Source organism: Tautonia sociabilis, assembly GCF_003977685.1.
In the GTDB taxonomy this organism is placed as follows: domain Bacteria; phylum Planctomycetota; class Planctomycetia; order Isosphaerales; family Isosphaeraceae; genus Tautonia; species Tautonia sociabilis.
Map to the genome: position 1 here is coordinate 1 of NZ_RYZH01000052.1, position 45,587 is coordinate 45,587.

Sequence of the window (45,587 nt, forward strand, 5' to 3'; positions counted from 1 at the left end):
AGAGCGTTGACGTACACGACGGGTCGCTGGGAGCAGTTCTGGGGCAGGCTCAGCCGGGAGGGATACCCGGTGGCGGCGTAAGCGAGTCCGGAGGGGCCGCGAACCACATCATTCGTCGGTCACACCCCCACCGCTCAGTCATAAGCACCCTTATCGGACCCTGTCGGGATCCGGGATCGGTTTCCGACACGATGGCATGAGTTGCAGAAGCGTGCTCCATCACGTCGGAAGGAATCCGGGGAGGCCCAAGATCGATGTCGATCGCGCCGAGTCCCGGTTCGGATCGGAATTGTTGTCCCAGCGACGGCAGTTCCCCGACGAGCTCCGCCTTGGATACGAAGCGAACGGCGCCGGCCGCTCCGGCGGCGGCCAGATATCGCGGCGGGTCGTGGATGGACATGATCGCCACGAGCCGAGGGCGATGCCTCGCAGACCAGGTCCCCGACTCGAGCCGAAATTGAAACTCGCTCAGATTCAAGAGCAGGGAGCAGCGGCGGTTCGAGACGCGGCGTCCTTGGGAAACACGGCGGCCGGAGGAGCAGAGGGCAGCCATCAACCGCTCTCCTTGGTAAGCTCGGCCTCCAACCGCGGCATCATCGATTGGCAAGCTCCTTCGGTCGGCGAGGCGGGCCAGAACGGATCAACCGGGAGGGACGGGGGCTCGCACCCGGGACCGGGAGATGGAGGAGGCCACCGCTTTTCTCTCCAGGCCCGTCGCCATCGTTCGCCCGGCCAGACGATCGCACAAGGCGTGACGACGGAGATCGCAACGGTGATCGGGATCGACCTCGGCGGCAAGGTGGCCCTCGTGGCCGGCGCCGGCCGAGGCCTCGGCCGGGCCACCGCAACGGCCCTTCACGCCGCCGGCGCGGCCGTCGTCATCAACGACATGCCGGACGAGGAGGGGAGAGCGTAAGAGATCGGACGATCAGCAGGAAGGTTCCGGCCCCCCGATCACCGTGCCCGGGAAGATCGGATCACCCCAGGCATCGGGCGACGAGCCGGCGGGCGAGCAGGGGGAGCGACAGGGGGGCGCGCTGACGGTCGACGCCGATCGAGTAGATCCACTGCAAGAGCCCGTCGCGCTCCCGGGGGTCGGCCAGAGTGAACCGGAGGCCCAGGAGGTCGCCGTGACGGCGGACGACCTCTCCTCGGATCGATCGGCCGCCGGGGAGATGAAGCCGCATGGCCGAGGGAGCGTCTCGGTCGGCGGGCCATGCGATCCCGGCTCCGCTCGCCGACACGTCGAGCAGCGGTGCCAGCCGCCAGGTGCCGTCGTCCCCCTCACACATCACGGGGGTGGCGGTCCGGTACCGCTCGGCCTCCCGACGGCGGCCCCGGTCCCTCCCCGCCAGGATGGCCAGCACCAGCGCCCCGGCGTTGGCCGCCGCGAAGAACGAGGCCGCCGCCCGGTGCTCGGGAGCGGCGATGATCTGCGTCTCGGGCCAGGCGTTGACCAGCAGGCCGAGCATCGTCAGCAGCAGCAAGCCCAGGGCGCAGCCCCGGGCGAAGGTGTCGACCCCCTGCCCCGCCCCGCTCCCCTTGGGAGTGACCCGGAAGGGCTCGCCGAAGGGCTTGATCAGCGTCGAGAGGATCGTCGGCACCAGCCGGAAGCTCAGCAGCAGCGAGAACCCAGTCGACAGCAGCGGCAGGTAGCGCCCTCCCGAGAGCCAGATCATCGGCGCCGTCAGGGCCACCAGCACCGGCAATTGGTAGCGGATCAGGTCCGGCAGCGTTGCCCCCACCAGCGGGGCCATCCCGGTCCACAGGAAGACGATCGGCACCAGGACGGCGAACAGCCGGACCGGCGTCTGCACCATCCAGTCGATCGGGAAGAAGAACAGCCGCTGGATCGGCGACAGGCCCGAGCCGAGGGGGCCGTCCTTCAGGAACATCAGCTGCAAGCCTCCCCGGCACCAGCGCTGGCGCTGCACGAACATGCCGGCCACGCTTTCCGGCGAGAGGCCGAAGGCCAGCGGCTCGTTAAGATACCGGGTGACGTAGCCCCGCCGCAGCAGGGCGAGCGACGAGAGGATGTCCTCCGTCACCGAGTCGGTCGGGATTCCGCCGACTTCCATCAGGGCGCTGCGTCGCTGGACGCTCGCCGATCCGCAGCAGAAGGCGCAGTCCCAGGCGTCCCGGCTCGGCTGGACGACGTCGAAGAACAGCCGCTGCTCGTTGGGGGACTGGTCCCCCAGGCCGAGGTTCATCTCGAAGATGTCGGCGTTGAGGAAGTGATGCGGCGTCTGGACGATGGCGACCCTCGGGTCGTCGAAGAAGCCGACGGTGCGCATCAGGAAGTCTCGCCTCGGGGCGAAGTCGGCGTCGAGCACGACGAACAGCTCGGCGTCGGTCTGCGACAGGGCGTGGTTGATGTTGCCGGCCTTGGCGTGCCGGTTGTCGGGGCGGGTGATGTAGCCGACCCCCCGCTCCTCGCAGAACGCTCGAAGCCAGGGCCTGCGGCCGTCGTCGAGCACCCAGAGGGTGAAGTTCGGGTAGTCCATCCCCATCGCGGCGAGGATCGGCCCCTCCAGCACCTCGATCCCCTCGTTATAAGTGCAGAGGAACACGTCCACGCGAGGCAGCTCGTGCGGGGGGAGCCGCCGGAGCTTCCGCTCGTGCCGGTCGGCCTCGGCGGAATGGTCGCTGGTGCGCGTCAGCATCAGGTAGGTGACGCCGCAGTTGGCGATGGCGGCCAGCTCGAAGAGGAAGACCGTCCAGACCCAGATCCCGGCCCAGGTCGTCGGGTCGACCGGCAGCACCGTGATCGAGGCTCGCAAGATCAGGTACCGGACGGCCACGGCCAGGGCGAAGGCCACGGCCAGCGATCGCGCCCAAGACCGCTGCCTCGGCAGGCCGGGGAGGACGGCCACGGCAAGGCCGGCCACGATCAGGACGGGAGCCCACTCAGCCCCCGGATCGGGTGTCATCGCGACGGTCCCCCTCGGGGCGATGGGCTCAGCGTTTGGTCCAGACGATCGCCGGGCCGCCAATGTGGTGCCGGTTGGCCGGGTCGCCGCCGTCGGGCTGGACCTCCAGCTCGATGATCGCCCGGAAGGTTCCCGGGGGAACCGAGTCCCGGGGGATCTGCCCCATCGTCCTCGGATCGACCGCCCCGGGGTCGGTCACTCGGACGACCCGTCCCGGCAGGATCAGAGAGGAGCCGAGCAGCCGGGCCTCCACTGGCGTCCCCGGCCGGACCCGGGCGGCGTCGGCCTCCTTGAACAGCGCCTCGATCCCCAGCCGATCCGGGTCGACGATCTCCAGGGCCGTCGCGCCGGGAGTGACCTCGACGTCGGGGGACAGTGAGGACGACCAAACGATCCCCCCCATCGGCGAGACGACCCGGAGCCGGCCCTCCTCCAGATGCCGGCGCTCTCCCTCGAGCCGAGCCTCCAGCTCGGCGAGCTTCCCACCCAACTCCCCCAGCCGGGCCCGCAGCCCCATCTGCTGCATCTCGATCTCGTCGCAACGCTGCAGCGAGGCGACCCGGTCCTGCCCGCCGTCGGCTTCCCCCACGAATACCCCGCTCCGGGCGGAGTCGAGCTGCAATCGGTGGCGTTCCTCGGCCATTCGGGCCTCCTCCAACTCGTCCCGGGCGACCTCCAGCGCGGCCTCGGCCCTCGACCGCTCGAACTCGGACGACGCCCCCCGGCTCGACAGCCTCCCCTGCAGGCGAAGCTCAAGCTCCGCCTCCCGGAGCCGGGACTCAGCCGCCTCCACCCGGGCCCGCTGCTCGGCCAGCTGCGCCTCCGCCCGGGCGACCCGGGCCTTCCGGTACTCGTCGAAGTGGGCCTTCAGAGTCTCCTTCAGCTCGTCCAGCTCGGCGAGCTGCCCCCGGATCGCGTCGGCCGCCCGACGGACGGACTCGGCCTCCGCCCGGAACTGCTCCGAAGGGCGCCGGTCGGGGGAGGCCTCTCGCACCTCGAAGAGCACCTGACCGGCGGAGACCCTCGCTCCCACCTCGGGAGGCGTCCCGACAATCACTCCCGGCTGATGCACCCGGACCACCGCCGAGGGCGCCGTGACCGACGCCCGGACGCTGGTCCGATACAGGACCGAAGGCATGATCAGCCACGCCGCCTCGGCCAGCATCGCCCCGCCGATCAGCCACCGGATCAGGCGTCGCCACCCGTTTCTCGGTGGGCGTTTCGTCGGTGTTGGGGCCGGGGCATCGGCTTCCTCGGTCGGCGTCGGTTGGTTCGAAGGGATCGCTTCGAGTCGGATTCGTGTCGCTTCCATCGCGGGCGATCGGCCGCGAGGCCGCCCTTCAAGGCATCGATCAGTGCGGGGCCTCGCGACCCCGACGACCGACGTCGCCCCCCCGTTCCAAGGACTCCCGATTCCCGATCACCCACAATCACCGAGACGACCGTCGATCCTTCCCGGACGGGGCGCCGTCTTGATCAAGCCTAGGTCACATCCCGGACCGATCCCCAGAAAACGCCGGACGGCGACCTGACCGGAACCCCAACGAGAAGGCGGATGGCACCCCTGAACCCGGCATCCTCCGGAACGATCTCCAGGGAATCGCGCGAGAGGCGAGCAGGCCGGTCGTCGGGATGGTCGTCGGCTCCCTTCCCGGAAACAACACGATCAGAGACTCCTCGAGGAGGGACCAGTCCTGGAGTTTTCCGGGAGGCCTGAGCGTGGGGGGAACCGGGGCAGTCCCGCTGAACTCCCGGAGCCGCCCGCCCCGCCCATCGATGCCAGGATCCACCGGTCGGCCAGTGGGCCGTCAGCGTCACCGAACCGGGAGAGAGGGCCCCCCATGCGGTTCCTCAGGGAGACATCGAGGCGGCAGGCACGCCGGGAGTCGTCGCCTCGGTCGGGGTCGTCCAGCACCCGGCCAGTCGCCAGACCGCCCCCGCCCCTCCCGGCGAGCAGGATGGGCATCTCGTCGCCCTGGCGGCGGTCGCCGTCGAAGAGGTTCGAGCAGCACCTCAGCAGAGAGTGATCCCGCATCGAGCCGTTCGTCGACCGGACGGTCCTCCCGGTCGATGCGCTCGAAGAACGCCTCAGCCTCGCCGAGCATCGCGGCCCGAAGCCCTGCGGTGAACTCAGGGAATCGGCCCGAATCGATTCCCTGGTTCCGGTCGAAGCGGTCGAACCCCAGCCACTGGACAAAAACCCCAGGCTCACAATGTTTATAAAATATAAGATATCATCATAAATCTGAAGTTCAGCATTCCGGGCGCCGCCGGCCCGAGGGCGTTTGACGGCGAGCGATTCGGGATCTACGAATCCCGCAGCGGCACCGTGCCGACAGCGGTGGGGGCGCGATGCCTCGGAGGCCGACCCCGGGAGCGATCCCGAGTCGGACGCGAGCCGGCGACTCCGGGGGCACGCCCCCGAGGTCCGGCAGTCGGCTGCCCGGGAGTGCCGAGGGTTCCAAACCAGACGAAGGGAAAGGGGCAACCATGCTCAGGAAACAGATCGTTGCGAGGCCCCGCTCGGGCTTCACCCTGGTGGAGCTGGCGGTGGTCGTCGTGATCATCGGCGTGCTGGCCGCCTTCGGCGTCCCGCGCTTCCTCCAGTCCGTCGAGCGGTCGAAGGCGTCCGAGGCCTTCAGCTACCTCAGCGCCGTCCGCACCGCCCAGGAGCGGTATCACGCCCGAGAGGGCACCTACGCCAGCGACCTAGGCGACCTCGACATCCAATCGCCGACGCCGAAGTACTTCACCGTCGGCGCCGTCGCCGCCGGCTCCTCAGGCTCGATCCAGGACTCCTGGACCCTGACCCTGACCCGATCCGGCTCCTCGGCCGGCTACGGCGCCTACACGGTGGTCTTCACCGACCAGGGCTACGACGCGACCAACAGTACCATCGATCCCGAGATCAACCCGATCGGCGGCTCAAGCAGCAGCACCTGAGGCTCGCTCGCCTGATCTCCGGGCCGCCCGGCCGCCCCGCCGGTGGGCGGCCCGGCGGTGGGGAGGCCCTCGCCGCGGTCAGGCTCGCGACCGCCCGGCCCGACCCCGTGGGCCAGGCGGCCGCAAGCCCGGGCAGCCCCAGGGATCCGAGGGTGGGACCCATCCGGCTTCCGCGGGCCGGGGTGTCCGGCTGAAGGCCTCGCCGAGGGATGCCCGAGGCGGGGCACCCCGGCCGTCCCTGGAGAGCGCGATCGTCCGATGGGGCGGCGACGCGGCATGCCGGACCTTTCCTACCAACGAATAAGGGGTGAGTTCGATGCAGATCAAGCCAAACGCCTCGAGGCCCCGCTCGGGCTTCACACTGGTGGAGCTGGCGGTGGTCGTCGTGATCATCGGCGTGCTGGCCGCCTTCGGCGTCCCGCGCTTCCTCCAGTCCGTCGAGCGGTCGAAGGCGTCCGAGGCCTTCAGCTACCTCAGCGCCGTCCGCACCGCCCAGGAGCGGTATCACGCCCGAGAGGGCACCTACGCCAGCGACCTGGGCGACCTCGACATCCAATCGCCGACGCCGAAGTACTTCACCGTCGGCACGATCGGGCCCGGAAGCACCACCGACCTGGAGGACTCCTGGACCCTGACCCTGACCCGATCCGGCTCCTCGGCCGGCTATGGGGCCTACACCGTCACCTTCACCGACCAGGGCTACGACGCGACCAACAGCACCATCGTCTCCGAGATCAACCCGATCGGCAGTACGGGCGGCAGCACCTGATGAATCGTCCCTCGCCGGCATGACCGGGCCGGTGACGAGATGACCCGGGCCTCGGTCGCTCACAGGGCCCCGCGCGAGCCACCGAATCCCCCAGGGCGGATCCCACCGATGAAGGCGCTGCTCGCGAGAATCCCCAGAAGGCGGGCCATCGGCCTGCACGTCGGCGACCGAGAGGTCGCGGTCAGCCGCATGGCCTTCACGCTGCTCGGCCCGGTCGAGCTGGAACGCCGCGTCGAGCCCCGTCCCCCCGGCCCCCCCACCGAGACGATCCGATCCCTGCTGGAGCCGATCCGGGCTCGGGGGGACTGGCATCGAGCCCCCATCGCCGTCGGCATGCCGGGGATGGGGGTCTTCTTCTCCACCCGGCCGGTCCACCTCCAGCGCTCCTCCGAGGACCAGTCCCCTCAGGTCCTGCTCCATGAGATCCTCCAGTCGGCCAACCTGAACATCGACCACATGGACGTTGACGCCATCCGATGGCAGCCCGGCCGGCTCCCCCTGGCCAGCGTCGCCGCCTGCCGCAAGAAGGCCCTGGCGCCGATCCTCGAGGCGCTGGAGGACTGCGGCGTCCGCCCCTACCAGGTCGAACCCGCCCCCTGCGGCCTGCTCCGCGCCGCCGTCGAGCGGCATCGCACCCCGAGGCGCTGCCCGTCCGCCCTCCGCGTCTTCCTCGGCAAGGAGCACGCCCTGGCCGTCCTCACCGCCGCCGACACCCCGCTGATGTGGCGGTACTTCCCCCTGCAGTCCGGCACCGAGGGGACGGCGATCCTCTCCACCTTCCGCTTCATCAGCAACAGCTTCCGCGTCTACGGCGGCGAGGCTCCCCCCGCCGCGGTGATCATCCACGGCCGCCCCGACCTGACCGGCCTCGGCGAGGGGGAAGGCTGGGCCGGCGTCTCGGCCCGCGTCCTCCGGTATGCCGGCCCAGCCTACGACGCTGGCGAGATCGCCTCGGGCCTCGCCCTGGGCTGCCACCCCCAGGCCAACGCCTTCAACCTCGCCCGCCACCTCCGGCCCCCCGAGCCGATCCTCAGCCAGCTCCCCTGGGGACAACTCGCCGTCCAGAGCACCGCCCTGGCCGTCGCCACCCTGCTGATGATCGAGCACCGCCGCGATGTCGAGCGCCAGGCCATCGCCCTCCACGCCGAGCAGGCCCAGTTCCCCTGGCTCCGCGCCACCGACGCCGCCTCCCTCCGCCGCGAACGCGACGACCTGCGCCGGCGCGCCGAGGCGGTCGAGCATTACCTCTCCAGCCGCATCGTCTGGACCGACTGCATCCGGGAGGTCGCCGACCTGCTTCCCGACAGCATGACGCTGACCGCCCTCGAGGGCTTCGCCGAATACTCCAAACCCCACAGCAACAAGGGCAATCCCAAGCGTTCCCTGGCCCTCTCGGTCGACGCCCCCATCCCCGCCGGCGGCGCCATCTCCCCCGAGGTCGAGGGCCTCATCGGCGCGCTCCGGGACAGCCCCGTCCTCGAACAAGCCCTGCCCGAGATCGGCATGGCCGGCCTCCGATGGGGCGCCTCCGGGCCCTCTCGGACGCCGGCCGCCTCGTTCACCGTCCTCTGTCTGCCCAAGGGCAAGGGCTCCAAGAAACGTTCCTAGCCGAGACCCCCATGATCGACACCGAAGGCCTCCGGCCGATGGAGGCGCTCCACAACCTGCTCCGCCGGCCGACCCAGCTGGGCCTGGTCCTCAACGCCTCCCTGCTGGCCGCCTGGTACGGCGCCACCTACATGCCGTTCCAGCGGGCCATCGCCGAGGACGAGGCCCGCCTGGCCACCAACCGGGAGCGCCTCGAACTGGCCCGAGAGGTCGAGCACCTCCGCCGCCAGGCCGACCGGTTCCAGGACTACCTCCCCGAAACCGAGGAGGGGGACCCGTGGATCCCCTTCCTCATGGCCGGCGCCCGGGAGTTCCCGATCAAGCTCGTCGCCCTGGACCCTCGCCCCCCCGCCGACATCGGGCCGTACAAGGCCCCGGTCTACCGGGTCGTCGTCGAGGGGCCCTTCCCCGAGCTGGAGCGCTTCCTCCGCTGGCTGGAGGGCTCCCCCCGCCTGATCCGGGTCGACTCGATCCGGGTCATCACCAAGGCGGCCATCGGCGTTCAGGGTGCGACCACCAACGAGATGCAATTGACGGTGATGGGCCTGGAGGGATGACATGCCCAACGATCTGTCCGACTCCCTGGTCAAGCTCGGGCCGCTCGGCGGCTTCCTCGTGGCCGTCGGCTACTGCGCCTGGCCCTACGTCTCTCCTCCCCGGCCGCCGGCCCCCCCACCGGCCCGGATGCCGAAGATCGAGGCCAGTTGGCTCGACCCCGACCTCAAGCCGGCCTCCGACCGCGACCCGTTCCGAGGCACGGGCTCCCCGCCGCCTCCCCCGGCGCTCGCCGCCTCCCCCGGGCCGGCGGGGCCAGCCGGACCGGCCCCCCGGGCCTCCGAGCCCGAGAGGCCGATCCGCGTCGCTTCCCGACGGGTCGAGCCGAGCCCCGAATTCCGGCTGGGCGCCACCCTGGTCTCCGGTCCCCGCCGCGCCGCCATCATCGACGGCAAGGTTTACCGCCAGGGAGACCGGTTCGAGTCGGCCGCCGGGCCCTGGACGGTGCAGTGGGTCGAGCCGGGCCGAGTCCTGCTCGGCCGGCCCCGCGGCCGGGATCCCCTGATCCTGGAGCTGCCCGACCCGCTCTCGGCGTTGACCAACTCCGGATCCGGCCCGAAGCCGGCCGACACGTCCCGTCCCGGCGGCGAGGGCCCGTTCGCGGGCCTGGGGAACGGCCTCGACCTGGGCTCCGCCCGCGCCGCCCTGGCCGCCGTGGGCGTTTCGCTGCCGGCGCCCGACCTGCTGGAGCAACTCGCCAGCCGCTCGGGGGGCAGCGTGGCCGGAGCCTACCGCGCCCTGCTTGGCCTGCTGATCTCTCCGCCCCGGGCCGCCTCCCAGCCGAATCCGGCCGGGAGCCCGGGAGCGGGCACCTCGGGGGAGGCCAACCGATGAGCGCCGCTTCCGTCGCCGACGAACGCGCCCTGCTGATCGAGCTGCTCATCCAGCGCGGCGTCCTCACCCCCGACCGCCTCCGGGAGATCCGGTCCCGAGGCCAGGAGGTCACCGAGCGCTCCCTGGTCGCCGCCGGCCTGGTCGCCGACCTGGACATCGCCCGGGCCTACGCCGACTACCTCGCCGTGCCGCTCTTCGACCCCGGCCCCGACGCCCCGGCCCCCGACCCCGAACTCGCCCGACTGCTCACCGAGAAGCTCTGCCGGGACCAGACCATCGCCCCGATCGCCGCCCGAGAGGACGAACTGGACCTCGCCTTCGTCAGCCCTCGGGAGATGCTGATCATCGACGAGGTCCAACTGCTCACCGGCCTCCGCGTCCGCCCGATGATGGCGCCGCTGTCGATCGTCGAGCAGATGATCGAAGACCTCTATCGCTCGAGCCGATCCCCCGCCGCCTTCACCCCCGACGCCGAAAGCTTCGAGCCGACCGACCTCGACGAGGGGCTGACCGAGGAGGAGGACCGGGCCGGCACCCTCGTCCTCGACGAAGCTCCGCCTCCCGGCCGAGACGGCCGCATCATCCGCATGGTCAACCAGATCCTGGAGCACTCCATCCGGGCTGGCGCCAGCGACATCCACTTCGAGCCCTTCGAGGACGCCTGCAAGATCCGCATGCGCATCGACGGCCGCCTGCAGGAGTACCAGGTCCTGCCCCGGCACGTCTTCATCAGCATCGTCTCCCGCCTGAAGATCCTCGGCCGCATGGACATCGCCGAGAAGCGCATCCCCCAGGACGGCGCGATCGCCCTGAAAAGCGGCGACCGCCGGCTGGACCTCCGCGTCAGCACCATGCCCACGGTCTACGGCGAGAAGATGGTCATCCGGCTGCTGGACAAGGCCTCCATCCCGCTGGACCTCCGCGGCCTGGGCCTCTCCCCCCGCCAGGTGGCCGACATCACCGAGGCGATCCGTTGCCCCCACGGCCTGATCCTCGTCACCGGGCCGACCGGCTCGGGCAAGTCCACCACCCTCTACACCTGCCTGAACCTGCTCAACGAGCCGACCACCAACATCTGCACCGCCGAGGACCCGGTCGAGTACAAGTTCAAGGGCCTCAACCAGGTGCAGATGAAGCCGCTGATCAACCTGACCTTCGCCACCGCCCTGCGCGCCTTCCTGCGACAGGACCCCGACATCATCATGGTGGGCGAGGTCCGCGACCCGGAGACGGCCCAGATCTGCATGCGGGCCGCCCTCACCGGCCACCTGGTCCTCTCCACCCTGCACACCAACGACGCCCTGTCCTCCATCAGCCGCCTGCAGGACATGGAGCTGGAGCCGTTCATGCTCGCCTCGACGCTCCGGCTGCTCCAGGCCCAGCGTCTGGTGCGCACGCTCTGCGCCTCGTGCAAGGCCCCTTACGAGTGCGACCCCGAGACCGCCCGCCGCTACGGCCTGGAGCCGGGCCAGACCCTCTACCGCCCCGTCGGCTGCGACCAGTGCCGAGGCACCGGCTACTTCGGCCGGATCGGCGTCTTCGAGGTCATCCGCATCACCGGCGCCCTGGCCGACCTGATTCAGGCGCGCACTCCCCTGTCCGAACTCCGCGCCGCCGTCCGAGCCCAGGGGGTCGACCTGCTGATCCACGACGCCATCGACAAGGCCCGGCGCGGCCTGACCAGCCTCGAGGCCGCCCTCAGCGTGGCGATGGCCGGCGACGAGTGAACCGACCGAGGGGATACCTCCCATGGCGTTCGACGAGTGGGTGATGGCCAACGCCCGGGTCGCCACCCGGCCAAGGAAACGGCTCGGCATCGACGATGTCCTCGCCTTCTTCCAGCAGCTGGCGACGCTCGTCGCCGCCGGCACCCCGTTGCTCCAGGCCATCCAGACCGGCGCCGAGCAGACCGAGAGCCTCCGGCTCCGCCAGATCCTCCACGAAATCGCCGGCCGCCTCTCGGCCGGCAGCTCCCTCCACACCGCCGCGGCCAACTATCCCGAAGCCTTCGAGTACTCCTGGATCGAGATGATCCGCACCGGAGAGATCACCGGGAGGATGTCCGAGGTGCTCCGCGAGCTCTCCGCCCAGGTCCAGGAGGCCCGAGAGGCCCGCCGCCGGGTCCGGGCGGCGATGTTCTACCCCGCCGTGCTGCTCTGCGTGGCCACCCTGGCCATCGCCGCCATGCTCCGCTTCGTGGTCCCCACCTTCGACCGCATGTTCAAGGAGATGGGCGCCCCCCTGCCGGAGATCACCCAGTTCGTCGTCAACGCCTCGCGTTTCGTCGTCTCCTACGGGCTGTACATCGCCGTGGGCCTCGGCCTGCTCGGCTTCGCCTTCCAGCGCTACTTCGCCACCGAGGACGGCCGCCGCCGCGTTCTGGGGATCGTCATGGTCCTGCCCACCGCCGGCGACCTGCTCGTGCAGTCGACCATGTACCGCTTCGCCTCGAACATCGCCCTGCTGCTCAAAAGCGGCGTGCCGATGCTCGAGACGCTGGACACCCTCAAGGGGGTCCTCGGCTTCAACCCCATTTACCGGGACGCCATCGAGCAGGCCCGCCGCCGCGTGGCCGCCGGCCAGTCCCTGGCCTCCGCCCTCGAGGAGAGCGGTCTGTTCACCGCGATGATCATCAACATGGTCCGCACCGGCGAGGAATCAGGACAGCTCGCCGCGGTCATGGAGCGGGTGGCGCCCTACTATCGAGAGAAGGTCGAGTCGCTCATCGCCAAGGTCTCCAAGTCGCTCGAGCCGCTCATCGTGGTCGGCATGGGCGCCATGATCGCGGTGATGATGCTCTCGATCTATCTCCCCATGTTTAACATGTCCGGCAACATCCGATGACACCGCTTCCCAGCCGACGCGCCGAGGCGGGGTCAACCCGGCCCGGATTGACGCTCGTCGAGGTGATGATCGTGGCGCTGCTGATCGGCCTCTTCGCCGCCATGGCCATCCCCTCCTACTGGGGGTCCATGGAGCAGGCCCGCGCCGACCTGGCCGCCGCCAACCTCCGGACCCTCTGGTCCGCCGAGCGCCTCCACTTCCTGGAGTACCGGACGATCACCTCCGACCCCAACGACCTGGTCGCGCTGGGGGTCCTCCAGTCGGGAGAGGTCCAGGTCCTCGGCCCGACGCTGACCTTCACCATGTACGACGACCCCTCCTATGTCTACCAGATCGACGTCGACAGCAACGGGGTCTTCGACGCCGTCGCCGTCCGCTCCGCCGGCGCCTCCTTCAGCGGCACGCTGTCGATCGACGAGGCCGGGGTCATCTCCGGCTTCCTCGTCGACGCCCAGGGGCGGGTCGTCCGCCCCGGATTCCGATGACCGGCCCTTCGGCTCCCGCCGGCGCCCCGGCTCGACCTACCTGGAGGTCCAGGTGGCCTTCGCCGTGCTCGGCGTCGCGCTGTCCGGCCTGGCCCCGGTCGTCGTCGCGCAGCTCCGCATGACCGCCGAGGTCGAGAACCTGCTGCCGGCCGGCTCGACCCACTACCTCGTGCCCGTCTCGGGAGCCTGGCACCGCAAGCTCGGCGTCGACGCCGGGCGCTACGACACCGACATCCCCTTCGGCGGCGACCCCGCCGCCGGCACGGCCAACATCGTCACCATCGAGGCCGTCGTCGACCTCACCGGCCCGGACGACTCCGCCTCCGTCGAGGTCCTCGTCGAGGAGATTCCGCCTCCCTGATCGGCTCCCCAGACCCGGACCGGAGATCCCGAACGCCCTTCAGACCGGAGCCCCGATCATGCCCCCCCGCCCGAGGCGACGGACCGGCTTCACCCTGGTGGAGATGGCCTGCGCCGTCGTGCTCACCGGCCTGCTCGGTGTGCTGCTCGTCTCGGCCTGGGGCGCCTTCGGCGTGCCGGCCGTCGAGTCCTACCGCCGCGGCCGACTCGCCCGAGAGGCGATGATGGCCGCCGCCTCCCTGGCCGCCGACCTCGGCGGCTCCCTCCCCTCCCCCGTCGGCCGCTACGGCGGCCGCGACGAGTACGCGCTGGTCTCCTGGCGCACCACCGGCGGCGACGACCTGGAGCTCTGGTTCGACGGCCCTCCGGCCGACGGCACCACCTCCCACTCCCTCCCCGACCTGGCCGTCATCTACTGGGTCGACCCCGTCTCCTCGACCCTCCGACGCTGGGACCAGGCCACCGGCACCACCACCGTCGTCTCCAGCGACACCGTCGCCATGGCCGTCGAGACCGACTACCCCGGCGGCGGCGGCGACCAGCTGGCCATCGTGCTCACCTTCCAGTACCGCGACATCATTCGCCAGCACACCTTCATCGCGAGCAAGCCGTGAGACGAGCCTCCTCCCGCCCCCCGCGGCCCGGCCGGCCGGGACTGGCTCTCGTCGCCGTCCTGGCCCACTTGACCCTCATCTTCATGGCCTGGAGCCTGGCCAACCGCCAGTGCGCCTCCACCATCGGCCTGGAGGAGGCCATCGAACGCCGCCAGTCCCGACAGGCGGGGAGCCTCTCCGCCCTGGCCTTGGGCGTCGCTCTGCTGGAAACCGGCACCCCCGACCCCGCCAAGCTCTCCGGCTCCCCGCCGACCTACAAATGCTTCGTCGAGGTCATCGTTGATGGCGCCGTCACCCCCTACACGCTGACGTTCGTCGAGCTCGACCCCTCCGTCTCGAGCAGCCCCCCCACCAGCCGGTGGTCGGTCTCGGCCGCGCCCTACGATGCCGAGGAAGACATCGGCATCGAGGGCCCGATTACCTCCTTCTGAGTCCCGAGATGGCGGAACGGATCATGGACAGCCTTCCCGGCGACGAGGAATCGCGCCCCCTTGCCCGCTCCCCCCGGGGCCCCGATCGCCGGCGACGGCGGACCCTCCCCTGGGACGCCCTCTTCACCCCGGCCCGCCGCCGCCGACACCGCCGGCTCTCCGACCAGGGGCCGTATGCCTTCGTCGACCGCTACGACCCCGTGCTCGGCGTCCTCATCCTGCTGCTGCTGGCCCTGACGCTCACCGACGGCGTCCTGACGATGATCCTCATCGACCTGTTCTGCGAGGAGGCCAACCCCGTCATGGCCGTCCTCATCGAGCATGGGCCGATGGCCTTCGTCCTGGGCAAGTACCTGATGACGGCCGTCGGCCTCCCCGTGCTGCTGGTCTTCCAGCACCACCGAATGTTCGGCACCCGCTTCCGGGTCCGCCACCTCTTCCCCGCCTTCGTCGCGCTGTACCTCCTCCTGATCGTCTACCAGATCCACCTGCTCCGGCTCACCTCCCAGCTCCTCCACGCCCAGTCGGCCGCCGACCTCGCCGCCGCCGAGGTGATGACCGCCGCCGAGGCCATGGCCGAGGCGGCCGCGACCGCCATGGCTCAGGACGGCCGCCCATGACCCCGATCCACCACATCGTCGCCGCCGCTTCCCTGTTCCTCCTCGGCGCCTCCTTCGGCAGCTTCCTGAACGTCTGCATCTACCGCATCCCCCTGGGCCTGAGCCTGTTCCGGCCCCCGTCGAGTTGCCCGGGGTGCGGCTCCCGGATCGCCGCCAGGGACAATCTTCCCGTCCTCGGCTGGCTCCTGCTCCGAGGCCGATGCCGATGCTGCCGATCGCCGATCTCCCCCCGATACCCGATCGTCGAGGCCGCCGTCGGCCTGTTGCTGGTTTGCTCCTGCTTCGCCCTCGGCGCCGGCGACCCGATCGAGCTCGGCGCGGCGGCCGCCTGCTGGACCCTGGCCGACGGCCTGGCCTGGTCGGCCTTCCTCGTCACCGGAGCGATGATCGCCTGGGACCGGGGGGCTGTCCCCCGCTCGGTCGCCTCCTCCGGCCTGCTCGCTGCCCTCGTGCTCGCCGCCTCCCGGCCGGCCGGCCCCGGCGGGGGGCTGGCCCCTGGCCTGCTCGACGCCCTGCTCGGCGCCCTGGCCGCCGCCGGGGCGGCCTGGGCTTCCCCTCAGCTCTCCCTCCGGCCAGCCCCCTCCCGACGATCCCCGGCCGCTCCGGGAGACGTCGCCTTCTCGGCGACCGTCGGCGCCTTCGTCGGCCTCCGAGCGATCGGGCCGGTGCTCGCCACCGCCTCCGTCCTGCCGCTGATCGTCCTCGCCGCCGACGCCCTCCGCCGCCCTCGCCTCTCCAACGCGACCGATCCCGGCGGCGCCCCCCTGCCCTTCTCGACGGCCCTCGGCCTGGCCGGCCTCGCCCCGATCCTGGCTGGCCCCTGGCTCCTCTGCCAATGATCCCAACCGAAAGCGGCCGGCCCGACGCTCGACGGCCTCGAACCCAGGCTCGAAACGGCGAGCAAGGCCCGGGGCCGCCCCCCCCTCGTCGGGATCCCTCGACGATGCCGCCCGATCCGGTCATGCCGGGAGGTCGGGCTCCCGGATCGATCGGCCCCTTCCTCCGATGGCGAGGAAGCCGGACGATCGCCGATAGCTCCTGACATCCGCCCTCAACCACCCGGGCGGCCCGTCGGCGCGCGCCGTCGCCGACGGCCGGAGGCCGGGAGGGGAAAGCGTCGAACCCGGAGGCCGATCGCCGATGAGCACGCCGCGCCGATTCCGTCCCGGTACCTGGGACCCCCTGGAGGAGCGGGTCGTCCTATCGACCGGCCTGAGGGTGCCCCTGGACCGGGCCGCCCTGATCGACCGCTACCGGGAGCTCGCCGCCCAGCGGGCCGCCGCCCGACAGCTCCCCTCCCTGCCGGCCAGCGTCTCCCGGCCGGCCCTCGTCGCTCGACCGGCCCCCCGGGGGCTGAACACCCCCGAGGCCGTCATCAACCAGCAGTACGCCTCCTACGCCGCCGATGTCTCCCACGCGGTGGACCTCTACTTCGGCAGCCTCTCCGAGAACCCCTCCAACACCGCCGTCCTCGACGACGTGGGCCGTCAGTATCTCTCCTACATCTCCCAGCGCACGCTCTCGCTCTCCCGGGACCTAGTGTCCTACTTCAACCGACTGCCGATCCGACTCCCCCGGGTCCCCGGCAACTACTACACCGAGCGTCCCGAGACCGCCATCCAGCTCTACATCGCCAACCAGATCGCCGGTCAGGGCCCGCAGCTGCTGCTGGCGCAACTGCTCGCCCTGCCGCTGCCCTCCAGCACCGGCAACGCCGTCGACCTTTACCAGGACACCGTCTCCTCGATCATCGAGAGCTCCCGACAGCAGATCCGGGAGGGGGTCCGGCTCCTCTTCGCCGGTCGCAGCGTCGTCGGCGTCGGACTCCTCACCCCGGCGATCCCCGCCCAGCCCTGATCCGATCCCCCCTCCCCAAGCGCAACCGGCCGCCGGAGCGCCCCATTCGGGCACTCCGGCGGCCGGTTCGATCGGTCTCGGCCGATCTCACCCGATCGGCCCCGGGATCACCGCTCGAAGAAGCCAAATCGGCTCTTCCTCGTCAAGGTCGGCGGCGGCGAGACCGGCCTCGACGGCTCGGGGCTCTGCGCCCGGACGGTCTGCTGCACCGCGTCCATCGTCACCCGCTCCAGCACCTCGGCCGGCGGCAGCAGCAGCGTCGTCCCCGCCGACAGCGTCTCCGGAGACGGCGACACGTGCCGGTTCACCGCCCAGAGGGCCGCGTGCAGGCTCGGGCTGCCGTAGTAGCGGTCGGCGATCGACCGGAAGTCCTCCCCTGGAGCCACCACGTGCTGCGCCATCCCCACCCGGGCCGCCGCCGGGTCCCTCCTCGGGGCTGAGGCCGCCAGCGACGGAGACAGCGACGGCTGGACGGCGCCCCGCATCGATCCGAGCGGTGCCCCTCCGGCCGTCTCCTGGTCCTGGCTCCCCTTGTGGAATCTCCGGGAGAGCCGGGAGACGACCGCCCGGGTCAGGTCCCCCGGCCGGTAGCCGCGCTCGTCCCCCTCCGACGGGCTCTGCGGCTCCTGCCAGAAGGCCGGACGGGGCTCGTCGAGCGAGGTCGTCCGCACCCCAGGGTCCGCCGACGGCGCCGGGGCCCGCGCTGGGATGAATCCCGGAGCAGACGCCCCAGGGGCGATCGGAGCCCCCTGCCCTCCCGACGGGACCGAGGCCGAGAACTCGGCCTGCGGCGAGGAGGGCGAGTCCAGGGGCCCCGGCATCCTGGAGGCGTTGAGCATCTCGGTCGCCGACGAGGCCCCCGTCGCGGCGAAGTCCGTGAACAGCAGGTCCTTCAGGCCCGATCCCGAGGCGAGCGACTCCCGGGGCGTCCGCTTCATGATCGACGCCGGGTCGAAGACCGGCGGCGCCATCATCGGCAGCTCGCTCACCGTCTCGGCCATCAGTGATGGGCCGGGCATCGGGCCCGAGTTCGGCACGCCCGACGGCCCCTGCGGCGCCACCCCCGGCCTCGGCGCCGGCAGGCCCGACCGATTGATGATCCGGGGCGTCAGCAGCACGATCAGCTCCTGCTTGCTCGCCGCCATCGTCCGGGTCCGGAACAGCGGCCCCACCAACGGCAGGCGGCTGAGCCCGAGCACCCCGTCCTCCTGGATCGACTCGGTGCTGTCGATCAGCCCGCCGATGACGATCGTCGCCCCGTCGGGCACCATGATGTTCGTCGTCAGCTCCGAGGTCGACAGCTGCGGGATCCCCGCCGAGTCGATCGTCCCGGAACTCCGCTCCGGGTGGACCTCCAGCCGGATCATCCCGTCCTGCGAGACGAACGGCCGCAGCGCCAGCAGCGTCCCCACCGGGATGAACTGCACCTGCTGCGAGGCCGTCGTCAGGTTCGTGAACGTGGTCGAGTACCCCAGCCGCTGGCCGAGCTGGATCTCCGCCAACTGCTTGTTCAGCACCAGGATGCGCGGGCTGGCCAGGATGTTGATCTTGTTGAGCGTCTCCAGCGCCCGGATGAACCCGGCCACGCTGTTGCTCACGAAGCCGTACTTCAACCCCTGGTCCTGCAGGTAGCCGGCCATCAACTGGCTCGGCCGGTCGCCGATGTAAGGCCCCAGGGGACCGGGCACCGTGGGAGGGCCGGCGGCCGAGAGCACCCGGGCCGGGCTGAAGCCGCCGGCCAGGTTGATCGCCGCCCCGCTCCCCGAGACGATCGCCTCGGTCGCCAGCTTGTCCACCAGGGCGAAGTTCACCCCCAGCTCCTGGCCGTCGCGCAATTGCACGCTGATGATGACCGCCTCGATCAGCACCTGCATCGGCTGCACGTCCAGCCGAGAGACAATCTCATCAATGACCTGCACGTTCTCCGGGTAGTCGCGCACCACCACCATGTCGTGCACCGCGTACGAGTCGCCGCCGGTCCTCGTCCCGCCGCCGGCTCCTCCCGTCGCTCCTCCTCCAAAGCCTCCCCCGAAGCCTCCCCCGCCACCGGCCAGCCCCGCCGCTCCCCCCGCCCCCGTCCCGGCCAGGCCGCCGCCGCCGGCGGCCCCTACCAGACCGCCGGTCTGCCCCGCGCCGCCGAAGTTCCCCGCCGCACCCGCCCCGGTGATCCCCTGCTGGCTCGGCGGCGTCAGCGAGATCGTCCCCTCCTCGCTCAGGAACGGCCCGACGATCGCGAACAGGTCGATCGCCCTCACATAGTTCAGGTGGTAGACGCGGACAATCGGGGTCCGCTCCCGACGCTGGATCTCCTCCGCCTCTTCCGCCGTGTAGACGAAGATCAGGTCATCCTCCTGGCGGGCGACCAGCCCCCCCAGCCGCAGCACGATGTCCAGGGCCCGGTCGAACGTCACGTTCTCCAGCGTCACGTCAATCGTGCCGGAGACGGCTGGCGAGATGATGATATTCACTCCCGCCTGCGCCCCGATCAGCTCCAGCGCCCGGCGGATGTCCTGCTCCTCGATCCGGAGCGAGAGCGTCGGGGCCTCCTCTTCCGAAACCAGCGGCTGGGGCAGCCCCGTCCCCGGGGCCGGTTCCCCGGTCGAGGACGGCGGGGCCTCCGGCAGGGCCTGCACCGGGTCGACCTGCACCGCCAGCTCCGCCGAGACGGCCACGGCGCCGGGCTCGCTCCCCGGCTCCGGCAGCGCCCAGGACGACTCCCCAGCTCCGACCCCGGCCCCCGTCGGGGGAGCGGCCGCCGGATCCGCCGCGACGGCCGGTCCCGACTCCCTCGGGCCGGAAGCCATCTCCCCGGCGTTCCCCGGGGTCTCCGGCAAGGCCGGCAGGGCGTCCCCCTGCCCTCCGATCATTGGGGGCAGCTCCACCGGGATCGCCGACGCCGTCGGCTCGGCCTCCGCCGGCACCAGGTCCGGCGAACTCCCCCCGTCCGGCGTCTCCCGGGCCTGGGACGGGCCCTGCCCGCCCAACCAGTACATCACCATCACGGCAAGGCCGAGGCCCGCCCGTTCGATCCGGCGACGTCGACTCCTGGGTCGATTGGGCTCTTGCATTCGACACCATCCCCGGGGCAGCGAGAACCGGACCGGACCGCGCGCCGACCGCAATCGTTGCGATCGGCACCAGCCGGATCACCCCAAGGATCGGAACGAGTTTTAGCCGACCTTGAGCGAGATCGAACCGAGACGAGTTCCCCGCATCTTCGCGACGCCGACCGGGCTCTCAAAGCCCTCCCAGCCGTCAAACCCAGCCGGGCCGGGCCCTGCAGGGACGCCGATCACCACCCGGAGCCATGCCCTCCCCTGGCCTTCAGCCGATGGAACAGCCCGGGACGCTGGTCGGTCCAGGTGCTCGGATACATCCCCACCCCGTACCCAACCGGACCGAACACGCCGTAGCCCCGGAACCCCGGCTGCAGCGAGGCGCCCCCCAGGTTGATGAGCGGGCCCCTCCCGTACGCGAAGTCCGGATAGCCGTACAACTGGCTCTTGGTGTGGTAGGTCAGGGCGTACCGAGGGCCGTGGCCGTACCCCAGGCCCGCCACCACCTCCGGCCCGTAGCCAACCGCCGCGGCCCCCCTCGGCGGGTCGTAGTCGGCCGAGGCCTCCTCCACCCCCAGCCCGCCGGCCATCCCCGACGCCGCCAGCGCCAGCACCCCCGCCCGAACCATCCCGAATCTTGAGGACATGGCTCCCTCCCCGATCGGCCTGGCCTCCCTCGCCGGCCCGACGCCCCTCAGGGCAATCGCTCGCACCGTCCGACGTGGCGAGGTCCGATCATCCCGTGATCTCGGCCGGGAGTCCCGGCCCCGCCGGGAGACTCCCCGGCGCCCCTCGGGCGCAGTCTATCACGCGGATCGCCCTCGACCCGAAATTCCAGGCCCCTGTCCCACCTCCCCGGCCCCCCGGCCCTTCCCGCCCCCCGAGGGGATCCGACTCACCGCGGCATGGTCCGTCCCTCCTCCGTTCCATCCCTCCTGTTCCGACCCGACCGCTCCCATCCCCTCGCCATCGCCCGACGACCTCGACTGACCGCCCCTTCTCCGCCAACCGATACTCTCGTCGGGCCCCTCCCTCCCGGACCTCTCCCCTCGCTCCTTGGCAATCCATCCCCCCGCTCCGAGCGATCACCGGGTGATCGCTCCCCCCTTGCACCCGAACGGAGCGGCAAGGGCGCGACGATTCGGCCGGCGGAACGAACCCATTCCCTTCCGCATTCCTTTTCCTTTAAACGACTTGCGACCGATCACATCAGCGCGCCGCCTGCGATCGCGGAGCTTCGCGCCTTCCGCCCATTCCGGGACGAGGGGTGTCCTTCCGATCGAGCGCACCAGGACGCGCACCGCGACGGAGCGAACCCATTAAGATTTCGCAAGTTTTCCTCGCAAAATCGGTTACGGAAAACGTCTCAAGCGCACCATCCGGCGCACGGCCGCCTCCCTGGCGCGCCGGCGGGGCCGAAATCGGCCCGGCTGCCCAGGTCGGGACGCCCGACGACGGACCTCGGCAGGGAGGACCGACCGTCCCCGGGGCATCCGGTCGCAACCGGCCCCGGGGCGCCGAGACGGAGCGAACCCAAGCGGTTCCCGACACGTCCTGTCAGGGCAATGCGTTTCGATCACCGGCCGGGAGCGTTCCGGAGCGCACCGGCCGGCGTCGGAGCGATGGTCCCGCGTCAGCCCGACACCGAGCTCGAGGAGGCGACCTCCGGGGGAGGTGTCGGCGCCCCGGCCAGGGCCGGATTGGGCACCTCTCGGACCTGGAACCCGGTGCAGAAGACGCTGTGCCGGATCGAGTCGGCCAGCATGTGCCTCGGGTCGGTGTCCGGCTTGCGCTGGATCCAGCGCCGGAGCCGCCAGAGGGCGAAGCCCGAGATGAAGGCGGCGTCGGCCAGGGCGGTGTACACCGGCCCGTAGCTCTTGAGGAAGAACCGTCGGCGGGCCTGATACCAGTAGGCCGGTCGGCGACGGGGGGGCCCTCCCGTGGCCACCCCGGTCGAGGACCCTTCGAGGTGGACGACCTTGCTCCCGGGGACAAACCAGCACTCCCATCCGGCCCGCTTCGCCCTCAGGCAGATGTCGATGTCGTCGAAGTAGGTGAACAGCCCCTCGTCGAGCAGGCCGATCTCCTCGAGCATCGACGTCCGGAACAGGGCGCTGGCCGGGCAGATCCAGTCGGCTTTCACATCCTCCGCCGGCGGCGGCGGGACCAGCGCCCAGGGAGAAAGCAGCTTCGAGACGATTCCCAGCCGCAGGCCCCGGTCGAACTCCGAGACGATCCCCATGAACCGGAATGGCGAGGCTTGGATCTCCCCCTCGAGGGAGAGGAGCTGGCTGCCGGCGATTCCGGCCCGGGGGTGGCGGTCCATGAAGTCGATCAGCGCCTGGACGGCTCCCGGCTTGACGATCGTGTCGGCGTTGAGCAGCAGGACGTACTCGGGAGGGTCGTCCGAGGCCATCGCTTCCCGCAGCAGGACGTTCGTCCCTCCGGTGAAGCCTCGGTTCGGGTAGATGACCGTCAGCTCGACCCAGGAGCCCCAGCCGTTCTCGGCGATGGCGCGGCGGAGCCGATCGGCGGCGTCTCCGCCGGTGCCGTTCTCGCAGACGGCGACCTTGGCCCCCGGGATGTTCGGGATCTCTGCGGCGAGCGATCGCAGGCAGTCGATCGTCAGGTCCACCACCTTGTAGCAGGCGATCGCGACGAGGAGCTTCATCGGGGCCATCCACCGGGGTTGGGGGCGGGTCGGCCGCGTCGAATCGGTCGAGGGGGCCCCCTCAGGGAAGATCCGGGCGGGGCGATGCGGTCGCCTCGGCGGGCCGGGTCGCGCGGCCAAAGGTAGCATAATCCGCCGGCGACCGGGAAGCCCGCCGCCGGCCCCGGGGCCCGGCGTTGCCCCCGGGCATCATCAGCGGCGATCCGGGGAGGTGAACTTCTCATGAACCCTCGCGCCGTACTATCGTCCCAGGGGGCCTGGCATTATAATGCCTCGATCCGCCCCGTCGGGTCGCAGGGCCCTCGGTGCCCCCGGCCGACCCCGACGGCCTTCGAGCCGCGGTCGCGGCCCCTTCGGCGGACCCGGCTTCCGACGCCGGCCCCCCGGGTGGCCGACGGTCGCACCGGCACCACCCCCCTCGACCCACCACCCGACCGATCTTCGAGTCTTCGAGCTCCTACCCCCGGGCCGCCTTCATGAGTGACTCCCCGTTCTCGTGCCGCTCCTGCGGCAGCACCCGAGTGGCGGACATCCTGGACCTCGGCCGGCAGCCGCTGGCCAACTCCCTGCGGACCGCCGAGCAGCTCGACCAGCCCGAGCCGAGCTACCCCCTCGAGCTGGTCCTCTGCCAGGACTGCTCCCTGGTGCAGATCAACGAGACGGTTCCCCCGGAGGTCCTCTTCAGCGAGTACCTCTACTTCTCCTCCTTCTCCGAGACCCTGCTGAAGCACGCCGAGGCGCTGGCCGGCCGCGTCGTCGCCACGAAGGGCCTGGGCGCCGACAGCCTGGTGGTCGAGATCGCCAGCAACGACGGCTACCTGCTCCAGTACTACAAGGCCGCCGGCGTGCCGGTGCTGGGCATCGAGCCAGCCTCGAACATCGCCAGGTGGGCCGTCGAGCACCGCGGCATCCCCACCCTCAACGAGTTCTTCGGCGAGGCCGTCGGCCGCCGTCTGGCCGAGGAAGGCCGCCGGGCCGACGTGATCCACGCCCACAACGTCCTGGCCCACGTCGCCGACCTCAACGGCGTCGTCTCCGGCTTCTTCCACGTGCTCAAGGACGACGGCGTCGCCATCATCGAGGCGCCGTACCTGATCGACCTGATCGATCACTGCGAGTTCGACACGATCTACCACGAGCACCTCTGCTACTTCTCCCTGACGGCGCTGGATGCCCTCTTCCGCCGCCACGGCCTGCTCATCAAGGACGTCGAGCGCGTCCCCATCCACGGCGGGACCCTCCGCATCTTCGCCTCGCGCCAGGGGCCCGGCATCGAGCAGTCCGAGGCGGTCACGGGCCTGCTGGCCGAGGAGAAGGCTCGGGGGATCGACCAGATCGCCTCCTACCGCCCGTTCGCCGATCGGGTCGAGAAGCTCAAGGCCGACCTGCTCACGCTGCTGGCCGAGCTGAAGGGCCAGGGCAAGAAGCTCGCCGCCTACGGCGCCTCGGCCAAGGGGAGCACCCTGCTGAACTACTTCGGCGTCGGCCGGGAGACGCTCGACTTCGTCGTCGACCGCAGCACCGTCAAGCAGGGGCGCTACACCCCCGGCACGACCTTGCCGATCCGGGCCCCCGAGGCCCTCATCGAGGAGGGGGTCGACTACGTCCTGCTGCTGACCTGGAACTTCGCCGAGGAGATCCTCCGCCAGCAGGCCGGCTTCCAGGACCGGGGCGGCCGCTTCATCCTGCCCATCCCCGAGGTCGCCGTCATCTGAGCCGACGGGACGCCACCCTCGACGGATCCGATTCCGCCATGATCTTCCACCCCCAGGAGCTCGCCGGCGCCTTCGTCATCGAGCTCCAGCGCTTCGAGGACAACCGCGGCTTCTTCGCCCGGACCTGGGATCCCGAGGCGTTCGCCTCCCACGGGCTGAACCCCCGGCTGGCCCAGTGCAGCGTGGCCTACAACCGGATCGCCGGCACCGTCCGGGGGATGCACTGGCAGGACGCCCCGCACGAGGAAGCCAAGCTCGTCCGAGTCACCGCCGGGGCGATCTTCGACGTGATCATCGACCTGAGGCCCAGCTCGCCAACCTACACGAAGTGGCTCGGCGTCGAGCTGGCCGCCGGCGACGGCCGGATGCTCTACGTCCCCGAGGGGTTCGCCCACGGCTACATCACCCTCGCCGACGGCACCGAGGTCACTTACGGCATCTCCGCCGCGTATGCCCCTGAGGCCGCCCGAGGCGTCCGCTGGGACGACCCCGCCTTCGGCGTCCGGTGGCCCCGAGAAGTCGTCTGCATCTCCGATCGCGACCGGACCTACCCCGACTTCACCCCCTGATCTCGAGCGGCCGGGAGGCCCGGGCGCGGAGGCCGACGCACCATGAGCACCCCCCTGCACGACGTGCCCGTCTTCGTCCTCTGCGGCGGCCTGGGAACCCGGCTCCGGGAGCAGACCGAGTTCATCCCCAAGCCCATGGTCCCGATCGGCCACCGGCCGATCCTCTGGCACATCATGCGGAGCTACGCCCACCACGGCTTCCGCCGCTTCGTCCTCTGCCTGGGGTACAAGTCCGAGGTCATCAAGTCGTACTTCCTCAACTACGACTCGATGAACAGCGACTTCACCGTCGAGCTGAGCACCCACAACGTCGCCATCCACTCCGTCGACCACGACCTCGACTGGAAGGTCACCCTCGCCTACACCGGCGAGCAAACCATGACCGGCGCCCGAGTCGCCCGGGCCGCCAGCCGCTACCTCGGCGACGCCGAGCACTTCGCCGTCACCTACGGCGACGGCCTGACCGACGCCGACCTCGCCGCCGAGTACCGCTTCCACGTCGCGCAGGGCCGGCTCGGCACCGTGCTCGGCGTCTCCCCCCCCTCCCGATTCGGCGAGCTGAAGGTCGACGGCACCGAGGTCCAGGAGTTTGCTGAGAAGCCCGAGTTCATGGATACCTGGATCAACGGCGGCTACTTCTTCTTCCGCCGCGAGTTCCTGTCGTACCTCTCCCGGGACGAGGGCTGCATCCTCGAACGCGACCCGCTCATGAAACTCGCCCGGGACGGCCAGCTGAGCATCCACAAGCACCGCGGCTTCTGGGCCTGCATGGACACCCAGCGCGACTTCGACTCGCTCAACCAGATCTGGTCCTCCGGCAAGGCCCCCTGGGCCGTCTGAGCCCGGGATCGTCCCGTCTCCATCCCCCCCCCGCACCCCCTCCGACGCACCATGAACGTCTTCGTCACCGGCCATCGCGGCTACATCGGCGCCCACCTGATCGACCTGCTCAAGCAAGGCGGGCACACCGTCACCGGCTGCGACCTGAACCTCTTCGAGGGCTGCGGCTGGGAGCCAGTCGTCCCCCCCGACCGCGAGCTGGTCAAGGACACCCGGGCGATCGAGGTGTCCGACCTCGACGGCTTCGACTGCGTCATGCACTTGGCCGCCATCTCCAACGACCCGATGGGGGCCCTCGACCCCAAGCTCACTTTCGACATCAACCGAGACGCCTCGATCCGCCTGGCCCGCCTCGCCAAGCAGGCCGGCATCCCCCGCTTCCTCTTCGCCGGCAGCTGCTCGGTCTACGGCAAGGGAACGAAGCTCGACCTCGACGAGAACGACCCGCTCAACCCGCTGACCGCCTACGCCCAGTCCAAGATCGAAACCGAAACGGCCGTCTCCGAGCTGGCCGACGACACCTTCTCCCCCGTCTTCCTCCGCAACGCCACCGCCTTCGGCCACTCGCCGATGCTCCGGATCGACCTGGTCGTCAACAACCTGCTCGGCTCGGCCCTCGCCTACGGCGAGATCCGGATCAAGTCCGACGGCACCCCCTGGCGGCCTCTGATCCACTGCCGGGACATCGCCCGAGCCTTCATCGCGCTGGCTGAGGCCCCGAAGGACGTCGTCCACAACCGCGCCATCAACGTCGGCGACAATGCCCAGAACTACCAGGTCAAGGACGTGGGCGACCAGGTCCGGCGCCTCATCCCCTCCGCCACCGTCGCCTACACCGGCGAGGTCGGCTCCGACCCCCGCGACTACCGCGTCAAGTTCGACCTGCTCAACCGCCTCCTGCCCGACTTCAAGCTCCAGTACGACCTGGTCAGCGGCATGGAGGAACTCCACCGCAAGATGGTCGAGCACGGCTTCAGCAAGGCCGACTTCGAAGGGCCCCAGTTCGTCCGCCTGAAGACCCTGGAAGGCCGGATGGACCGGATTAGCTGAGCCAGAGCCGCCCCCCGACCGGAACCATCGCCATGAAGATCCTCTTCACCGGGGGCAGCTCCTTCACCGGCCTCTGGTTCCTCCGAGAACTCTCCGCCGCCGGCCACGAGGTCACGGCCGTCTTCCGGAGGCGGCCCGACGACTACGACGACGAGCCTCGCCGATCCCGGGTGCGGCTGGCCTCGGAGGTGTGCCTCCCCGTCTTCCGCTGCTCCTTCGGCGACGACACCTTTCTCTCCCTCCTCGACGAAGGAGGCTTCGACCTGCTCTGTCACCACGGCGCCGACGTCACCAATTACAAGAGCCCCGACTTCGACGCCGTGGCCGCCCTCCGCAACAACACCGCGAACCTCCCCCGCGTCCTCTCCGCCTTCAAGGCCGCCGGCGGCCGATCGGTCTTGCTCACCGGCAGCATCGCCGAGCGAGGCGAGGGCGCCGGCTCCCAGGGCCTCCCCGAGTTCTCCCCCTACGGGCTCTCCAAGGCCCTCACCTTCCACACCGTCCGGCACTACTGCGAGTCGGCCGGCCTCGGCCTTGGCAAGTTCGTCATCCCGAACCCCTTCGGCCCCTTCGAGGACCCCCGCTTCACCGCCTACCTCATGCGCCACTGGCTCGCCGGCACCCGCCCCTCCTGCGCCACCCCGCTCTATATCCGAGACAACATCCACGTCTCCCTCCTGGCGAAGGCCTACGCCCGATTCGCCAGCGAGCTCCCCTCGACCGGCCTCTCCCGCCTCAATCCCAGCGGCTACATCGAGAGCCAGGGCGCCTTCGCCCTCCGCATGGCCCGAGCGATGGAAGCCCGCCTTGGCCTCCCCTGCCCGGTCGACCTCTCCCCTCAGGTCGACTTCCCCGAGCCTCGCATCCGCATCAACACCGACCCCCTCGACCCCGCCTCCCTCGGCTGGGACGAGCAATCGGCCTGGGACGCCATCGCCGAGTACTACACCGCTCGATCCGGGTGACCGCCCACCGATCTCCGATCTCCGGCCGACCTCACCGGAGCAACTCGTCGAAGGGGACGCGGGCGACCTCCCGGCCGTCCAGCACCAGGGGGATCGACTCGCCGGCCCGGTAGGTCTCAACGCGGGCGTACTCGCCCCGACCCTCGGCGACCCTCGGCTCGTCATGGACCAGGATGCGACGTCCAGGCACATCAACAACCCAGTACACCGGGATTCCGGCCCGGGCGTAGCGTTCGAGCGCCCTCGTCAGATCCTCGCGAAGGCTGGTCACCGCGACCTCGATCAGCAGGCCGACGTCCTGCGGCCCGGGATAGCGCTCCGGGGAGGCGAAGTCGAGGGGATTCGAGCCCCGGATCACGGCGAAGTCCGGGAGCAGGGCGTTTGTGGGGTCCAGAGCGATGGTGCTCTCGGGCCAGAGACTCCATCCCTCCGGCAACCGAAGCCCGACGGCCCGATTGACGGCCGCCCCGACGAATCCGTGTGCCTTCGTCTTGGCCATCTTCTCGTAGAGCCTCCCTCCGAGGAGGTAGACCCGGCGGTCGCTCGGGATCAGGCCCGCTTCGACCATCCGAGCGAAGAGGTCGACGGTCAGGTCGAACGGAACCTCAGCCGTCGTCTCCTGGGGTGATCGGGAGCCGGTCGCAGTGGCCATGTCACCGTTCATCCTCAAGGTCGGGGCAAACTCGAACACCTCGGTTCAAGGGTATCGATGAAGCGAGGGAGTCAACAACGCACCCCACGCCCGTTCCCCGCTCGCCCTCCCGTCCTGCGGTGCCCGTGATTCGACCGGACGGAGAACCCGACCTCGCCGACGTCGTTCTTCGCATCCGGGTCTGGGGAACCGTCGCCAGGGCGCCCAAGGGTTCCGACCGAGCCCGACGATGACGCTCGACCGCTCGCACGTTGGGCACCCGCGTGGACGTGGAGAGAGAACGTCGGTTCGACCAGAGTCCCGTCTCGCATCGGCACCGCATCAGCCTCCCCGACCCGTCTCGACGAGTCGGCGGAACGGCCCTCGGCATTGCGGGCGATCGCGGCGTTTGGGTCCGTCCCGATCAGTCCGGATCAAGTCCCGAGGAGCAGGCGTCCCATGGGCTCGAGGCAGACCTCCCAGTCGTAGAGGGCCTCGACCTGCCGGCGGGCCTCGGCGGCGATCCGCGATCGGTGCTCTCGGTCGTCCAGCAGCCGGCAGAGGCTGCGGGCCCAGCCCTCGGGGGAGGACTCGACGACGAGATGGCGGCCGGGCTCGGCCTCGATGCCGGTGGCGGCGCCGGGGGTGCAGAGGACGGCCCGGGCGCTGGCCATCCCTTCGAGGACCTTGTTCTGGATCCCCTGGGCGATGTGCAGCGGGGCGATCACGACCGAGGCCGAGGCGAGGTCGTCCCGGACGTCCGGGACCGCGCCGACCACCTCGATCGCCGGGTGGTCGGCCAGCGCGAGGACCTCGGGAGCGGGCCGCTGGCCGACCACCCGGAGGCGGAACGGGATGCCTTCCGGCAGCCGGGGGATCACCTCCCGGGCGAACCAGAGGAGCCCCTCGACGTTCGGCCGGTAGTCCATCACACCGATGAAGACCGCGGTGCGCGTGCCGGCGTCGCGCATCGGGCGGAAGTAATCGAGGTCGACGCCGTTGCGAACCACGGTCAGGCCCGGATGATCGCCGACGGCTCGTCGGTAGAGCTCGGCCTCCGGTCGGGAGATGATCGTGACGGCATCGACGTCGTCGAGGCGGCCGGCCTCGATCCGACGGAGGCGCCGGGCCTCGGCCTCGTAGACCTGCCGCATCGGCGGCCGAGAGGAGGAGGCGTAGGCGTCCCACTTGCAACTGTCGACATCGACCAGATCGAGAACATGACGGAGCCGGCCGCCTCCCGGCAATCGGCGGTCGGCCCGGACCACGGCTCGGGCGAGGCCGATCATTCCGGTGCAGAAGGTCAGCATCGCCTGGAACCGGTGCCTGCGGTGCCAGTCGACCACCCTCCTTGCCAGGTCGCCTCGGTGGAAGTACGCCGGCGTGACCGGGCCACCGAGCGCCAGCGAGGCGAGTCCCCGGAGCGTGCCAACGGTCGGGGAGATCGGCCGGATGGCGAGATCCGAGGTCAGCCGGCCCAGTTCCCGGCGCTGATCGTCGTCGACCGGCTCGTCGCTGGTGCAGGCAAGCCAGACGTCGAACCGGGAGGCGAGATGCCGGAGGAGGTGGTACGAGCGCACCCGGTCGCCTCGGTTCGGCGGGTAGGGAACGCGGTGGGTGAGCATCAACACGCGCGCGGACATCGATTCAGGACGAGGCGGGGGCTGGAGAGACTGGGCGAATCGTCCGCTCGTGTGCCGATGGAATTCCTCGGGCAAACAGCCAGGGGTGTTCGCCCCGAACAGCATCTTGGGGAGCCGACCGCGAAGCGATCGCAACCGCCCTTGGTCACCGCGGCGCCGGCACGTTACTATAGTGGCCCGGGCCGACGAGGCCAATGGACTCCCCAAACCTCCCGGCGACGAGAGCGGCCTCGTGCCGATGCCATCCCCCCCTTCGACCGAACCGGGCCCCGCAGCCGCACCCGTTGGGCTCGCGGCGCCGGATGCCCCTCCTCCCGGCCTCGTCCGGCTGATCGCGTTCGCCGACGACTGGGGGCGATCACCGTCGAGCTGCCAGCACTTGATCGGGCACCTGCTGCCGAAATACCCGGTGCTCTGGGTCAACACGATCGGGAGCCGGCCGCCGAGACTCTCGAGGGAGGACCTGGGCAAGGCCGCCGCCAAGCTCCTCTCCTGGATGCGCCCAAGGCCGGATGCCGGGCCGGCACCCTCCCCCGACTCGCCGAGGCCGGAGGTTCTCTCGCCGCTGATGTATCCCGGTTTCCGGAGTCCCTGGCAGCGCCGGTTCAACGCCTTCCAGATGGCCCGGGCGATCCACTCGGCGCTCGGCCCCCGGCAGCCCGGCGAGCACCGGGTCGTGATCACCACCCTGCCGATCACCGCCGATCTGCCGGAACGGCTCGACGTCGACCGCTGGGTCTACTACTGCGTCGACGACTACTCCGCCTGGCCAGGGCTGGACGGCCCGACCCTGGACCGGATGGAGCGGGAACTGGTCCCGAAGATGGACCGGATCGTCGCGGTCTCCGAGACGCTCCGGGATCGCCTGGCCTCCTTCGGCGCCCCGTCGGGTTTGATGACGCACGGGATCGACCCCGAGCACTGGTCGGCGGGCCCCGATGCGTCATCCTGGGAAGCGCCGGCGTGGTGGGATGAGCTGCCAGGCCCGAAGATCGTCTTCTGGGGAGTGGTCGACCGCCGGCTCGACGCGTCGTGGTGCCTGGCGATCGCCGACCAGTGCGGGCCCCTGATCCTGTTCGGGCCGCAGCAGTCGCCTGATCCGGTCTTAGCGAGGCACCCCCGGATCCGGATGCCCGGCCCGATCCCCTATGCCGATCTGCCGGCGCTGGCGGCCCGGTCGGACGTGCTGGTGATGCCGTACGCGGACCTGCCGGTCACCCGGGCGCTGCAGCCGCTGAAGTTCAAGGAGTACCTGGCGACGGGCCGCCCGGTCGTGGCCCGTCGCCTGCCCGCCATCGCCGACTGGTCCGACGCCGCCGACCTGGTGGACTCGGCCGATGAGTTCGTCTCCGCGACGACGATCCGGGCCGGCCAGCCGATCCCCGACCGGCAGCGGATCGAGCGCGAGCAGCGCCTGGCCGGGGAAGGTTGGGCCGCGAAGGCGGCTGCCTTCGAACAGGAGGTCCTCGACGCGATCCGGGACGATCGGGCGCCGTCGACGGCCCGGAGGAGAGCCGAGGCCCCTTGAGCCCCGGAGCGTCTCCTCGCCTCGATCCGGCCCGGTTCCCCGAGACTCGAACCGTGGCGATCAGGCCGCCAGGCTGGGATCGGCCCCGGGGTCGGGAGGGGAGCCGTCGGAGGCGGGGGGATCGAGCCGGTCGGCCTGCTCCAACAGCAGGCGGGCGGCGGCGCGGTAGGAGGAGGCGTCCAGCCCCTTGGGCCGCTCGATGGTCAGCTTTCCGCCGGGGAAGCGGAAGGACTTCGAGGTGGGGAGGCGGCCCCCTCCCCTGCCCTTCGAGGAGGAGGAGGCTCCCCCCCTGCCCTTCGATCGGCTGGCGGAGGCCGGCTTGGCGGAGGAGACGGGTTCGGCGGGGGCCTGGGCGGCTCGGACCTCGGCGATGACGTCGTCCCGGGTGAGCCCTTCGGAGGAGACTCGGTCGGCGAGGGCGACCTGGTCGTCGGGGCGTTCCAGGCGGCCGATCTCGTAGGCGGTCCGAGGAGCGAGCTCCCCTCGGTCGACGCGACGACGCAATTCCTCGGGGAGGTCGAGCAGCCCGAGGGCGTAGACGACCTTGGCCTGGGCCATGTGCAGGGCGTCGGCGAGCTGCCGGGTGCTCCAGCCGTTGGACTCCATCAGGGCGCGGAAGGCCGCGGCCTGCTCGACGGGTTTGAGGTCCTCTCGGACGCAGTTCTCGACGAGCTGCAACGCGAGGCGGTCGGCCTCGTCGGGGGGGCGGTCGAGGAGCTTGCAGCGGAGGGTGGGCAGGCCGGCCTTGCGGGCGGCTCGCCAGCGGCGCTCGCCGGAGACGAGGACATACGAGCCCAGGTCGTCGGACCAGTAGACGACGACGTTCTGGAGCTGGCCCCGGGTCCGGAGCGACTCGGCGAGGCGGTCGATGGCCTCGTCGTCGAACGCTCGGCGGGGCTGATCGGGGTCGGGGGCGATCCGGGAGACCTCGATGACGGCGGCCTCTCGGTCGTTGACGACGCCGGCCATCCGGGCGGCGACGCTCCCGGACGGCGGCGCCATGCCGGCCGGGGTGCCGGGAGTGCGGTTGAAGCCGAGGCTCGACCGCATCGCCTCGCCGTACTTCGAGAGGGTCCGCTCCTTGGCCTTGTCGCTGGCGGCGCTCATCTCAGGCGGCCTCCTTCCCGTCGCCGAGGTCCTGGGGATCGTCGTCGGTTGCCGTCGGGATCAGGCCGAGGGCCGAGAGGCGGGCGAGCACCTCGTCGGCGACGGCGTCCATCGCCTTGGCGGCGGCGCCCCGGGCCTTGTGGTAGTGGATGGGCCGTCCGGCGGCGATCGCCTCGGGGAAGTCGGACGACTCGGGAACGGTGCTGGAGAGCAGCTCGGGGCAGCCTCCGGCGAGCAGCTCGACGAAGGTTCGGTGCATGGCGCGGCGACCGTTGAACATCGTGACCAGGACGCCGGCCACCGGGAGCGGCCGGCCCCAGGTCTGCTCGACCAGGGCGACCCAGTCTCGGACCTCGGCGAGCCCCTGGGCGCCGAACAGCTCGGGCATGGTGGGGATCAGCGCGGCGTCGGCGGCGAGCAGGGCCGACCAGGTCGCGCGCTGAAGGTTCGGGCAGCAGTCGATCAGGGTCAGGTCGAACCCCTCGGCGATCGGCCGGAGCGCGTCCCGGAGGACGGCCTGATCGCGGGGGTCGAGCAGATGGGGATCAGGCACGTTGAAGCTGATCGACGCCGGAGAGCCGGCGAGCAGGGCGAGCCCGTCGAAGCCGGTCGGCCGGACGAGCAGATCCCCCGGAGTGGGCACCCCGGCATACAGGGCGTAGACCGTGGTGCTCGGGTCGATCGCCCGGGCCTGGTCGTCGCCGAGCAGGCCCTTGGTGAGGCTCGCCTGGGCGTCGTTGTCGACCACCAGCACCCGGAGCCCCCGGCGGGCGAGGGCCCCTCCCAAGTGCATCGTGGTGCTCGACTTGCCCACGCCTCCCTTCTGATTCACCATCGCCACAACGGCCATCGCGATTCCCTCCTGACTCGGGTCCGTGCGCTTGGTATCGGACGCCCCCGAGGTCGCTCATGAACCGTTCGGGACCGGGGCGATCACCCGGTGATCACCCCGGCCGAATCCTCCCCCGATGGTCGGTCCCCGGGACGGATCGGAGGACCGAGAACTAGCCCCGGCCCCGGGGTCCGGAGCGGAGCGATCACCCGGTGATCACCCCGGTCCGGCGCCTGCTGAGGCCGGTCCTCTTGAAGGGGCGATCACCGGGTGATCACCCCCGCCGAAGCCCCCGTCCGCAACCCTTCCGGAGCGGAGCGATCACCCGGTGATCGCTCCCGCCGCCCCCTCGAAGACGACGAGCCGAGCCGTCATGACCGACGGGCCGATTCTCGAAGGGTCCGCCTTCCAGCACCTCCGGCAACTCCCCGGGGAGGGCCCGGATCGGCGAGCGATCACCCGGTGATCACGACGCCCAGGGTCGGCATCGTCGTCCCTCCAGGAACGGCGCGATCACCGGGTGATCATCCCGATCGGGGGCCTCGAATGGAGGGGGATCGTCGGGCGCGATCACCCGGTGATCGCTCGCTCTGGAGCGAGGCCAGAGATCGACCAGCGGATGCGTTCCGGGAGTGCCCCGAGGGAGCCCCGACTGACATTCCGACGGGGAATCTGTACGCTGAATTGACCGGTGAGGCCGGGCGGGGTCCTTTGAGGGCGATCGGCCCGGAACGGAGCGAAGGGCAGGGGGGGGGTGATGATGCGGCTCGGGGCCGAGGTGACGATGGGAACGACGAACGCTCCCACCGACGAGGAAGCGGGCGAGGCGACCTCGGCCCCGGGGAGAGATCGACCTCCCCGACGACGCCCGGTGGGCGGTTTTCCCCTCGACCGTCCTGGCCTCCGTCGCGATCGCCGACCTCAGCGTTCGCCTCATCGAGACGCTGATCCTCCGGCTCCAGGGTCGGTTCGGCGGCGCCATTGTCGCCCGGCATGGCTGTGACCCGGGCTGGGGGGGCAGGGGCCGGACTCCCGGCGCGATCCTCCGATCAAAGCGGCCGCCGGCGTCGGGCCGGGGGCCATCCCGTTCTCCCGGAGCGCTGACGACGATGACGACGGCGAACCGCCCCGGCGGGCTGGTCGTGGTGACGGGGGGGGCCGGTTTCATCGGCTCGCACCTGGCCGAGACGCTGCTGGCCGAAGGGTACCGCGTCCGGGTGGTCGACAACCTCTCCACCGGCCACCGCTCCAACCTCGACCATCTCGGCGACGCCTTCGAGTGGCTCGAAGGGAACCTCGCCGAGTTCGAGGTCGCGAGCCGGGCCGTCGAGGGAGCCGATTACGTCCTGCACCACGCGGCGATCCCGAGCGTCCCCCGGTCGGTCCGGGAGCCCATCGAGTCGCACGCCAGCGGGCCGACGGCCACGCTCAACGTCCTGGAGGCCGCCCGACGGGCCGGGACCGTCCGCCGGGTCGTCTTCGCCGCCTCCAGCAGCGCCTACGGCGACACCGAGACCTTGCCGAAGCACGAGGGGATGTACCCCCGGCCCCTGAGCCCCTACGCCGCGGGCAAGCTCGCCGGCGAGCATTACGTGGGGGTCTACGCGCAGACGATGGGGCTCGACGGCGTCAGCCTGCGCTACTTCAACATCTTCGGGCCGAGGCAGGACCCGTCGAGCCCCTACAGCGGCGTCATCTCGCTGTTCGTCCGGGCGATGGCCGAGGGCCGCCGGCCGACGATCCTCGGCGACGGCCACCAGACCCGGGACTTCACCTACGTCGCCAACGTCGTCCGGGCCAACCTGCTGGCGATCCGATCCGATCGCCCCCTGGGCGGTGCCGTCTACAATGTGGGCACCGGGCGTCGGATCAGCCTCCGGGAGCTTGTCTCCGCGATCAACGCCGCCCTCGGCACCGCCATCGATCCCGAGTTCGGCCCCCCCCGAGAGGGGGATGTTCGCGACTCCCAGGCCGACCTCTCGGCGATCCGGGCTGGCCTCGGCTACGAGCCGGTCGTCGACTTCGAGGAGGGCCTGCGGCGGACCGTCTCCTGGATGGCTCCCGCCGGGGGGCGTCTCTGAGCCGGCCCTCCTGATCCCGAGGACGGCCGGGCGCCGAGGGGCAGGGGACCGGGATCGTCGCCACCTCGATGGGGGATCGGATCGTGACGCTCAGGACGGACGTCAACCCGGGCCGCCCCCGGCGGATCGCGATGGCGGCCCTCGGTCTGTTGGCCGGGGCGGCGCTGGTGGGGGGATGGCTGGCGAGGAGGGAGGCGGATCGCCGATGGGTCGAAGGGAGGCTCGCCGAGGCGGGGGAGGCTGTGGCCGACGGGAGGTTCGCGACGGCCCGGGCACTGCTGGAGGAGCTTGCCGAGGAGCGGCCGGGCAGCGGCGAGGCCCCGTTCATGCTCGGCCTCTGCGAGCTGGCGATGGGCCGTCGGAACCGGGCGCTGGAGGCCTTCTCCCGAGTGCCCCCCGACTCGCCGAGGGCCTTCGAGGCGGCGGTCCATCGCGGACGACTGCTGCTGGAGGACGGCCGGCTCTCGGCCGTTGAGGAGGCGATCACCCCGGAGATGCCGGCCCGGGGAGGGCCGATCGCGGGGGAGGCGCTGCGGCTCCTGGCGACCGTCTACGAGATGGAGGGGAGACTCGTCGAGGCCCGGCAGCTCCATCGCCGGGCCTTCGGCCGCGTCGGCGACCCGGTCTCGGCGATCCGACGGGCCAGCGGCCTGAACGATCGGGTGGTCATCGGGTCGGCCCGAGCGCAGCTCGGCCGGAGCCTGGAGGCCCATCCTGAAGACGACCGGGTCTGGCTGGCGATGGCCTACCTGGAGACAACGACGGGGAGGCTTGACGAGGCGGATCGCTGGCTCTCTCGGTGCGAGCGGGCCCGGCCCGACGACCCGGCGGTCCGGAAGGCCCGCCTGCGGTGGGCCCGGGCCTCGGACGACCCCGACGCCGCCCGGGACGCGATCCGGCTCTTGGACGACGGGGAATTGCCCCCCGGCGAGGTCCTGGAGCTGGCCTCCTGGTTCGCGAGGCATCGGGGGGATCCCCGTCGCGAGCGAGAGGCCCTCGAAGCGGCCCTGGAAGCGGGCGGGGCCGACCCTCCCGCGATCCTCGGCCGCCTGGCGGCCCTGGCGGCCGAGGCCGGCGAGAACGACGACGCCTCCCACTACCGACAGCGGCAAGTGGCCTTCGAGCGGGACCTCCGACGCTACGCCGAGCTCACCTTCGGCCCCGACCCGATCGAGCACTCCCGGGAGCTCTCCCGGCTCGCCCTCGGCCTCGGCCGGACCTGGGAGGCCCTCGCCTGGGAATTCCTTGACGGGAAGAACGCCCTGCCCCCGGATCCGGATGTCGGGAGTCCCGGAGGAGGACCGACCCTGGCCGACCTCCGGGAGGAACTGGCCCTCGCCGTCCCCGACGGCCCCGGCGCACCAGGCCGACCCGACCGAGGGGGATCCGAGCCATCCCGGCCGACCTTCCGGGAGATCGCCGCCGAGGTCGGGCTCTCCTTCTCCTACGACCCGGGGAGGCTCTCCCCCGGGAGGACGGTCGCGGAGATGATGGGAGGAGGCGTCGCCCTGATCGACTTCGATGGCGACGGCTGGCTCGACGTCTTCCTCCCGCAAGGGGGCACGTTCCCTCCTCCCGAGGGCTCCCCGAACGCCGACCGCCTGTTTCGGAACCGGGGGGACGGCACCTTCGAGGACGCCACCCGATCGGCCGGCCTCGACCGGCTCCCCGGCGGCTACGGCTTCGGAGCCACCGCCGGGGACGCCGACGGCGACGGCTGGCCCGACCTGCTCATCTCGCGGTGGCGGGGGCTGCAGCTCTTCCGCAACCGGGGCAACGGGACCTTCGAGGACGCCACCAGGACCAGCGGGCTCGACGCCGAGATCGACTGGCCAACCTCCGCCGCCTTCGCCGACCTCGACGCCGACGGCGACCTGGATCTCTACGTTTGCCAGTATCTCGAACTCGATCCGGACGCCCCCCCCTTCCACGACGAGGGCGAGATCTCCAGCGGCTCGTACGCCAACCCGCTGCGCTACTCCCCGCTGCCCGACCGCCTGTATCGCAAAGACGGAGGCCGATTCGTCGATGTGTCCGAGGCCTCCGGGATCGCCGCCGTCGATCCGATCGGCCGTGGGCTCGGCGTGGTCGCCGGCGACTTTGACGGAGACGGCCTCCTTGATCTGTTCGTGGCCAACGACCTGTCGGCCAACCTCCTGTTCCGCAACCGGGGCGGCCTGAGGTTCGAGGAAATCGGCGAGCGCGCCGGCATCTCGGCCGGGGCGGAGGGGATCTACCAGGGGAGCATGGGAATCGCCCCGGGAGACCTGGACGGGGACGGCCTGCCGGACCTGGCGGTCACCAACTACCTGGCCGAGGGGATGGCCTTCTACCGGAACCTCGGCGGCGGGCTGTTCGCCGAGCAGGGCTCGGAGATTGGCCTGAGGACGCCGACCCGATACGTCCTGGGCTTCGGCACGCTGCTGCTCGACGCCAACGCCGACGGCCTCCCCGACCTGGCCGCGACCAACGGCCACGTCTTCGACGGCCGGCCCCGACTGCCGTTCGCGATGCCTTCCCAACTGCTGCTCGGGACCGACTCCGGAAGGCTGATCGATGTCACCGAGCACCTGGGCTCCGGCTGGACCCTCCCCCGGGTCGGCCGAGGCCTGGCCGTCGGCGACCTGGACAACGACACCCTCCCCGACGTCCTGATCGTCGCTCAGGACGCCCCTCTGGCCTATCTGCACAACGAATCGGAGTCGGGGTCGATCGGCCGTTCCCTGGTCCTCCGGCTCGAGGCGACCGCAACCGCCCCCTCGGCCGAAGGGGCCCGGGTCACCCTCTGGGCCGGGGGCCGCCGCCAGGTGGCCTGGACGTTCGGCGGCGGAAGCTATCTGTCCTCTTCCGACCCCCGCCTCCACTTCGGGATCGGCGCAGCCGACCTCGTTGACGACCTGGAGATCCGATGGCCCTCCGGCCTCGTCGACCGATTCTCCGACCTGCCGGCCGATTCCTCCTGGCTCCTCCGAGAGGGCGACCCGACGCCGCTGCCGATCCCGGCATCGCCCCCAGGGAAGGGGGATCGCGATCGGTAAGCTCGGAGGCGCCGGGGGGAAGAAGGCGGCCCGGACCCGCCATCACCCCCGACCAGGACCTGACGCACCTCGAACCGGGGCAGGGGGGGGCTCCCCGGTCACGAAGGCGGGCCTCCCCCGGAAGGCGGTTCCTCCCCCGATGGTCGTCCCTCCCGGATCAGCCCAAGGATGTAGGGATCGCGGATCGTGTCTCGGAAGAAGACGGCCTTGAGCGAGGCGGGGGTCATCGTTCGGTAGGAGGCGGCAACCTCGGTGTCGGCGGCGGCGAGGGCCTGCTCGTCGATCCGAGAGCGTTCCTCGGGCCCCAGGGCGTCCCAGAAGCGGGCGACGGCCTCGCGGTCGGCGTTCTCCCGGGCGACTCGCTCGCGTTCTCTGAGACGCTCCTGGTGGGCCTGGCTGAAGAGGTCCTCAACCTGCTGGCGCCTGGCCTCGCGGTCGGCTCGGGACGCGAAGCCGCGGGGGGGGGCGAAATCCTTCCGAATCGACTCGACGAGGTAACCGGCGGGGCTGAGGCGAATGCGGCGGTCCTCCCGGGAGACGAGCCAGTCGAAGGCCTCAACCTGCCGGGAGATCGCCTCGGGAGAATGCCGGGCGACCAGCTCGACCGCCGAGGAGACCGTCACCCCTCGGTCGACGAGCACCTGGACCATGGGATCGCTTCCGACCTCCGGGGGAGGTTCCTCGGTCGTCCCCTCCCGGGCCCGGGCCATGCGGATCACCCAGCGTCGGCCCTGCTTGACGAACCGCTCCTCGGGAGGCAACGGTTCGAGGAAGCCGACCTGCTCCAACTCCTCGATCCCCCGACGCAGCTTCTCCTTGATCTTGCCGGCGTCTCGGTAGGTGCGGCTCAGGCCGACGTGCTCGAAGGCAAAGTCCCGCAGCTCGAACTCCCACTCCGGCTTGTGGTAGAACCGCTTGTCGAGGAAGCGGTACATTCGGCGAGCCGGATGGCTGGTCAGGCGGATGTAAAGGTCATAGTCCAGCCCCTTCAGGTAGCCGGCCTGGCAACTCTTGAAGAACTCCCGGCCCCAGACGACCCGGCACCGAGAGGCCCGGCCGCCGGGGGCTCGGCCGTCGCCGAGCTTGTAGCTGTCGATGATGTGGAAGCCGCCGCTCGTCCAGCGCCGGCCCTCGTTGTCCCACCAGGCGTTCTCGTATTTCAGGTAGGTCGACGCCCAGCGGTCGAGCGAGGCGGCGATCCGGTCGTAGCTCCTCCCCTTGTCGGGCCAGCCGAGCAGGTCGATCAACTGCAACCGGGTGAAGTGCACTTCCGGGCGGGCAAAGCCGTTCTGGCGTCGAGTGAGCTGGATCAGGGCCAGGATCACATCGTCGTCGATCGCCGTCGGCAGGCCGTACTCCTCCGGGGCGCTGATGACCAGCCGCCGATCGATCTCCCGGCCGGTTCCCGGGTCGAAGATCCGATCGGCGTACTCGATCCGGCGCTGCCCCTTCGGGGCCCGGTCGGCCAGCAGCGTGATCGGGAACTCGGCGATGTTCATCTCGTCCCGGCCCCCGATTCCAGGGTCGCCGACCGGCGGATCGCCCGGTTTTTCCCGCGCCTCGTCGCGCATCGCGGCCTCCCCTTACTCCGACAATCGTCGAAGGCAACAACTACCAGTTGTCAGGTTACAAGAGTTAAAGAGTTATAAGAGTTACCCGAAAAATAGCCTATACGCTCCAACGACTTAGGGCAAATTTCCTCCCTCATTGGTCGGAAAACCCTCCCTCATTGGTCGGAAAACCCTCCCTCGTTGGTCGGAAAACCCTCCCCCGATGGTCGGGAAACCCTCCCTCATTGGTCGTCCGGGCCCTCCCCCGATGGTCGGCCGCTCGAGGCGAATCCTCCCCCGGTGGTCGACAACACCCTCCCCCGATGGTCGGACGGTTGGAGCGGATCTCCTCCCCCGATGGTCGGACGGTTGGAGCGGATCTCCTCCCCCGATGGTCGGATGGCCGGAGGACGACTGGGGCGATCGTTGGGGGAGAATCCGAGCGAGATGCGGTTGCAATCCTCCCTCGATGGTCGGACCTCGGCTGGCCTGGTTCCTCCCCCGATGGTCGGACCTTGAGGCGAGGGGATCCCCCAGGCCATCGTCCCGCCTGCCGGGGGGACGGTGCTCCCCCGATGGTCGGATTCGGTCGGTGCGAGGGAACCTCCTCTGGGGGGATGGCCCTCGTCGGGTGAGGCAGGAGAGAGAGCAGGGGAGGGCTCCGGATCGCTTCCGGAGGAGGAGGGGTGGGGCGTGCAATGTCGGGAGCGATCCCGAATAATCGGAAGTAGGGCGTAAGTGGGCCGTCCCGGAGGGTGGTGTCGGTCGACCTGGGAGGATTGCCGTGGATCTGGGTTCCCTCGGCCGATTCTGGGGAGCGTGCGGAGCGGTCGGGCCGTTGCGGCTGCGGCATGCCTGCGGGCCGGAAGCCCCGGACGGATCCCGGGAGCTGACGCAGCCCTTCGCGGTGATTGGTCGGGATCCGAAGGCGGACCTGGCGATCGACCGCGATGAGATCAGCCGTCGCCATCTGTACGTCCAGGTCCTCGACGGTCGCATCTTCTGGCTCGACCTGGGGAGCCGGATCGGGGTATCCCGGGGAGGGGTGGTCTCGCCGTCGGGATGGCTGGCCGAAGGGGAGCCGATCGGGCTCGGGCCGTGCCGAGTCTGGCCGTCGGTCGTCTTCGGCAGGGCCGGGGGGGAGCCCGCCAACCCCTTGATCGACCGGGGCCCCCCGGTGCTTCCCGACGCGGAGCTGGAATTCAAGGGCCGCCCCGAGGGGCCGGCCCGGTGGCGGCTGGGTCGCGTGCTCACGCTGGTCGGACGGGCGGCCGATTGCCGGTTGAAGATCCCTGATGACGAGATCTCCCGCTTCCATTGTGCCCTGATCCGAACGCTCGACGGCCTCTGGGCGGTTGATCTGCTCAGCCGGGAGGGGATCCGGGTTGAGGGCGCCCGAGTCCGGTTCGCCCGGATCCCCGATGGCTCGTCGTTGCACGTTGGCCGCTACCGGATGACCGTTCGCTACCGAGACGCCTCCTCGTCCAGCGTCGAGGCCCCGGCCTGGAGTGTTTCCCCCCTGGCCGCCGACCAGCTGCCGGCCGTCCCCCGCCCGGGAGTCCCGCCGGCTGCGACGGTCGTCGGCCGCTCCCCCTCCTGGCCGACCCCTCCCGAACTGGACCCGTTCGTCTCCCGCTTCGAGCAGATGCAGCTGCAGATGTTCGAGCAGTTCCACCAGGCCATGATGGCCATGTTCCAGACCTTCGGCGCCATGCACCGCGATCAGATGGGACAGGTCCGGGAGGAACTCGACCGGATCCGCGACCTCACCCGGGAACTCCAGTCGATCCAGGCCCCATCGCCCCCGCCGTCGATGTCCGGATCCCGACCCGCCTCGAACTCCCCTCCGCCTCCGGGGGCCCGCCAGGAACGCTCAACGCCCCCGCCCTCGGGGCCGGTGGAGGAGCCTCAACGCCCTGCCCCCGGCCCGGAGATCCACGACCTGATCAGTCGTCGAATCGCCCAGCTCCACGAGGAACGCCAGGGGCGCTGGACCCGCGTGCTCCAGCTCATCTCGGGGGGGACGCCGACCACCTAACGTCCCGTGCTCGACGACCCTGGGAGGGGAGGGGAGGAGGGGGAGCACGCGATCGAGGGAGTCGGAACCCCGTTCCCAAAGCGAGGGATCGCCGGACGGTCGACCGGTACGGTCAGGACGGAGGTTCGCTGGAGGCTTGGGATTATTCCGAGACGGGACTCCTCCCCCAAAGCCGGCGGAGGAACTGGGTGACGAGGCCAAGGAGGCCCTCAGGGGGATACCGCTCCCCGATGACAAGGTGGTCGGCCCTGCCCTCCTCCGCGTTGAGCCGACGGAGATAGGCCAGGGCGGCCCGGTGGAAGGCCTCCTGCGAGGTCTCCCGCATCGGGCTCGATCGCTCGAAGGACAGCAACTCCTGGTACTGCTCCGGGCCGAGCCGGTAGTTGATCGATAGCAGATGGATGCCCAGAGCCAGTTCCGCCCGGAGCAACTCGGCCCGGTCCTCGGCCTCCCGGATCATCTCCAGGATCGCCCGGATGTGCTCCTCGACGGGGGCCGGGATTTCCTCGCGATCCGCTTCCGCCGGTAGTGGCAACGTCCACCGTTGCCCGTCGGCCAGGATGACGGAGAGGCCGCTCCGGAAACCCGGGCGCCTCAACGACTCCTCGTTCAGCATCGGGACCTCGGGTTGAGACGAGGCGAGTGCCGGGGCGGAACAGCGGCCGTCCCTGCCCGCATCCGATCGTGCGACAAGATGAGAGAAACCGATCCTCACCAGTCCGGATCGACCAGGATGCATTCCCATGCCGATCCCAGGTTGGATCATAGCTCTCCTTGGTCCCGTCCGGAACGCCGGATCGGAGGGATTCTCGCCAGATCGAGCGTGAGGATCCGGCCCTTTTCCTCCTGGAGTGCCGGGAGGCATCGGAAATCGTGAGGACGTCGAGCGTCCTGGCCTCGTCCGACAGCGATCTCGGGGCGAGTCAACAACGTCAGATCGATCCCCGGCCTGGCCAGTCCCGAACCGGAACAATCCGCGGGTAATGTTGATAATGGGCAACGCGGTGGACAGATGGTCGCCACTTCCATCTTTAGCAGGATCGAGGATCCGGCCAGCCCGGCACTGGCCGCCAGGAGCTGACCCGGGATGGGGGATGAAACCGGGTCCGGTTCCGTGGGTTGGCCTTATCGAGAGGATCGAATCGCTCCTGAGCGGCCGGACGACGGGGACATGACAGCACTGTCCCGGAGAAAAAAAGCGAGCAGAAGGCGGATCCCCCCAGGGTTCGCATCGTGATCCGATCGGTGGCGTGGATCGACCGGGTTTCCTCCTTGAACTGTTGGTCGCCGGGTTGGTAGCGTACCACTCACCACGCATCCCTGCATATTGCATATTGCACGGAATACCTCGGCGCCATGGCTCCGCAGCGGTTCCGAGTCCCGAGCATCGAATCGTCTCGAGCCGATCACATTTTTCTCACGTGGGGGCGAATCGGCAAGGACAAGGAGAGAGATTTATTCAATATGTTGGCATAAAATGCATGTATGTTGAATTTTTTTCTTCGTGGTTGTGTTGGCGCCCAGTGCCAACGTATTCGTGAGGTTGGCTTAACAAAGAAAGGTGAATTTGCTTGAATTTTTTTCTTCCATCGGTTCGAGCGGCGAAGTAAATTGCACCCTCTGTGATGCTCTTCGTGCATGCTCGTCACGATCCCCGATGCAGGACCTAGTTATGAATGCGTGTGGTTCATGGTTATGAACGCGCGTGATCGGTTCGCCATCTCGGCCGACTGTGATCGGTCGTTCGGCAGTCAATGACAAACGGAACGGAGTCGACGGTGGCCGCATGGAGGCGGGACATCGGGTAAGCCGGCGAGGCTGCAACCGACGGGGACGGAGTCTGCGCCGATTCGCCTGCCCTGGGGGATCGCCACGCTGTGAACGGATCCGATTGCCAGGTCACACGATCCGCCCAGAACCCGCCTTCTGGAACCGATGCTCGGCGTGGAATCTCGCCGTGGGGCATCGTGTCGGTCGCCCTGTTGCTGGGGGTGGTCGCCTGGGTGTACTGGCCGACGCTCTCCGCCCAGGTCGACCGCTGGGAGAACGACGCCCGCTATTCTCACGGCTATCTCGTACCGCCCTTCGCCGTCGCCCTGCTCTGGATGCGCTGGAAGCCGGAGACGGCCGCGAGCCTGCGGCCGGCACGCTGGGTGGGGCTCGGTCTGCTCGCCGCCGGCATCCTTCTCCGCCTGGCCGGGGCGTACATCTACTTCGACTGGATCGAGGCGATCTCGCTGCTGCCGACCCTTGCCGGCATCGTCGCCCTGGTGCTCGGCCCTGCCGGGCTGCGGCTGGCCTGGCCGTCGATCGCGTTTCTCGCCTTCATGATCCCGCTGCCATACCGCCTGGAGACCGCCCTTGGCCTGCCGCTCCAGGGTCTAGCCACCGTTTCGAGCACCTTTCTCCTGCAGGCCATGGGCTTTCCCGCCGTGGCCGAGGGGAACGTGATCGCCATCGGCGAGGCCCGGCTCGGCGTCGTTGAGGCCTGCAACGGCATGGGCATCATGCTCCTGTTCTTCGCCTTTTCGACCGGAGCCGCCTTGGTGGTGGTTGACCGCCGAATCACCGACCGGCTGATAGTCGTCGCCAGCGCCGTGCCGATCGCCCTGATTTCCAACGTCCTTCGGATCACCCTCACTGCCACGCTCCACGAGCTCGCCGGCGGCGTGGTGGCCGACTTCGTCTACCACGACCTCGCCGGCTGGTTGATGATGCCGATGGCGCTGGTCCTGCTCTGGCTCGAGCTGAAGCTGCTCGATCTCCTATTCATTGACGTTGTCCCTGAGTCCGGTGATCCGACCTCTCTGGCGGGACGGACCCCCGCTGAGGAATCCCCGGCCACGCATTGCGACCGCCTGCCCTCCCCCTTGCTCACCGACCCGGCGCAATCTTGACCCGGGCCGCTCCGCCCGACCAAGGCAAGCCATGACTCCGGACACCGATCGCAACGCCAGCCCCGTTCCGAAGGGCCGGCCGGCCGCCTCGGATGAAGTAATGGTGCCCCAGCGCATCCACCCGGTGGTCCAGCCATCCTACGGGCCACCACTTCCCGGATCGCTTCCGCCGGCCCAAGTCCCTCTTGCCCTCGAACTCCTCAAGGCCCTTCGCCGCCGCTGGCTGGTGGCCGGCGCCATCGGCCTGGTCTGCGCTGCCATTGCCGCCGCAGTTGTCTACAGCGTCGTGCCGCCGGCCCAGTACACGGCCCAGACCCGCTTCCACGTGTCGGCCATTCCTCCGAGGATCATCTTCCAGACGGCCGAGACCCACGTCGACTTTGTGACGTTCCAGCGGACCCATCTATGAGAGGGGGACTGTCAAGCTGCCGGTGCAGGTTCGGTGGGCTCGGGGCCCCGGCACCTCCCCCTCGCCGTCGGCGTCGGTCGGCCTGCCCGTCCCAGACCACGCCCACCAGCGATGCGG

The 45,587-nt window shown here is 70.3% G+C and carries 39 protein-coding genes; 27 read left to right on the top strand and 12 right to left on the bottom strand.

What is annotated here, in order from left to right; translation table 11 throughout:
* Window positions 1-751: 751 nt before the first annotated feature.
* Window positions 752-916, top strand: a complete 165-nt coding sequence (locus tag TsocGM_RS20800; RefSeq protein ID WP_233579073.1) for an SDR family NAD(P)-dependent oxidoreductase — start codon at window positions 752-754, stop codon at window positions 914-916.
* Between the two features lie 61 nt (window positions 917-977).
* On the opposite strand, the gene TsocGM_RS20805 is transcribed toward TsocGM_RS20800, so the two are convergent.
* From TsocGM_RS20805 to TsocGM_RS27980, 3 genes are all read right to left on the bottom strand, one after another.
* Complete coding sequence (locus TsocGM_RS20805) at window positions 978-2,930, bottom strand: glycosyltransferase family 2 protein (protein WP_126727391.1); 1,953 nt, start codon at window positions 2,928-2,930, stop codon at window positions 978-980.
* A 28-nt stretch (window positions 2,931-2,958) separates the two neighbouring features.
* Complete coding sequence (locus tag TsocGM_RS20810; RefSeq protein ID WP_126727392.1) at window positions 2,959-4,242, bottom strand: HlyD family secretion protein; 1,284 nt, start codon at window positions 4,240-4,242, stop codon at window positions 2,959-2,961.
* A 502-nt stretch (window positions 4,243-4,744) separates the two neighbouring features.
* Window positions 4,745-5,158, bottom strand: coding sequence for a DUF1592 domain-containing protein (locus TsocGM_RS27980; RefSeq protein WP_126727425.1), 414 nt, complete (start codon window positions 5,156-5,158; stop codon window positions 4,745-4,747).
* Between the two features lie 262 nt (window positions 5,159-5,420).
* Between TsocGM_RS27980 and TsocGM_RS20820 the strand changes: the two genes are divergently transcribed.
* From TsocGM_RS20820 to TsocGM_RS20885, 14 genes are all read left to right on the top strand, one after another.
* Window positions 5,421-5,873, top strand: coding sequence for a type IV pilin protein (locus TsocGM_RS20820; RefSeq protein ID WP_126727393.1), 453 nt, complete (start codon window positions 5,421-5,423; stop codon window positions 5,871-5,873).
* 316 nt (window positions 5,874-6,189) lie between these two features.
* Entirely contained in the window at window positions 6,190-6,642 is a 453-nt protein-coding gene (locus TsocGM_RS20825; protein WP_126727394.1) for a type IV pilin protein, read from the top strand.
* Between the two features lie 108 nt (window positions 6,643-6,750).
* A complete protein-coding gene (locus TsocGM_RS20830; RefSeq protein WP_126727395.1) occupies window positions 6,751-8,250 on the top strand; it encodes a hypothetical protein in 1,500 nt (499 codons plus the stop codon).
* An 11-nt stretch (window positions 8,251-8,261) separates the two neighbouring features.
* Window positions 8,262-8,807, top strand: a complete 546-nt coding sequence (locus TsocGM_RS27715) for an acylphosphatase (RefSeq protein WP_126727396.1) — start codon at window positions 8,262-8,264, stop codon at window positions 8,805-8,807.
* A 1-nt stretch (window position 8,808) separates the two neighbouring features.
* Complete coding sequence (locus TsocGM_RS20840; protein ID WP_126727397.1) at window positions 8,809-9,639, top strand: hypothetical protein; 831 nt, start codon at window positions 8,809-8,811, stop codon at window positions 9,637-9,639.
* Window positions 9,636-11,366 carry a GspE/PulE family protein gene (locus TsocGM_RS20845; protein WP_126727398.1) on the top strand — a complete coding sequence of 577 codons (1,731 nt, stop codon included), beginning with the start codon at window positions 9,636-9,638 and terminating at the stop codon, window positions 11,364-11,366. The genes TsocGM_RS20840 and TsocGM_RS20845 overlap by 4 nt, the downstream gene beginning before the upstream one ends.
* A gap of 22 nt (window positions 11,367-11,388) precedes the next feature.
* Complete coding sequence (locus tag TsocGM_RS20850) at window positions 11,389-12,483, top strand: type II secretion system F family protein (RefSeq protein WP_126727399.1); 1,095 nt, start codon at window positions 11,389-11,391, stop codon at window positions 12,481-12,483.
* Window positions 12,480-12,968, top strand: a complete 489-nt coding sequence (locus tag TsocGM_RS20855; protein ID WP_126727400.1) for a type IV pilin protein — start codon at window positions 12,480-12,482, stop codon at window positions 12,966-12,968. Before TsocGM_RS20850 ends, TsocGM_RS20855 begins: the two co-directional genes overlap by 4 nt.
* Before the next feature lie 52 nt (window positions 12,969-13,020).
* Window positions 13,021-13,329: a hypothetical protein gene (locus tag TsocGM_RS20860; RefSeq protein WP_126727401.1), complete on the top strand. Its 309-nt coding sequence runs from the start codon at window positions 13,021-13,023 to the stop codon at window positions 13,327-13,329.
* A 58-nt stretch (window positions 13,330-13,387) separates the two neighbouring features.
* Window positions 13,388-13,942 carry a prepilin-type N-terminal cleavage/methylation domain-containing protein gene (locus tag TsocGM_RS20865; protein ID WP_126727402.1) on the top strand — a complete coding sequence of 185 codons (555 nt, stop codon included), beginning with the start codon at window positions 13,388-13,390 and terminating at the stop codon, window positions 13,940-13,942.
* Complete coding sequence (locus TsocGM_RS20870; RefSeq protein ID WP_126727403.1) at window positions 13,939-14,373, top strand: hypothetical protein; 435 nt, start codon at window positions 13,939-13,941, stop codon at window positions 14,371-14,373. Before TsocGM_RS20865 ends, TsocGM_RS20870 begins: the two co-directional genes overlap by 4 nt.
* A 23-nt stretch (window positions 14,374-14,396) precedes the next feature.
* Entirely contained in the window at window positions 14,397-14,993 is a 597-nt protein-coding gene (locus tag TsocGM_RS20875; RefSeq protein WP_126727404.1) for a DUF5658 family protein, read from the top strand.
* Window positions 14,990-15,832, top strand: a complete 843-nt coding sequence (locus TsocGM_RS26570; protein ID WP_199756852.1) for a prepilin peptidase — start codon at window positions 14,990-14,992, stop codon at window positions 15,830-15,832. Before TsocGM_RS20875 ends, TsocGM_RS26570 begins: the two co-directional genes overlap by 4 nt.
* 301 nt (window positions 15,833-16,133) lie before the next feature.
* Entirely contained in the window at window positions 16,134-16,850 is a 717-nt protein-coding gene (locus TsocGM_RS20885) for a hypothetical protein (protein WP_126727405.1), read from the top strand.
* Between the two features lie 107 nt (window positions 16,851-16,957).
* On the opposite strand, the gene TsocGM_RS20890 is transcribed toward TsocGM_RS20885, so the two are convergent.
* From TsocGM_RS20890 to TsocGM_RS20900, 3 genes are all read right to left on the bottom strand, one after another.
* Window positions 16,958-19,918: a hypothetical protein gene (locus tag TsocGM_RS20890; protein WP_126727406.1), complete on the bottom strand. Its 2,961-nt coding sequence runs from the start codon at window positions 19,916-19,918 to the stop codon at window positions 16,958-16,960.
* 224 nt (window positions 19,919-20,142) lie between these two features.
* Window positions 20,143-20,553: a hypothetical protein gene (locus TsocGM_RS26230; RefSeq protein ID WP_158633674.1), complete on the bottom strand. Its 411-nt coding sequence runs from the start codon at window positions 20,551-20,553 to the stop codon at window positions 20,143-20,145.
* Window positions 20,554-21,539: 986 nt separating this feature from the next.
* Window positions 21,540-22,577, bottom strand: coding sequence for a glycosyltransferase family 2 protein (locus TsocGM_RS20900; RefSeq protein ID WP_126727407.1), 1,038 nt, complete (start codon window positions 22,575-22,577; stop codon window positions 21,540-21,542).
* 476 nt (window positions 22,578-23,053) lie between these two features.
* On the opposite strand from TsocGM_RS20900, the gene TsocGM_RS20905 reads away from it, so the two are divergent.
* Genes TsocGM_RS20905 through TsocGM_RS20925 form a run of 5 tightly spaced genes read left to right on the top strand, consistent with a single transcriptional unit; the run spans window position 23,054 to window position 27,716 of the window.
* Window positions 23,054-24,292: a class I SAM-dependent methyltransferase gene (locus tag TsocGM_RS20905; RefSeq protein WP_126727408.1), complete on the top strand. Its 1,239-nt coding sequence runs from the start codon at window positions 23,054-23,056 to the stop codon at window positions 24,290-24,292.
* Between the two features lie 38 nt (window positions 24,293-24,330).
* The gene (gene rfbC / locus TsocGM_RS20910) at window positions 24,331-24,861 is read left to right on the top strand and encodes a dTDP-4-dehydrorhamnose 3,5-epimerase (RefSeq protein WP_126727409.1); all 531 of its coding nucleotides are present in this window, start codon (window positions 24,331-24,333) and stop codon (window positions 24,859-24,861) included.
* Between the two features lie 42 nt (window positions 24,862-24,903).
* A complete protein-coding gene (locus tag TsocGM_RS20915) occupies window positions 24,904-25,701 on the top strand; it encodes a glucose-1-phosphate cytidylyltransferase (RefSeq protein WP_126727410.1) in 798 nt (265 codons plus the stop codon).
* Window positions 25,702-25,752: 51 nt separating this feature from the next.
* The gene (locus TsocGM_RS20920; protein ID WP_126727411.1) at window positions 25,753-26,751 is read left to right on the top strand and encodes an NAD-dependent epimerase/dehydratase family protein; all 999 of its coding nucleotides are present in this window, start codon (window positions 25,753-25,755) and stop codon (window positions 26,749-26,751) included.
* Window positions 26,752-26,783: 32 nt separating this feature from the next.
* Entirely contained in the window at window positions 26,784-27,716 is a 933-nt protein-coding gene (locus TsocGM_RS20925; RefSeq protein ID WP_126727412.1) for an NAD-dependent epimerase/dehydratase family protein, read from the top strand.
* A gap of 31 nt (window positions 27,717-27,747) precedes the next feature.
* On the opposite strand, the gene TsocGM_RS20930 is transcribed toward TsocGM_RS20925, so the two are convergent.
* Window positions 27,748-28,368 (bottom strand): Uma2 family endonuclease, encoded by a 621-nt coding sequence (locus TsocGM_RS20930; protein WP_158633675.1) that lies wholly within the window; start codon window positions 28,366-28,368, stop codon window positions 27,748-27,750.
* A gap of 413 nt (window positions 28,369-28,781) precedes the next feature.
* Window positions 28,782-29,972 (bottom strand): TIGR03087 family PEP-CTERM/XrtA system glycosyltransferase, encoded by a 1,191-nt coding sequence (locus tag TsocGM_RS20935; RefSeq protein ID WP_233579075.1) that lies wholly within the window; start codon window positions 29,970-29,972, stop codon window positions 28,782-28,784.
* 397 nt (window positions 29,973-30,369) lie between these two features.
* On the opposite strand from TsocGM_RS20935, the gene TsocGM_RS20940 reads away from it, so the two are divergent.
* Window positions 30,370-31,518 carry a glycosyltransferase gene (locus tag TsocGM_RS20940; RefSeq protein ID WP_126727415.1) on the top strand — a complete coding sequence of 383 codons (1,149 nt, stop codon included), beginning with the start codon at window positions 30,370-30,372 and terminating at the stop codon, window positions 31,516-31,518.
* 60 nt (window positions 31,519-31,578) lie between these two features.
* Here TsocGM_RS20940 and TsocGM_RS20945 read toward each other — a convergent pair whose 3' ends face one another.
* Together TsocGM_RS20945 and TsocGM_RS20950 are read right to left on the bottom strand one after the other, a co-directional pair.
* Entirely contained in the window at window positions 31,579-32,625 is a 1,047-nt protein-coding gene (locus TsocGM_RS20945; protein WP_126727416.1) for a ParB/RepB/Spo0J family partition protein, read from the bottom strand.
* Between the two features lies 1 nt (window position 32,626).
* The gene (locus tag TsocGM_RS20950) at window positions 32,627-33,475 is read right to left on the bottom strand and encodes a ParA family protein (protein ID WP_126727417.1); all 849 of its coding nucleotides are present in this window, start codon (window positions 33,473-33,475) and stop codon (window positions 32,627-32,629) included.
* Between the two features lie 310 nt (window positions 33,476-33,785).
* On the opposite strand from TsocGM_RS20950, the gene TsocGM_RS26235 reads away from it, so the two are divergent.
* From TsocGM_RS26235 to TsocGM_RS20960, 3 genes are all read left to right on the top strand, one after another.
* Complete coding sequence (locus TsocGM_RS26235) at window positions 33,786-33,923, top strand: hypothetical protein (RefSeq protein WP_158633677.1); 138 nt, start codon at window positions 33,786-33,788, stop codon at window positions 33,921-33,923.
* 643 nt (window positions 33,924-34,566) lie between these two features.
* Window positions 34,567-35,538: an SDR family oxidoreductase gene (locus TsocGM_RS20955; RefSeq protein WP_126727418.1), complete on the top strand. Its 972-nt coding sequence runs from the start codon at window positions 34,567-34,569 to the stop codon at window positions 35,536-35,538.
* Window positions 35,539-35,621: 83 nt separating this feature from the next.
* On the top strand, window positions 35,622-38,576 hold the full coding sequence (locus TsocGM_RS20960; protein WP_126727419.1) for an FG-GAP-like repeat-containing protein: 2,955 nt from the start codon (window positions 35,622-35,624) through the stop codon (window positions 38,574-38,576).
* Window positions 38,577-38,674: 98 nt separating this feature from the next.
* On the opposite strand, the gene TsocGM_RS20965 is transcribed toward TsocGM_RS20960, so the two are convergent.
* Complete coding sequence (locus TsocGM_RS20965; RefSeq protein ID WP_126727420.1) at window positions 38,675-40,147, bottom strand: replication initiator protein A; 1,473 nt, start codon at window positions 40,145-40,147, stop codon at window positions 38,675-38,677.
* A 763-nt stretch (window positions 40,148-40,910) separates the two neighbouring features.
* Between TsocGM_RS20965 and TsocGM_RS20970 the strand changes: the two genes are divergently transcribed.
* Window positions 40,911-42,164: an FHA domain-containing protein gene (locus tag TsocGM_RS20970; protein WP_126727421.1), complete on the top strand. Its 1,254-nt coding sequence runs from the start codon at window positions 40,911-40,913 to the stop codon at window positions 42,162-42,164.
* A gap of 142 nt (window positions 42,165-42,306) precedes the next feature.
* On the opposite strand, the gene TsocGM_RS20975 is transcribed toward TsocGM_RS20970, so the two are convergent.
* On the bottom strand, window positions 42,307-42,762 hold the full coding sequence (locus tag TsocGM_RS20975; protein WP_126727422.1) for a hypothetical protein: 456 nt from the start codon (window positions 42,760-42,762) through the stop codon (window positions 42,307-42,309).
* Between the two features lie 1,369 nt (window positions 42,763-44,131).
* Here TsocGM_RS20975 and TsocGM_RS20980 point away from each other — a divergent pair.
* Window positions 44,132-45,061, top strand: coding sequence for an exosortase/archaeosortase family protein (locus TsocGM_RS20980; RefSeq protein ID WP_158633678.1), 930 nt, complete (start codon window positions 44,132-44,134; stop codon window positions 45,059-45,061).
* Between the two features lie 124 nt (window positions 45,062-45,185).
* On the top strand, window positions 45,186-45,470 hold the full coding sequence (locus TsocGM_RS20985) for a hypothetical protein (RefSeq protein ID WP_233579074.1): 285 nt from the start codon (window positions 45,186-45,188) through the stop codon (window positions 45,468-45,470).
* The last annotated feature ends 117 nt before the right edge of the window (window positions 45,471-45,587 follow it).

Bases quoted from the DNA above. Each gene is read 5' to 3' on its own strand.
- TsocGM_RS20865 (WP_126727402.1), top strand. From the start codon at position 13,388: ATGCCCCCCCGCCCGAGGCGACGGACCGGCTTCACCCTGGTGGAGATG.
- TsocGM_RS20965 (WP_126727420.1), bottom strand. From the start codon at position 40,147: ATGCGCGACGAGGCGCGGGAAAAACCGGGCGATCCGCCGGTCGGCGAC.
- TsocGM_RS20850 (WP_126727399.1), top strand. From the start codon at position 11,389: ATGGCGTTCGACGAGTGGGTGATGGCCAACGCCCGGGTCGCCACCCGG.
- TsocGM_RS20955 (WP_126727418.1), top strand. From the start codon at position 34,567: ATGACGACGGCGAACCGCCCCGGCGGGCTGGTCGTGGTGACGGGGGGG.
- TsocGM_RS20890 (WP_126727406.1), bottom strand. From the start codon at position 19,918: ATGCAAGAGCCCAATCGACCCAGGAGTCGACGTCGCCGGATCGAACGG.
- TsocGM_RS27715 (WP_126727396.1), top strand. From the start codon at position 8,262: ATGATCGACACCGAAGGCCTCCGGCCGATGGAGGCGCTCCACAACCTG.
- TsocGM_RS20875 (WP_126727404.1), top strand. From the start codon at position 14,397: ATGGACAGCCTTCCCGGCGACGAGGAATCGCGCCCCCTTGCCCGCTCC.
- rfbC (WP_126727409.1), top strand. From the start codon at position 24,331: ATGATCTTCCACCCCCAGGAGCTCGCCGGCGCCTTCGTCATCGAGCTC.
- TsocGM_RS20820 (WP_126727393.1), top strand. From the start codon at position 5,421: ATGCTCAGGAAACAGATCGTTGCGAGGCCCCGCTCGGGCTTCACCCTG.
- TsocGM_RS20930 (WP_158633675.1), bottom strand. From the start codon at position 28,368: ATGGCCACTGCGACCGGCTCCCGATCACCCCAGGAGACGACGGCTGAG.
- TsocGM_RS20840 (WP_126727397.1), top strand. From the start codon at position 8,809: ATGCCCAACGATCTGTCCGACTCCCTGGTCAAGCTCGGGCCGCTCGGC.
- TsocGM_RS26570 (WP_199756852.1), top strand. From the start codon at position 14,990: ATGACCCCGATCCACCACATCGTCGCCGCCGCTTCCCTGTTCCTCCTC.
- TsocGM_RS20845 (WP_126727398.1), top strand. From the start codon at position 9,636: ATGAGCGCCGCTTCCGTCGCCGACGAACGCGCCCTGCTGATCGAGCTG.
- TsocGM_RS20825 (WP_126727394.1), top strand. From the start codon at position 6,190: ATGCAGATCAAGCCAAACGCCTCGAGGCCCCGCTCGGGCTTCACACTG.
- TsocGM_RS20855 (WP_126727400.1), top strand. From the start codon at position 12,480: ATGACACCGCTTCCCAGCCGACGCGCCGAGGCGGGGTCAACCCGGCCC.
- TsocGM_RS20920 (WP_126727411.1), top strand. From the start codon at position 25,753: ATGAACGTCTTCGTCACCGGCCATCGCGGCTACATCGGCGCCCACCTG.
- TsocGM_RS20905 (WP_126727408.1), top strand. From the start codon at position 23,054: ATGAGTGACTCCCCGTTCTCGTGCCGCTCCTGCGGCAGCACCCGAGTG.
- TsocGM_RS20885 (WP_126727405.1), top strand. From the start codon at position 16,134: ATGAGCACGCCGCGCCGATTCCGTCCCGGTACCTGGGACCCCCTGGAG.
- TsocGM_RS20935 (WP_233579075.1), bottom strand. From the start codon at position 29,972: ATGCTCACCCACCGCGTTCCCTACCCGCCGAACCGAGGCGACCGGGTG.
- TsocGM_RS20810 (WP_126727392.1), bottom strand. From the start codon at position 4,242: ATGGAAGCGACACGAATCCGACTCGAAGCGATCCCTTCGAACCAACCG.
- TsocGM_RS20925 (WP_126727412.1), top strand. From the start codon at position 26,784: ATGAAGATCCTCTTCACCGGGGGCAGCTCCTTCACCGGCCTCTGGTTC.
- TsocGM_RS20950 (WP_126727417.1), bottom strand. From the start codon at position 33,475: ATGGCCGTTGTGGCGATGGTGAATCAGAAGGGAGGCGTGGGCAAGTCG.
- TsocGM_RS20900 (WP_126727407.1), bottom strand. From the start codon at position 22,577: ATGAAGCTCCTCGTCGCGATCGCCTGCTACAAGGTGGTGGACCTGACG.
- TsocGM_RS20805 (WP_126727391.1), bottom strand. From the start codon at position 2,930: ATGACACCCGATCCGGGGGCTGAGTGGGCTCCCGTCCTGATCGTGGCC.
- TsocGM_RS20945 (WP_126727416.1), bottom strand. From the start codon at position 32,625: ATGAGCGCCGCCAGCGACAAGGCCAAGGAGCGGACCCTCTCGAAGTAC.
- TsocGM_RS20915 (WP_126727410.1), top strand. From the start codon at position 24,904: ATGAGCACCCCCCTGCACGACGTGCCCGTCTTCGTCCTCTGCGGCGGC.
- TsocGM_RS20830 (WP_126727395.1), top strand. From the start codon at position 6,751: ATGAAGGCGCTGCTCGCGAGAATCCCCAGAAGGCGGGCCATCGGCCTG.
- TsocGM_RS26230 (WP_158633674.1), bottom strand. From the start codon at position 20,553: ATGTCCTCAAGATTCGGGATGGTTCGGGCGGGGGTGCTGGCGCTGGCG.